Genomic DNA, 56445 nt, shown 5'->3' on the forward strand with positions numbered 1-56445 from the left:
AAATTTGTTCGTCGTCTTGCTTGTCATAGACCCTACTTCTCACAAGTTGGGGTCTCCGGCAAACCCGGGGCGGTTCAGTGGTTCAAATTATCAACCACGGATGTGAGAGCCTTCAAGCGGCGAAGATTTCAATAGCAGGCCTTGAAAGGAGACTTTGGTGAACTCCTCTGCATTGATCAACTTGGGCTCCTTACTGCCCGTCGCTGCGGATGACACGAACGGCAGAAAAGGGCCAGCTGTGTCGATCAGGTCTCCCGAGCGCCGCGCACAGCCCGCCACCAAATCCACAAATCCCGATTTGCATCTCCGCCTCACACGGGTAGAAGGAACCCAACCGGGCCCGGTTTGCCCAAAACCCGCCCATTGCCCAAAGGAATGCCCTTGAACACCCCTGATCGCATCGAAGAACTGCTGACCGCCCTGGGCACCGCATTTGCGAGCGGATCACTGGTGCAGCTCAAGCTCGGAGGCTATCACGGCGATGAGCCGGATCTGAAGGCGGTGCTGGTCAAGAAGATCACGGTCAAGGGGGGCGACAAATACTCCTTCACCTACCGCTACAAGACCCGCGACACGATCAAGAATTTCGCGGAAGCAGAGGCGCTTGATTTGCTGCGCGCAGGTCTTGCGGGAGAATTCCGCAGCGCCCAGCTAGCGACCACCGAGTTCGACGTGATGTTCGAGCGCAACGGCGACAAGCAGCGCCTCAAGCGCACCGAGGCAAAGGGCCGCGAAGCACCCTCGACGGATCACAACCGGGCCAAGAACCGGCCGCTGACCGAGACCGACAAGCCCTGGCTCAAGGCGCTCGGCATCACGGGCAACAACGGCGCGGTGCGCCATGACGCGCAGGACAAGTTCCGCCAGATCAACAAGATGGTCGAGATCTTTGCGCCGCTGATCGCTGCGATCAAGTCGGAGAACCCGCTGATCGTCGATATGGGTGCGGGCAAGGGCTATCTCGATTTCGCGCTGTATGACTATCTCGCCAATGTCGCCAAACACCCGGCCCGCATTGTCGGCGTAGAGCTGCGCGAGCAACTGGTGACGGATGGCAATGCCACGGCCAAGGCCTCAGGCTTTGGTGGGCTCAGCTTTCAGGCCGGCACCATCATGGAGTTTGACGCTGGCAAGGCCGACGCGGTGATTGCGCTGCATGCCTGCGACACGGCGACCGATGATGCGATCTTCAAGGGCATCAGCGCCGGGGCCTCGCTGATTGCTGTCGCGCCCTGCTGCCACAAGCAGGTCCGCCGCCAGATGGAAGCGGGACAGGCGGACGCGACGCTTGATCCGATGCTGCGCCACGGCATCTTCCTCGAGCGCCAGGCCGAGATGATCACCGACACGCTCCGCGCGCTGCTCCTGGAGCTCAATGGCTACAAGACAAAGGTGTTTGAGTTCGTTTCCGATGCGCACACGCCGAAAAACAATCTGATTGTCGCCGAGAAGGATGGCCGTGCGGGCCGCGACCGCGATGCGGTGGAAAAGCAGATCACCGAGATCAAGGCCATGTTCGGCATCGAGCAGCATTATCTCGAAGGACTGCTCGACGTTTAACGCTGCGGCGCGTTCACGCCCACGCCGTCTGTTCGGCTATCTGAACAGCAGCAGGATCATGTCGGTCTGGGAATTGGCGATGGACAGGGCCTGGAGGGCCAACTGTTTTTGGGTCTGCAGTGCTTTCAACCGGGTTGATTCCTCGGCCATGTCCGCGTCTACCAGTCTGCCAAGCGCTTTCTTGGATACTTCAATCAGCGTCCTGGTAAAGGCTTCCTGCCTTTCAATGCCACTTGCCTTGACCCCGAGCAGCGCATTGGCATCAATCAGATCCCGTTCCATGTCGTCTATGGCCTGAAGCATGCCACTCAACTCGTCGGCAGTGGTGTTGGCGTCGAGCGTGATCTGCTTTGCCGTTCCTGCGGTTCCCGAACCGAGCAGATAGAATATTTCCGCAGAACCGCCGGCGGTGGTGACAGCGCGATCTTTTGTCAGGAGGCCGTTGCTGTTGTTGCCGGGGTCGATCAGCGTCGTCTGGCCCTTGTCGACCTCGATATAGCCAACACTTGTAAAGCCCCCGTAGTCCTTGATCGAGGCCGGCATGGAGATGATCTCGGGCGAGCCATAGAGCCAGTTCTGACCATTGAAGGAGGAACTTTGCGCGACATTTTTCAGTTGAGCTTTCAGCTCGTCGAGTTCCTTGTTGATCTTTGTCTTGTCCACTCCGGGTTCGCTTGCAAGCACCAGCTTGGCCTTGATTTCGGCGGCAAGGTCGACTGCCTGGCTCATGCCGGCCGAGGCAATATCGGTCATGGCGCCGGACAGGCCCAGCGCGTCGACTACGGCCCCCTTGGCCTTGATGTCGGAACGCAAGGTGGTTGCAATCGACCAATAAGCGGCATTGTCCGACGCATCGTTGACCCGCAATCCGGTCGAAAGCCGCCGCATCGTGGTTTCCATCTGCGCATCAATCTGCCTCAGCGTGGCAAGCGCAGTCATGGCTGAGCGATTTGTGTGAATGCTGGACATCGACGCGCATTCCAGATGTGGAAAAGGTTTAGGTCATGAAAATTCTACCTGCAATTGTAGGTATGCAAAGCTTAACAACTCCTGAATATCTGCGCTAAGTCGTTTGAGCCAAAGGGTTATATCGTCTGACTCGAACAGGAAACCACGCAAATTTTATGGTTTTCTGAGAGGCTTGCTGAAGCGACTCAACCTAAATAGACGCAGCGCAAGACCGGCTGTTGCAAGCAGATCCGTCATGCGCTGGAAGCTGGCAGGCTGAAAAGGAGCTTGACGCGATGCTGCGCCCAAGCGCCAACCATTTCGGTGGAGTGGTTGTTCACTGCGGTTCAGGCGGCTCGCAACATGCGGTCGAGGGTGCTCTTGAGGGCCTCGACACAGTCGCCGTCCAGCGCTGTGCCGGCATCCGACTGAAGGATCGCCAGAGCCTTGTCGGTCGGCATTGCAGCACGGTAGGGGCGGTCGGCAGTCAGGGCATCGAAGATGTCGGCGACAGTGACGATACGCGTATCGAGATCAATATCGGCGGCTCCCAGACCAAACGGATAGCCTGTGCCGTTGAGCTTTTCGTGGTGTTTCTCAGCGATCGAGGCCGCGCCGGCGAAGGTCGGAATGCGCGACAGTATATCGGCACCGAGCGTCGGGTGAAGCTTCATCGCCGCCCACTCGTCGCCGTCGAGTTTGCCGGGCTTGTCGAGAACCAGGTTGGACACGCCCAGTTTGCCGATGTCGTGCAACAGCGCCGAGCGCGTCAGCGTGCGCCGGCGATCGGTGCCCAGTCCCATCTCGGCGGCAATCAGATCCGCCACCAGGGCCACGCGCTTGCTGTGGCCGCTGGTGAAGGGGCTCTTGGCATCAATCACCTGGGCGAAACCGTCGGCAATATCGTCAAGCAGGCTGTCGTCCATTTGCTGAACCCGATCGCCAGGCTCAAGGTCAAACACGCGTTGGTCAAGATCGGGTGCTTCGAGCCCTTCCCAAAATGCCGGGCTGTCGGCAATTGCCTCGAACGCTGCAACCAGGTGTGGATCAAACCATCTGCCCGAGCGTTTGCGCACCTCGGTGCGAGCGGCATGTGCACCCGTCGTTCGGTGGAACACGTCGACGACCTGTGCGATGAGCGCGATGCGGGCGTACAATGAGATTGACACGCCCTTGATCGCCATCGGCTGGCCGCGCCCGTCCCAATGTTCGTCAAGGTCAAGAATGCCGCGCGCGACAGGCTCGCTAAATCGCATTCGGCGGGCGATCTCGGCACCGCGCTCGCACCGCGTCTCGATGAGTTCGCGATCAATGGTTCCACTGTGCAAAGCGACGTGAATGAGGGTCTGAAGACGGTCCTTCAGCCCCGAGCTGACAGCCGTGTTCTCGGCAATGAAGTTCAGCAGTTGCGGAAGGCTGTTGTCGACCAGTTTCACATTGCGCTTGAAGTCATGGTCGCTGGTCACAAACAGCTTGCAGATGCGGGCGGCATTGCTGGAACAGCCCAGGTCCTTGAGCAGAAGCGTATAATAGAGATCGGACATTTCGCTGTCGGAGAGCCCGATAGCCTTGCCGATATGTGTTCCAATCCAGCAGCAGCGCACGCTGTGCCCCGCCGGCTGGCCATCTGTCAGATCAAGCGCATAACTCAGCGCGCTGACAACTTCCGCCAGCCGTAGCTGACTTTCTTCCTTGGCCACTGTATTCCAGGCTCCGTTTCCAGAGCCCATTATGCGAATAATTGTTAAAAAAGTGCTCGCATGCTTCCGCTTTTGCGGATGCAGCGAAGCCCGCCTGCGCGCACAAGTTTCAAGACGCAGGCTTGAAAAAGAACCGGACATTCTTTTTCAACCCATGCGCTTGAGCTGTTGTCTAATTCGTCGTTAGATCAGTTCGACTTCTTCAACAGGTCGCCGATCGCGTTGACCGCATTGCCAACATCGTCAATGGTCTTCTGCATCTTCTCGGCCTCGAGTTCTGCGTCTGTCTTTGGCCGGGCTGCTTCTTCCTCAGCCGCCTTCTGAGCTGCAGCCTTCTGCGCAGCCATGGCAGCTTCGTCCTCGGCAACCCTGGCCGCGGTTGCTTCGGCAGCCTTTTTCTCGGCTTCCAGCTCGGCGCGGACCTTTTCTTCAGCTTCAAGCTTGATCCGCGCCTCACGTTCGGCCTGGATCCGCAGCGCCTCATCGGCCTGCAGCTTTTCAAACTTGTCGTTTTCGAGCGCAGCCTTGGCGGCGGCTTCGGCGTCGGCGGCCTGCTTGGCGGCTGCAGCTGCTGCGGCCTTCTTTTCGGCTTCGAGCTCGGCGCGGACCTTCTCCTCGGCCTCGAGCTTGATCCGGGCTTCCCGCTCTGCCTTCGCCTTCAACTCGGCGTCTTCCTTGGCTTGGGCTTCAGCCTTGGCCTTTGCTGCAGCTTCCGCAGCCTTCTGCGTGTCAGCCTCCGTCACCGCAGGGGTTGTCGCGGCGTCGGTCTTGGCTTCGTCCTTCTTGTCGTCGCTGCAAGCAGCGAGCACGAGTGCGAGCGATGTCACGGTCAGGATTTTGCGGATCATGTCGGGGTCCTTAAGCTGTTTGTCTCGGCCGGGAACGTGCTCCGACCATCTGTGTCTGCCCTGTCGAGCACACCGGTGCTGAATGTTTGGTTAACGGGGCGTTAATGTCCCGTTCATGTCGGGTGCGCCTCGGCTGCTAAAGGGCGCGGTCCAGCGCGGTTTTCAGCGAATCGTCGGAGTAGGGTTTGGTCAGCAGCACGGCACCACCTTCGGCGCCATCGGGGAGCTGGCTCTCACCGGTGGCAAAGACGATGCCGATATCGGGCTTCATCTGCCGCAGCCTTCGGGCCAGTTCGCCGCCCTTCATGTCGGGCAGGCCGACATCGGTGACGAGGATGTCAAACGCCTGTGCGGCTGCCGCCTTCAGCGCCTCGCCAGCCGTGCCGGCCTCAATGACTGCATGGCCCATATCTTCCAGCATGTCAGCGGTGTTGATGCGGATCAGCGCCTCGTCCTCAACCAGCAGCACGGTCAGTTTCCGCTGCTCCGGAATGGCGTTTTGCTGTTCCACCGGAGCGGCGCTCATATCGACCGTTGGTTTCTGGGGCACGGGCTGCGAACTTTGCTTCTGATTGGCGATGAGGTGGCGGATCCGGCCGTCGAGAGCCTCGCGGGTGTAGGGCTTGGAGAGCAGCTCGACCCCGGCATCCAGCGTGCCGCCATGAACAATTGAATTTTCGGTGTAGCCGGAGGTGAACAGCACCACGAGGCCGGGGTTGCGAGCCTTGGCGAGTTTGGCCATCTCCGGACTTTTCAGCTTTCCGGGCATCACAACATCGGTGAACAGGACATCGACCGGCATGCCGCTTTCAATCACGGCGAGGCCGCTCTGGGCGTCACGCGCAGTCAGCACGCGGTAGCCGAGATCACTCAGCGTTGCCACAACTGTGGCGCGGACGTCGTCATCATCCTCGACCACGAGAATTGTCTCGGTTCCACCCTTGGCCGGGCCCGATGGAACCACTTCATTGTGTTCCTCGTCGCCAAGGGCACGGGGCAGGTAAAGCTTGACCGTCGTGCCGTGGCCCGGTTCGCTGTAGATGTTGATATGACCGCCCGATTGCTTGACAAAGCCGTAGACCATCGACAGCCCCAGGCCGGTGCCCTTGCCTTCGGGTTTGGTCGAAAAGAACGGCTCGAACACCTGCTCGAGCGTATCCTCGTCCATGCCGGTTCCGGTGTCGGTGACGGCGAGCAGGACATAATTGCCGCTGCTGACGTCATCAAAACCCGCAGTGTATGTGTCGTCTAGCCGCGCGTTGGAAGCCTCGATCGTCAGCTTGCCTGTGCCATCCATTGCGTCGCGGGCATTGATGGCCAGGTTGAGAAGCGCATTCTCCACCTGGGTCGGGTCGGCCGATGTATTCCAGAGCCCTTCGGCGATGACCACTTCGATCTCGATGCTTTCGCCGATGGAGCGGCGCAGAAGGTCATCCATGCCATGCACAAACCGACCGACATTGATCACCTTGGGTTCGAGTGGCTGACGTCGGCTGAAGGCGAGCAGCTGGCTTGCCAGCTTTGCGCCGCGATCAACACCCGCAAGGGCATTCTTGACCCGGGTTTCCGCGCGTTCGTTGCCGGTAACATCCTTGCCCAGCAATTGCAGGTTCCCGGCCACGACCTGAAGCAGATTGTTGAAATCATGGGCGACACCGCCGGTCAGCTTGCCAATGGTTTCCATCTTCTGCGACTGCTGCAGCGCCTTTTGTGATTGCACAAGTTCTTCGGTGCGTTCGTCGATGCGATGTTCAAGAGTGGCGTTGAGCTCTGCCAGTGCTGCTTCATTGAGTTTGGCGTGCTCGATGTCGGTGTTGCTTCCAACCCAGCGACGCACCTTGCCGTTCTCGTGCTTCACCGGCATTGCACGCACAAGATGCCAGCGGTAGTCGCCGTCATGGCGCCTGATGCGAAACTCGGTCTGGTAGACCTCGCCGTTTTCCACGGCATCTGCCCAGGCGGCAGCGGCGCCTGGCAAATCTTCGGGATGAACGATGCCTGCCCAGCCTTCGCCCTTCAGTTTCTCCGCTGTTTCGCCGCTGTAGGCCAGGACGCGGTCGTTGAGCCAGTCGATCTTGCCATCGGGGGTGGCGGTCCAGATGTGATTGAGAAGCGATTGCGACAGGGACCTGAATTCTTCCTCGCTTGCCTTCAGCGCCAGTTCGGCTTCCTTGTTTTTGGTGACGTCGGTGAACAGAACCGCGACATTGTCGCTGCCGACGCCATCAATCGGAAAAGCCTGGATCTGGAACCAGCGGTCGTCGAGCTCGCTTGCGGCGCTTTCGGCGTTGACGGTCTCGCCGGTGCGCGCCACCTTGCCGTAGAGGTCAAACCAGTACTGCTCGTGGTTGGGCGCAATGTCCCGGCGAATCCGCTTGCCGATCGGGTCTTCAATGCCGGTGTGTTTAGGGAAGGCCTTGTTGGCTTCGATAAATTCATAATCGACCGGCTTGCCGTCCTCGTCCCAGATCATGCGGATGACGCAGAAGCCGGATTCGAGGTTTTCGAAAAGATTGCGGTAGCGCTCTCTTTGTGCCTGCGCTTCGATTTCAGCTTTCCTGCGGGCACTGACGTCGAACAGCACCCCCGGAAACCGGTCCGGCTTGCCGCGAACGCCCTTGACCAGCTTTCCCTGGGCCAGAACATGAGAGATCGCGCCATCGGACCGTCGCACCCGGAATTCGCTGCTGTAGGCGTCACCGGTCTCGACTGTGCGGACAATCTCGGCTGCGACCCGTGCGCGGTCATCCTGATGGATCCGGTTGATGAACTCCTCGAGCGGCAGGCCTTTTTCGGCGCGTTCGGGGTCGAGGCCGAAGCTCTCGGTAAACCGGCCATCGGTAAAAATCAGGTCCTGGGAGACATCCCAGTTCCATGCGCCGATGACATCTGAATTGGTCATAGTCAGGTCGAGTCGCTCCAGCAGATGCTCGGTATGCGAACTCCGCAGCGCCACGACGCGGCCTGCATCAGGCGTCGGCACCGTAACTGAATCAAGATCCATCGGGCCGCTCGAGCCAATGAAAAAGCCCCGCTCATCAAAGATCTCGCTGTAGGGGTGGCCGACAATCTCTTCGGCTTTCCACCCCAACAACCGCCGGGCCCCGTCGCTCCAGCCGGTGATTACACCTTCGGCGTCAAGAAAGATAAGGGGAGCGGAAAGTGTTGTGTCCATGATGATGTCTTTGTCACTCAGATAGCACTGGATGGCGGGATGACGCCAATACCCGGGTCCGCATGAATTGTCACCTGTATCTACCATATCCGGACACGAAGCCTAGACGGATAATTGGGGGATAGGGGAGGTGGGGCTCGGGCGGTAGTCACAGGGTCAAGGGTCGACAAGTTGTCGGACCTGCCATCACCGCAGATGCCTGATCGCAACAGTCGCGTTTTCGCCGGTTCCGCCGAGAAGGCTCGCCAAGTGAACAATGCGCACCGGACCGAAGGTTCAACTTGGGAAGCCAGTCTGGTTTCAATGGTATTGCCGATTTAATGAATGCAGATCAGCGTTCACGACATATATAAATGCTGTTCGGTTTCGTTTTCCAAGAGTGTAATTGATTGAATGAATGTTCATTTATTTGACTGGAATTAACAAATTTTCATGTGTAAATAACATGTTAGATTGAGGTTTTGTGGTACATATGTCCGTATCAATATATTTTAGTTAAATGATGTTGTTCAAACTGAAATATGCGGATTGACTCAAATATTGGTTGTGCGCCCTAATGCTGAACTAATTCTGAGTCTATTTGAGATTGGGCGCGCTGTGTATGCGATCAATACCGTTTCCGGGGTTTGTGCGTGGCTGAGTGGCAATTTGGCCCGAATGATGCTGTTTATTTCAATAGTGTTTGTGGTTGCCGGCTGTACAGAACCCACCGTGCGGAATTATGCAAATGCAATTGGCCCGGAGCTTTACGCGTCATCTACCGTAAAGAACACTCGGTTGTTGGAGATATACTCGTCGAATCTCTGCTACCAAGCATCGCTTCCGACGACAGCGGTTGGAAGCAATACGGCCTACGGGTGTAACTTTGCCGGGTTCATGCCAGCGACTTGGAAGTCGTTTGTTGAGATGGGTGTTTACGACATCGACCGGCGCTGCGACGCCTTCCTTGAATCACTCTACTACAAGGAAAAATCGCGCGGGCCTATCCTTCGCCAGATTACCAATACAAGCACCGTTACGCGGGAAATACTTAACATCGCCGCGGCCTCAAATTCTTCGATACGGATTGTCGCGGCGGCTTTTGACTTCGCGTCAAACTCGTTCAGCAATGTTCGCAACGGGCTCTTGGATGCGCTTGACCAGACCACTGTCAAGTCGCTGGTTTACGGACGCCAGAAGAAGCTGAAAGAGGAAATTGCGGGACTCACGATTTCTTCCAAACCGGCCGCACTGAATGCTCTGCGCGCCTATCTACGAGTCTGCATGCCGTTCACCATCGAAATGGAAGCGAACTCGATTCTGACGACTGTGCAAAAGACTGGCACTCAGGGTGAGTCTCTAATAAATGCTTCGGCGCTAAAAATCCCAAGAGCAGAGGAGAAAATTGTACGGGATAGCGCCCCTACCGGAACAAAGAATGCATCAAACAAAATTGAAGCTGCGCTATCACCACTGCAAGTTAGGCATATTCAGAGAGTGTTATGTGTTGGTGAGGATGCCGACTACGGTAAGCCCGGTTCCTCTGCTGAGACACGGAGAGCTATTTCAAATTTCAAGCTGGGAGCGAAGACGCAAAATCCTGTAAAAACGGCAAATTTCACTTCTGATGATAAGCTGAATAAAATTGTTGAACGATCACTCATACTTGATGCAGTCACGAACTTTAATATCGCTAACAGGACTTCATGTCAGGACGCCGGACTGAAGAGTTCGTTCGAAGCTGGGTTGTTCACAATTGATGGAGTGGATGAAGTTGTGACCCTTATCCGAACAGAAATTATTGAAAGTGCTGCTCAAGATGGTAAAATAAGTAAGAAAGAGAAAGATGAGCTTTTATCTCTTGATGTTGCCGGTCTTGATGAAAACTTCAGAAGAATTACGAAATTACTGAGAGAACAATATTCTCTTGAAGGAAAAGAAGGTATTGTAGATATTGATTTTATGACAAAAGTCGTTGGTTCTGGAAACTAAAATGGATGTATTAGGAGGGGATTGTGCCAGCATTTGTTAAAAAGGGATTCCTGCTTAGAAACATGGATGGGTCATTTGTTTCCCCCAAGGTCAAAGCATTCGTTAATCTTCCAGTTAAAGTGCTGGCAGAAAATGGCAATTTCCTGAATGTTGAATTACTGTTTCCTTCTGGCAAGGTGGAAGGTTATGCACCTAAATTACACATAAACACAACCGGAGTTCCGGATGATGTCGTCACCGCTATAGATCCGATTTCATTCGCGGAGCGTTGTTTTGTTGCCGCGCGCACTGATGGATCCAATGCATATTATCTTTTTGCAGTTGCGGTTGTCGAAAGCGGGTTGAAGAACATCCCTAGCTCGAGCAGCTCTTCGACTGCATTTGGACCATTTCAAATATTAGAAAATACATGGGAAAGTTATATAAACAAGTATGACGAATTTGGGTACGTGACCATGGATCGCTATGATCCGCTTCGGCAATGTGATGTTGCTGCGAAAATATCAGTTGAAGCGATCGAAGAACTTACTCCCATTCTGCCTGATGGACCTTCGGATAATGCAGGCCGCTTACCTACGCACACAGAGTTGTATCTTGCACATTTTTTGGGTGTGAGAGGTGCAAAAGTTGCTTTGCGAGCTGAGGCGGACAGGGAGCGGCAAATTCGAGATGTTCTTGTCGAGATTTATAATAATTCGGCCGACCCTGCTGGGAAAGCCGATCAAATTATCAGTGCGAATCCAGGACTTTTAACTCAGAATGGGCAACCTTTGTCCCTAAATGCAATTTTGGATCGTATTGCTGACAAGATGAATGCCGCTTTTCAGTCAGCTGCCGAAGCCTTTATGGCGCTTCCAGACGGGATTAGGCTTTCATCGCCGCTCCAATCATCGGGTTCCACGCCGTGGATGGATCTTGCGAATGCGGAAGAAGCAAAGCCAGTGATTGAAATTAGAGGGAGCGGCGGCAGCAATCCCGAGGTGGAAAAATATTTCGAAGCGACGTCAATTGGGAGCCAAGATGATGATACCGCATGGTGTGCGGCGTTCATTTCCTGGTGTTTGGTAAATTGCGGGGACAATGCCGCAAAACAGAGTTCAATTGCATCAGCGAGAGCTGCCGATTGGATTAAATGGGGCAAGAAAATCGAAAAGCCGGAATTTGGTTGTATTGCTATATTGCATCCGTTTAGCCCCAAGTCTTCTGGTCATGTAGGTTTCATAATTGACGCAAATAATACGCACATCCGTCTTCTCGGCGGCAATCAAGGTATTCCGGGCAAGAACGCTGATGGCGTATGCGCCAAGGACTATCCGTTATCTAAAGTGAGAGCGTGGAGAGCTCTTTAAGTGGTAGGTTTTTTAAAGAGGTTTGGGCCGAAACCGTTTTGCCTGATGCTCACAAACTTTATGCATTTTGCCTCTCCTCCTGACATCCGCTGTCAGCATCAACCATTTTCCACGACCATTTGCCCTGCAGGCCTCTTTCTTTCGCCACGGACTCTGCCCATATTGCCGAGATGGCAAAATCTCCTGCAAAATCCTCCCGCTCGGACGGGTCCGAGTTCGACAGCGATGACTTCGATGGTTTCGAGGAAGCGCCGCAGCCGTCCCTGACCGGCGCGCCGGCATCCGGCTCGATCGCCGGCTGGGCCGCCGACTTGGCCAAGGAAGCCGAGCTCGACGCGGTCAAGGCAAGGCGCAAGGCGGAGAATAGAGAGATTCGCTCGCAGGCCGGCAAGCACCGGCGCAAGGCGGGCCAGCTCAGTGCCGAGGAGGCCGCGGCACTGCCGCCGAAGGGCAAGGCCAAGAAGACAGCTGCAAAATCCGGCGACACCAAATCCGCGCGTGGCACTTCCATCGGCTCCAGCAACAATCCGCGCGACCGCGCCGCCGCAGGGCTCAATGCGGTGGCCGGGCTCGATATGTCGATGGAGGAGGCGGAGGCGTCCGGCGCAACCTCGGCCAACACCGCTACCGTGCAGGCGCTGTCGGATCTGATCGAGAGCGGCAATCCGCTGTTCAAGAACGGCAAGACCTGGACGCCGCACCGTCCGGCGCGACCGGAGAAGTCCGAAGGCGGCATGGCCTTGCGGATGGCCACCGAATACAAGCCCGCAGGCGACCAGCCGACGGCGATTGCCGATCTTGTCGCCGGCGCCAACGAGAACGAGCGCAACCAGGTGCTGCTCGGCGTTACCGGCTCGGGCAAGACCTTCACCATGGCCAAGGTGATCGAGGAGACGCAGCGTCCCGCCGTCATCCTGGCGCCGAACAAGACGCTGGCAGCCCAGCTTTATTCCGAGTTCAAGAACTTCTTCCCCGACAACGCCGTCGAGTATTTCGTCTCCTATTACGATTACTACCAGCCCGAGGCCTACGTGCCGCGCACCGACACCTTCATCGAGAAGGAGTCGACCATCAACGAGCAGATCGACCGGATGCGCCACTCGGCCACCCGCGCGCTGATGGAGCGTGACGACGTCATCATCGTGGCTTCGGTCTCGTGCATCTACGGTATCGGCTCTGTGGAAACCTACACCGCCATGACCTTCCAGATGGCGGTCGGCGACCGCATCGACCAGCGCCAGCTGCTGGCCGACCTGGTGGCGCAGCAATACAAGCGCCGCGACATGGATTTCCAGCGCGGCTCGTTCCGTGTTCGGGGCGACACCATCGAGCTGTTCCCGGCCCACCTTGAGGACATGGCCTGGCGGATCTCGATGTTCGGCGACGAGATCGAGTCCATCTCCGAGTTCGATCCGCTGACCGGGCACAAGACCGGCGACCTCAAGAGCGTCAAGATCTACGCCAACTCGCACTATGTCACGCCGCGCCCGACGCTCAATCAGGCCACCAAGCATATCCGCGAGGAGCTCAAGCACCGCCTTGCCGAACTCGAAGCCTCGGGCCGGCTGATCGAGGCGCAGCGGCTGGAGCAGCGCACGCGGTTTGACCTTGAAATGCTCGAGGCCACTGGCGTCTGCCAGGGCATCGAGAACTATTCGCGCTATCTCACCGGCCGCGCTCCCGGCGAACCGCCGCCGACACTGTTCGAATACATCCCCGACAACGCGCTTCTGTTCATCGACGAGAGCCATGTCTCGATACCGCAGATCGGCGGCATGTATCGCGGCGACTTTCGGCGCAAGGCGACGCTGGCCGAATATGGCTTCCGGCTGCCGTCCTGCCTCGACAACCGCCCGTTGCGCTTCGAGGAATGGGACGCGATGCGGCCCTCCACCGTCGCGGTTTCCGCCACCCCGGGCAACTGGGAGATGGAAGCCGCCGGCGGTGTCTTCGCCGAGCAGGTGATCCGCCCCACCGGGCTGATCGACCCGCCGGTCGAGGTGCGTCCGGCGCGCGCCCAGGTCGACGATGTGCTGGGTGAAATCCGCGCCACCGCGCAGGCCGGTTACCGCACGCTGTGCACCGTGCTGACCAAGCGCATGGCCGAAGACCTGACCGAATATCTGCACGAGCAGGGTGTTCGCGTGCGCTACATGCACAGTGATATCGACACTCTGGAGCGGATCGAGATCATCCGCGACCTGCGCCTCGGCGCCTTCGACGTGCTGATCGGCATCAACCTGCTGCGCGAGGGGCTCGACATCCCGGAATGCGGGCTTGTCGCCATTCTCGACGCCGACAAGGAAGGGTTTTTGCGCTCCGAGACCTCGCTGATCCAGACCATCGGCCGCGCCGCGCGTAACGTCGACGGCAAGGTCATCCTCTACGCCGACAAGATAACCGGCTCAATGGAACGCGCCATGGAGGAAACTTCACGGCGCCGGGCCAAGCAGGAGGAATACAACACCGAGCACGGCATCACGCCGGAATCGGTCAAGGCGCACATCTCCGACATTCTCGATTCGGTCTACGAGCGCGACCATGTCCGCGCCTCGATTTCCGCGCCCGGTGGCAAGGGCGGGGCCAGGGACGAGGGCGCGCTGGTCGGCGCCAATCTCAAGGCGCATCTCGAAGCGCTCGAAAAGCAGATGCGCGACGCCGCTGCCGACCTCGATTTCGAAACCGCCGCCCGCCTGCGCGACGAGGTCAAGCGGCTCAAGGCCGTCGAGCTCGAGCTGATGGACGACCCGATGGCGCGCGATTCCGGCGTCGAGAACACCAAGGCCTCGCGCAAGGCCACCGCCACCGGCAAGCCGATGCGCGGGCCGAGCAAGGAGCCCAACCCGGACATCATGCGCAACCGGGAATCGTCCTATTTCCGCAAGAACGATCTCGACGAGATGACCGTCGGTCGCACCGAAAAACCCATGCCCGGCAAGCTGCCCTCCAAGCCTGACGACCCGATCGTCAAGCGCGGCAAGGTCGGCGCCGGCAGTTACGAAGACCCGGCAGATGCGGCGCGGCAGAAGCGCCGTCCGGGGAAAACCGGGCGTCCGGGGCGGTAGCGGCACGTCGTCTCTCCCCTTGTGGGAGAGAAAGCGATTTCAGCGCCTTGGCTGCAGCCAAGTGCTGGAAATCGCAAGTGAGGGGGATGGTTGGAAGGTGGCATTCGCTCCGACCCCCTCACCAACAAAATCTGAGGTTTAGCCTGCGGCTAAGCCCTCGATTTTGTATCCTCTCCCACCGAGGGAAAGGAGGGCCGCCCGCCAATTCCGCTTCCCCGCCGGCCAAACCGTGCTACACACCGGCGCACGCAATTCTGCAGCTCCCAGGAACACCCGCATGTCCCGCAATACGCTCTATATCGTCATCGCCATCGCCATCGTCGTCGTCGGCGCTGCCATCATCGGCTACATGGTCTACCAGGACCAGCAGACCACCGGCGTCGAGATCAAGATCGGCGACGGCGGCATTTCGATTCAGGAGAAATAGTCCGGCGGATTTCCAGGCGTCGACTTCTCTCCGACCCGAGGCAAGTAGCGCGCTGCAGCCCGACGCCTTCGGGCTCACCGGATGCGCGCCAGCCGGGTAGTGTCGCCACCTGCGGTTAGCGCGGTTTGCGGCTTGCCCCGGGGGGCGAATGACCCGCATTTGAGTCAAATCCCGGCCTTTCGGTTTACCCGCGCCCAACAGCGCAGGCGATAGACTTGCGGCACAAGCCTGATGCAAGTCACCAGCCGCAAAGGAGTGCATGTGCGATGTCCGCCAGCATGATCAGATTGCCCGTCCCGATGTCCGCCACGATGGTCACTCCGTCGCGTGCCGCTGCCGGGTCTGTCGCCTATGGCGAGGCAGGCAGCGGTGCGCTCGAACAGCCCGCCGGTGCGGTGCAGGCAGCGATCCCGCATGTGCGCCCGGCCTGGCCGGATCCCGGCACCATCAACCTGGCCGGCGAACTGCTTGATCTGAGCATGACCACCATGGCCTACACGGCCAGCATCGGCGTGCCGGATACCGGCGCCGACTTCTGGGCCATGCTGGCCACGGCGCTGCCCGAGGGCGAGCGGGACTGAAGCGCTCTGCATTTCATCAAACCCACACAGGACGCTTTGACACCTGAACCGGCCGCATATGTCTTGTCCTGAATCGCTTCCGATTTAAGACATCATACAGGAGAGCCGCCCGTTGCCTCGCCGCATGGCGCGGAGACTTGCGGCACCGGGCCTTGCGCTCAATGGCAGTGCACGGAGCCGGCCTTCTTGTCCATGTGGCAGCATTGGCCGGGCGGCGAGCTCTTGCGGCAACCGCCGCCATGGGCAAAGGCCATGCTGGTCGACATCAGTGATAGAAGCGCCAGAAGTGCAATGACAGTTTTCATCTCAATCCCCCATGTCCGTTATGGACAGGCGCACACTCCCATCTGCATCCAGTGGTTTCAATGGATGATTGATGTCGTGCTTAACGGGTGGGGCGGGTCTGGCGGGCGGGCCTGAAATGAGGGCTTCCTGAGCCCGGCCAGGATGCTGCCGCAGACGCGGCAAACGCGGCGTCGGTCGCAGCACCCCCGAACCTGTCCACCACCGCTTGCGGCAGCATCCGGGTCCGGGAGCGCTAATGTCAGCTAGGCGCTGATGTCGAGCGCGTCGAGGCAGGTTTCAGCCAGGGCGCGGTCGGGGTTTTCTTCACCCAGCGGGGTGGCCCAGCCGGATTTTTCGACAATGCCGCGCCGCTGGTAGGAATTGGCGGTCTTCAGTTCAGCCATCACGCCCTCTGCCATCGGGTCCTGCTTGGCATTCTCCAGGCAATAGGGCGTCAGCGCCGTGGCGACTGCAGCCGTCGATCCCTTGTCCGACATCTTCATGGCGGCGTCTGTTGTCATCCAGCCACCCCAGCTGAATCCGATGATCGCCAGGGCAATCGCACCGGCTCCCGCGCCCACGAGCGCAGGTTTCGTCCATTCGGGGATGTTCATGGTGGTGTCCAGTTCTTCAGTTCTACAAGCCCGCAGGATCGCGCACCGGATGTGTGCTTGTAGCACACTCGTCAGGACCCGGGGGGATTGTTTGCCGGATGCGGGGTGCCGCTGATTTCCCCCGCAAGGGGGGAGATCACTGGTGCAAGCAACTCCCTCCGTCGTCATCCTCGGGCCCCGACCCGAGGATCCATTCCGTAATGTCTCCAGCAACTGTGGCCGAGGAAGGATCACGGCATGGATCCTCGGCTCGGAGGCCGAGGATGACGAAACACGAGAGATCCGAGAAGCCGAAGGCCCGCGCGCGACGCTGGGTGCTGCGCCTCTCCCCCTTGGTGGGGGAGAAAGCGATTTCAGCGCCTTGGCTTCAGCCAAGTGCTAGAAATCGCAAGAGAGGGGGTATTGCTGCAATGCTTGACCCGGCCTGGGACCCCCTCACCAACAAAATCTACGACTTGGCTTTGCCAAGCCTGTGATTTTGTATCCTCTCACACCAGGGGAGAGGGGGAGCGCGGCGCTCGCGTCAACCCCACTGCCACCACCCGCAAAACCGTGCTGAATGCCCGCCACCGCACCCCCAGGATTTCCCATCATGTCCGGTAACACGCTCTACACCATCATCGCCTTGCTCGCCGTTGGCGCGACCATCATCGACTTTCAGCTCTACCAGTAACGTCAGCCGCACACCGGCATCGAAATCAAGTTCGGCGAAGACGGCATTTCCCTTCGTTAATCGACTCTGACATGCATTCTGGGGTTGTTTTGGTTCCCGCGCATAATATTGAGAGCCAGCGCCAACGCGCCGATATGAGAGGAAAGCAAGATGTTTGAGGCATTTTCACCCTATGTTCCGGTGACCGTCATCGGCGCAATTATTCTGTTTATCATCAGAGAAGTGCTTGAGTTCCGGCGACGGCGAGGCGCGGATCAGAGAAAGCTACAGGCCATAAGGCACTTTATCGCGCGCGACTTAGAACTTTGCCAGTCGGCGATTCGCAGCTATCGAGGCGTTCTTGAAGCCTTCAAGCGAGTTGAAATGGAGCCTGGGCGACAGATACGTATTTTCGTAGAGCCATCGGGTAGGCTGCACTACGAGCACTGGTGTGAAGACGAAGATGAAACTCCCTTCCGCTCCGGGGGGATGTTCGCTCCTGTTGTGAATACATTCGCCGCTCGTTTCATGCTGGACATCGCAACTTTGGATAGTGAACTCTATAAGCAAGTCGAAAGCACCACCGACGAGCTGTCTGAGCTTAAGCACATAAAGGGAAGCTTAATGGAACAAGCAGAGCGTCCAATTCATCGCGACGGATTTATTGAATATGCGGCGATAGAATTGAACGATATTGAGAAATCCATACGTAGTCTTTACAAGATCTGCACCGGCCTTGATGAAATCAAACCCCGCATAAGGTAGCAACCGCTAGACGATCAACACAGATTGTCAGAAAACCAAAACTGTGACCAATCCTCAAACCTAGTCCCCACACACTTTTTCCACACCCTCCACCCCCATGCCATAATCCCCCGCACTCCTGCTGCCGGATGGATCGCGAACGTTTCGATGCAGGTGGGAGGGAATGCTTCGGGCCGGGCGGGCAAACGTGGCGCGCGCGGGTCGGAGAGGCGGAGGCCATCGGGGTTCCGCTGGCAGCAGTGATCTCGCGTGGGGAATGTCCCTGACGAGAGAGCTGCAAAGCCAGCCACCGGGCCGGAATCTTGCTTCACGCCAGCCGAAAGGCGGGTGAGGGGCGTTTGTACCGGGCCGGGCCTGTGGCGGACATGGTTGCGTGACTGCATATCGCGTTCAAATGTCTTTATTTGAACGACAACGTACATGCATCTTGAACACGCGATCAGGGTCCGTGCCGGAACCCATGCCAGAAGCATGTCCCGCGGTCTGTCCGGATCGCGGCCGGAGCAATCCGGGCGGGGCCTAACAATCCCGGGAGATGCGAGGCGCCGCCTGTCGGATGCCGGACAGCATCCGGCGAGTTTCGGGCCGCGCGCGAACAGCGCCACCCCATACACACTTCATACCCAGAGGCACTGCCCGCGTGCGGCCCTCCGGACTATCCGCCTGTCGCGCGAAAGTGCTTGCACTTGAGCGATAACGTACAGGCGCGGCAAAGAGTCTTTCCCCACACACCGGCGGTATTCCGCGCGGCAGCGTTTCCGGCTGCCAGCAATTCGGGGGACGGATGCAGGGGACAGTTTACTTTCGGGCTTAAAGGCCACAGGTTAAGACTGCACGGCAGACTGCCCGAAAGTAAACTGTCCCCGAACACCCGATCTTCTTCCGAGCACGCCATGTCCGATATCGGCTCCATCTTCACCACCGCTGACATTCTCCTGATGATCCTCGCCGCCTGCGCGCCGGGCTTCGTGCTGGGTGCCGCGCTCGGTGCCTGGAAAAGCCCCGGCCACCGGCTGCGCGGCGCGGCGCTCTATGGCGCTGCCGGCTTCGGCCTGGCCTTTGTCGGCTGGTGGTTCTACCTCGAGGTGATGAAATGATCTGCCTGCGGCCAGTGCGGACATCGGCGAGGATGCGGCTGCTGATGCTGTCGGCCGTCACCCGCATCAATCGCCACACCGCCATGCGCGAGATCGATGACATCGTGGTGTCCTGCGGCGGCTGGATCGAGGAGCACACGCTGTTTTCCGACATCGCTGCGACCTACCGCTTCGTCTTGCCCGCGGGCCGGCTCGAGGCGTTTGCCGGCCGGATCGACGCGCTCGGCGTCCGCATCGATGCCGCCAGCCGGCAAGCGCTTGCCGCCCGCGCCGCAAGCGGAGAGGGCGGTCAGGCTCAGGTGGGGGCGGAGGAAGTCTCGGGCGCGCTGTCGGTGACTTTCATTTGCGCCGAGCCGGATCAGCGCCGCGAAATCCCCTCAGTTCCGGGTTAACCGGGCATTCCGATTGAACCCGATTCGTTGCACTTGTTGGAGCCATCCCGTTGATTGAACCCCTTCCATTCATGTCGATCCGGCCCGTCATGGCGTTTCTCATGCGGTCTGTCCGGCAGCTGTTCCTGCCCGCCGCGGCTCTTGCCGCTGGCCTGTTCACGCAGCCCGCTTTCGCCTGGAAGGCCGCCGAGCAGGTCAAGACCTATCCGGTGACCGGCCAGTCCGGTGCTGAACTCTACCAGTCGATCGGCGCCAACGGTCCGGTGATTTCCGGCGAGCGCCGCACCATCGCCCACACCACCTTCAAACTGACCTGGCGGCGCGATTACCGGGAGCGCGCCGATGGCGGCTGCGTCATCGCCGTCAACGTGCCCAAGCTGATCATCACCTACACATTGCCCAAGCCGCGCGGCGGCCTTCCATCGGGCGTGGCGTCAAGCTGGAAGCGGTTTTACGACGGGCTTGCGGCGCATGAACGGGTGCATGGCCAGCATATCATCGAGATGGTGAAGGCGATCGAGGATGTCAGCGTCGGGCTGAGTGCGCCCAATGATCCCGGCTGTCACAAGGTGCGGGCGGAATTGCAAACCCATCTCAAGCGGCTGTCGGACGAGCAGCGCGCCCGCGGCCGCGAGTTCGACCGCATCGAGATGGGTGATGGCGGCGCCGTGCAGCAGCTGGTGCTGGGCCTCGTCAACGGCCGCTAGCTTGGGCAAGTGGCATCGGTAAGTGATGCCTCACTCTCCGGCGCCGGGCCAAATTGGCTTGCGGTGCCGGAGCAGCCTGCCTAGGCTCGACTGTTCGCGCCAGAGCCAGAATCAGGACGCCGCATGACCGTACGCATCGCCACCTTCAATGCCGAGAACCTGCTCAGCCGGTTCGATTTTTCCGGCTTCCGCAATGAACTCAGGCAGGACCGGGTGGCGCAGCTCTACGAGTTCGAAACCGAGGCGCAGTACCGCCAGGCCGAGATCGCGCGCGCCGTGTCGCTGACCGACGACACGCGGCAGATGACGGCGCTGGCGATTGCCGACGCCGATGCGGATATCCTCTGCCTGCAGGAGGTCGAGAACCTAGATACGCTGCACCGGTTCGAATATGGCTATTTGTTCAAGATGATCGGCGACGGCTACCGCCACAAGGTGCTGCTCGACGGCAACGACACCCGCGGCATCAACCTTGCCTTGATGACGCGAGACCGCACACTCGATGGTGCTGCGATCGAGATCCTCGATGTCAAAAGCCACGCGCACGAGACCTACCAGTCGATGGGGCTCTACACGCCCGATCTTGCCGAGATGCAGAAGCCGCAGGACCGGATCTTCAAGCGCGACTGCCTGGAGGTTGATCTGAAGATCGGCACGACCCGGCTCACCGTCTTCGTGGTGCATTTCAAATCGATGGGAAGCCCCCGCGACGGCATCGATGGCCGCACCCGCACCATGCCGGTGCGCGTCGCCGAAGCCCGCGCCGTGCGCAAGATCATCTCCGACCGCTTCGGGCCCGATGGCGGCGGCAAGCGCTATGTCATTGCCGGCGACTTCAATGATTACGCGGAGAAACTCGTGATCACCGGCGACCGCCGCAACAGCTACAAGTTCACCCCGGAGGACGCCGAAGACGGCGCGGTCAAGGTCCTCACTGCCGGCGGTTTTAGCGAAAACGTGGTGGCGCGGCGGCCCGAGATGGACCGCTGGACGCTCTACCACACCCGCGGCCCGGAAGAGCGGCATCTCTGCCAGCTCGATTACCTGCTGGCCTCGCCTGCGCTCGCCGGTATCAGCCGCGACCGGCAGCCCGACATCATCCGCGCCGGCCAGCCATGGCGCACGCTGTTTCCGCAGGGCCAGGAGGTCGACCGCTACCCGCGCACCGGTTGGGACCGGCCCAAGGCATCGGATCATTGTCCGGTGGCAATGACCTTCGATCTGGTCTGAACCATGCAATCCATGATCCCCGAGAACCGGATCTTCAGCCTCGATGCGGTGCGGCTCGGCATCGATGCTGGCGAGCATCCCTGGTTCGTTTCAGAGCGCGACGCAATTAATGCCCACTGGGCGCGGGAGCAGGTTGAGCGGCCATGGTTGTTCAACGGCACCATCATGATCCACCGTGGCCTCACGCTTGAGCACGGGGTGATTTCCGGGACCAGCTACCGCGCGCCCTATGCCGGCCTGCTGCACTGGGTCAAGACGCAGCCCGAAGCCGATGTCTGGCACCTGTTCGGCTCGGCGGTGATCTTGTCATCGGATGGCGCCATGCTGCTGATCCGCATGGCGGCAAAAACGGCGAATCCCGGCAAGGTCTATGCGCCTGCCGGTTCGCTTGATGAAAGCGACATCAAGGGCAACGCGGTCGATGTCGAAGGCAGCATCAGCCGCGAGGCGTTTGAGGAGACCGGTCTCGATCTGGCGCAAGCCGAGGCTGAAGCTCAGCTTCTTGGCTGGCGCAGCGGTCGTCATGTCTCGATCTTTCGCCGGTTCCGGTTCGCTGACACCGCGCAAGCTCTGGCTGAGCGGATTCGCGCGCATATCCGCATCGATCCGGAAGAGGAGATCGAGGATGTGGTGGTGGTGCGCAGGCCGCAGGATGCCGGCCCCACCGCGCCGCCCTACATGCAGGCGATGATCGATTTTCATTTCGTGTCACCGGAGTTCGACAGAGGTTAGGATGCGGTCAGGTTTGGTCCGTTGAAACGCCCACTTGCCACCATACAATGATACAGTGCAGCATTGCGGTGCAGGCAGCAGAAGAGGAACCGACCGGGCATGACCGATTACGCAATCTACGACGTCTTCACCGGAACCGCCCTGGCGGGCAATCCGCTCGCCGTGGTGTTTGACGCCGACCATTTCAGCGACGTGCAGATGCAGGCGATTGCGCGCGAGTTCAATCTTTCAGAAGCGGTGTTTGTGCTCAAACCTGAAAACCCGGGACACACCGCGCGGCTTCGAATTTTCACGACTGCGCGGGAGCTTCCTTTCGCCGGGCATCCAACAGTCGGCGCAGCCGTGGCGCTGGCGGATCGACGGCTCGGCGGCGATGTGCCGGCCATGGGCATGGATATGGTCAAGATGCTCGAGGAGGCGATCGGCCCTGTGCGCTGCGCGGTCCGGATCAAGCCCGACGGGGCAGGGTTCGCGGAGTTTGACCTGCCGAAACTCTCCCGTCAGCTCGAAGCCGAGATTGAGCCGGCCGACATCGGTGTGGCGCTCGGGCTCGACCCGCACGAGATCGGGTTTGAAAACCACCGGGTTTCGCTGTGGAGCGCAGGTGTGCCGTTCGTGCTGGTGCCGGTGCATGATCTCGCCGCCGCCGCCAAGGCCGAATGCGATGCAGCCGAATGGGAGCGTGTCGCACCGATGGGCGACGGGCACCTGGCCTTCGCCTATGTCTATTGCCGCGGCGGCGTGAACCACACATCCTCGTTTCATGCCCGCATGTTCGCGCCAGGCGATGGCATGCCCGAAGATCCCGCTACCGGCTCGGCGGCTGCGGCCTTGTCGGGGGCGGTTCATCACTTTGACGGACTGCCCGAAGGCAATCACGCGCTAGTGATCGAGCAGGGCGTGGAAATGGGCCGACCGTCGCTGATTCATCTGCATATCGACTGCGCCGGCACCGAGGTCTCCCATGTCAGGATCGGCGGCGAGGCAGTGCGTATTGCCGAGGGCAGGCTGTTGATTTGATGCGTTTAACGCGGATTATTGCGCGCTTGTCGCAACAGCGTGAAAAACAGTGTGGACAAGCCCGGCCATCCGGTCTATACGCCCCTTCGTCCCGGTAGCGGGACAGGTGGGGCGCGTAGCTCAGTTGGTAGAGCAGCTGACTCTTAATCAGCGGGTCCACGGTTCGAGCCCGTGCGCGCCCACCATTTTTTCTTCTAAATTACCCAATGAAAACAAGGGTCGTTTGGCTTCCCCGGTTTTGAGACCCTAATGTGACCCTCGCAAAAGGGTCACATTAGGGTCACACGTCAATTGAGGTGTTGTATCTAAAACAAGGCTCACACTGCTTGTTATGCCAACCCTCGGAGCCGAACTGCACGCCGCAGCACATGCAGGGAATCATTTTCTTGGGGCTGACAGTGGGGCGGCCTTCTCGTTCGATCTTGCCAAAAAGCGCATGGATCGCATTCTTCGTCCGACCAAAATGCGCCGCCATCTCTTTGTGAGAGGCACCCTTGATCCGCATGTCCATCAGAAGGTCGATTTCGGCTTCCGACCAATAGACGGTGCCATCAGACATGACTCCGATGACATCACGCGCATTTCGCTTTCCGAACCCTCGGCGTGATGCCCTCGTTTGGACAGACTGCTCGGACTTCCCAAGCTCAACCGTGATATCCTTGACGGTGCAGTTGGCTTCCCAGAGCGAGAGAAGCCTGGCATCCAATTCATCGGTCCACTTCGTTCGTGTTGCTTTACCCATCTTCCTAGTCTCAAAAATTTGATAGGCTCAGCATGAGTCACCGAGGCCGCCGGCGCTAATCGAGAAGGAATGCTGATGTGTAATCTCTACAACATCACCAAAGGACCACAGGCCATCTTGGAATTCACAAGGGCGGTCGTGAACCATGCGGGAAACCTGGAGCCAAGCAAAATCTATCCGGATTATTCAGCCCCCATCGTGCGGAACGGCAGCGACGACAAACGTGAACTCGTCAAAGCGCGATGGGGAATGCCGACGCCTCCAAAATTCTTGGAGGGCAAAAAGACTGACGGCGGCGTGACCAACATACGAAATGTCGGGTCGCCTCATTGGCGACGATGGCTCGGTGTCGAAAGTCGATGTGTCGTGGCTGCCACGGAATTTTCTGAATATGGCAGCGTTCGCGACCCCAACACCAAGCGGTTGCCTTTGCATTGGTTCGCCCTGAACGAAGATAGGCCTTTCTTCGTTTTTGCGGGTATTTGGACGACCTGGAGAAGCGTTCGCAAAATCAAGCAAGGCGAGATCGAAGCTGACATTTTTGGGTTCCTGACGACTGAACCCAACTCGGTTGTCGCGCCGATCCATCCCAAAGCGATGCCCGTGATTCTTACCACGCCCGACGAGATCGAGACGTGGCTCACAGCGCCTTGGGATGAAGCCAAGGCACTCCAGCGGCCATTGCTAGACGATCAGCTGATGACGTTGGAGCTGGACTAAGGAACTCTATGGCTTCTGGCAGATTGTGATGGTGTCACGTCAAACGCTCGGAAGGCATTGAGATATGAAGCCGCCCAGGTTCAAAGCCACTCATCCCGACTATGACCTCGAATGCGAGGAAGTCCTCGAGCCAGCCTTGATCGCCGCGATTGAAGAGGCGCGGTCGGTAGGGTGGAATACCGATGCTATCTGGCCAGCGCTGCTCTCACTGATCACAAATCTCGAACTTGCCGAGATCGAGAATCAACGGACGGATCGGCAGATTGCGGGAGCGAGACTCGATCTGCGGTGACTCAACACCGTTTTGATTTTTCGTTTTGTTTCACATCGTTGCCCAGCGGACGATTTCCCCATTCGGGAACTTTCCGCATTCTCAGGAGCCTTCGGATTACAAGGTGACAATAGTCTGCAGTCGAGGCCGTCTTGATCTTAACGTCGACGTAGTCAGCCGTGCCGCAACGCGAACATGCGAAGGGTGGCGTATCAACTGGACGCGCTGGGTTGAGTACCAGAACGAGGTCTGTCGCCAAATAGTGGACGACCTTCCGACATAGATTGCACCTCACCGAAATTATCTGGCCGTCGTCAGCCGCATGCTGGAGCGTGCGAACCTTCTGGCCTGGATGGCGGTGATATTTGCGATATTCCTCGGGCATCGCGGCATCATAAGAACAAAGAGGGAACACGCAAGAAATTTGATCTGAGCTATCCCCAACTCCCTAAATCAACAGGCGGACCTCTGCAACGAGAGTGATCCATCCATGTCTATGTGTATTCAACCCGTGTTTCGACGCCGCGTCTCCAACATGTCGTAATAAAATTCATTGCCGCCAGTGCGCGGCATCAGCATTACTGAGACCACAGCACCGCAGTCTTGGCACCTGAATCGAAGGGCTCTGGAGACAAAATGACCAAGAAAGTGGCCTTAGTCGATGGCGAAAATGGGCGGAAGGACTTTTGCTGCGCGGAAACGAATGGTTGAAATGGGGCCGTAACCTGTCAGGCGGCTTGTGGGAACGAAGCGGGGGAAGCGGACATTCGGCGTTGACCGGCTCGACGTCACTTCCGGCCCTTTGCGGACCTTCGTGTCATCCGCAGCTAATCACAGGACTGCTGCTTAAATCAAAGTGTCCCTAAGATTTGCAACAAGGCCCTTCTACAGGCGAATGTTTTCATTGAACCACAGAAGCTGCGGCAAAACGGATGTTGTTTTTGCTACAGTGAAATAGAGGAGTGCGGATATTAATGCAGCCATTGGTGTGTGCCACCGTATAGAATTAGTATCCGTCCCGAAGCTACGAAGCGTTCCTTGGTGCTTTCCACACATAACCTACCTCTGGGGGCACACCAGCTTACAACCGCCTTCGCATTTCGCATTTTTCAAGTTTCCACTTCACCCATGAGGCGAGTAAGCAATCAATAACGGCACCAGCCACGCTTGATGCCAGGCGCAAACAGCTTCTGATAAAGGGGGATCGCCACCTTGGCGGTGAGGTGCCTCTGGATCGTTTCGTTTGCGGGGATCAGTGCGACCAATACGATTGCAGCAATGAGCGCCGATCCGATCATGTCAAATGGGAAATGGACGCCGAGAAATATCCTCGCCCACGCTACGAGCATTCCGATTCCGACGATGATGAATGCGGTTCCCCGCAAACGCGTCCAATATCCAAGAGCAAACGCAATTCCAAAGATGAAAGTGAGGTGGTCGCTCGGGAAAGAACTGTCAGCCGCATGCTCAACAAAGGTTTTCCCGATTGGAACCATGAAGGGGCGCGGATGAAACCACCAAATTGGTATCAACTGGTTGACGAAAAGGGCAAGTTCGGAAACCAAGATAGCCACAACGAGCCCGCCGCGTGTTTGATCGTTTCCGCGCAGCCACAACACCACAAGAATGGCGGGAATTATGTAAATTGCGTAGTTCGCACTGACAGTTGCAAATTCAACCTTCCACGGCGACGTGCTGACGGACGCATTCAGCATCAGAAACAGTCTTTGATTTAGGCTCTCGAAAATATCTAGGATCGGCAAATCATATCTTCCTTAGTGATGCGCTCAATGTTCAAAGCGGAAACAGGGTGCAAGCGGGGTACCCTTTGCGGCGCTGCCACACGGAAGCTTGAGACTGAGAATTTCAGTAGATTCGGCGTCCCCAAGGGTTTGCTTAGTTGGTGCCTGCAAATCAGAATGTGCAATCAACCGACTACGAAACTCTCAAGGCTGCACCATGAAAGAGTGTCCATTGCAAATCTTTCAGGGAGCTGTCCGAACCTTTACAATTCCGTAATCTGCAAAGATGCGGCAATTCTTACAAAACGGTAAGATTGCAGCAATGAGCCCGCAAACCACCGTTCCTATCAGTATCTCTCATTCATCGCCGTCTATCGGCCATCAGGAGAGGTTCAATGAAAAACTCACAAGCGGACAGCGTATCAGGCCTTCAAGCAGACGCGCCGGTTCATAATCGCGTACCAAAGGTCACGGTCGATTTCTGGCTCATTAAACTATTAGCGGTGACAGTTGGAGAGACGGCGGCCGATTTCCTCAATGTCAATCTAGGGCTCGGACTACCTGCGACATCCGTGATCATGAGCGGTTTTCTGCTCGCTGCTCTGCTTCTCCAATTTACGCAAAGCAAATACGTACCCTGGATTTACTGGCTAGCCGTCGTCCTGATTTCCGTTGTTGGCACCCTGATCACCGATAATCTTGTTGATAATTTGGGCTTCAGTCTTCAGGCGTGCACGATCGGATTTTCCATAGCGCTTGCCGCCACTTTTGCCGCATGGTTTGCGTTCGAAAAAACGCTCTCGATCCATACAATCTACACCGCGAGGCGTGAGGTTTTCTATTGGCTGACGATTCTATTCACCTTTGCGTTGGGTACAGCAGCAGGTGACTTGTTAGCCGAAGGCCTCGGACTCGGTTATCTGCAGGCCGGCCTTGCTTACCTTGCACTTATCGGAGCGATTACTGCCGCTTACTATCTGTTCAAGCTAAATGGAATTCTGGCCTTCTGGTTAGCTTACATATTCACACGTCCAATGGGGGCCTCATTTGGTGATCTGTTTTCTCAGCCAGTAGACGCGGGTGGTCTCGGTTTCGGCACCACCATAACCAGCCTTCTTTTTCTTGGAGGTATCGTTGCGGTCATCATCTACATGCAACTGACCCACGACGATGACGAACTGGCCAAAACAGCTGGTTGATAACGATTCAAACAGAATGTCTCCAGACTGGATACGTACGAACCCATGAAGCCGCATCAAGACGGCGTCATGGGTTCGCTTTTTTCACTAGCTGAGCCGAACACCAGATAAGCCATTGTAAAAATACTCATTTTTACAAATCCGTAAGATATTCGCACAGCCGCAGAAAGGTTTGACTGTGAGATTGAATTTGTAGCGAGCGATTGTCGCTCGTCAGAAAAAAGGATCACAAGCATGAGCGTCACCTCAACCGCCCGCACAGCTATTCTTGCAACTGCTCTCGTACTTGTAGCCGGCGCTGGAGCCCAAGCAGCAAACAGCGTCAAAGACATTGAGAATTATGGGTTGTCTGTCGCTCCAGGCAAAATCCACAGCGTGTATCAGGTCAAGGACAACGACTCTCTTTTGTATGAAATCATGATCGATGGCAATGACGGCGCAGCACACTCGGTCAAAGTCGATGATGCAGGCAATGTGATCAATCACACTTCGCGGCTCAACATCTCCCACGGTCATGATGGTGCCGCCGTGTCCCACGGAGGAAACGCACACAAATGAAACCGTGAATGCAGAGCCGCTGGAACGTTGTTCTGCGGCCCTGCCTTTCCGCCTCACGTTACCTGGACACCAATCTCGTCATCACACATCTCCCAATACGAAAGTTCCTCAGATGGACAACAGAATGGAACCATACGGCAGCGATAAAACAGTCGCAAAAATGCCGGTTCTAAACAAAATTGCCGAAGTGACCCTCGCCTTCTGGATCATGAAGATCATTGCCACCACACTCGGTGAAACCACTGGCGACTTCATTGCCCAGACACTTAACCTCGGTTACGTCGTAGGCCTCGCAATCACTGTGAGCTTGCTCGTTTTCGTCATCTTCTTCCAGGTAAAGGCCGAACGTTTTCATCCAGCAGTTTTTTGGGCAGCCATAGTGGCAACCACTACGGCTGGTACCGAAATCTCCGACCTCATGGATCGAACTCTTGGTTTGGGCTATGTGATGGGTTCAGTGATCTTGGCAGTCGGGTTACTCGCTACATTGGCAATCTGGTACAAGCGCGATGGTAATCTGAGCGTCGATCCAATCCTGCGCAAAGACGCAGAGATTATGTTCTGGGTGGCGGTCGTTTTTTCTAACAGCCTTGGCACTGCCTTTGGTGACCTTCTGGTCGATGCTGCGGGTTTGAGTTATGTCAGCGCCGCCTTGATCTGCACCGCGGTAATTGCTGGCGTCCTGGTCCTTCACTACACAAAGGCCATGAACGATATCGCCTTGTTTTGGATAGCATTCATCTTCACAAGGCCGTTCGGGGCGACATTCGGGGACTTCCTGACAAAGCCTATTTCAAAAGGCGGCCTCGATCTTGGAACCTACAATGCATCGATTATCTGTATTGTTCTCATGAGCGGCATCGTGTTTTTCGCCATGCGAAATCATAATCGCTCCAAGATAGCCACCACGTTGATAGATCAGTAAAACGACTAACAATCTTGTAAGTGTTCAGCCCATGCGCTGACCACCCTCTCCCGGTGCTGTCTCCGGGAGAGGTTCAATGTCGAAGATATAGAGGGTATGGATGACCCCAGGCCGCCATCCCATACAAGATGCAAGTAAGTATCCGCAAAGCCCGCATATTTCTAAGTTTGGAGACTAGCCCGTGCGCATTCTGCTGATCGAAGACGATATCAAAACTGCCAGTTATGTCTCGCGTGGATTCACTGAGGCTGGGCATACCTGTGACGTGATAGACAATGGTCAGGATGGTCTTTTCCAAGCGACACGAGAGTCTTACGACGTCATGATTGTTGATCGGATGCTACCTGGCCTTGATGGGCTATCCCTTGTCAGGGCACTTCGTGCAGCAGGAAAAAAGACACCCGCGATCTTCCTAACCTCGATCGGCGGCTTGGATGATCGCGTTGAAGGACTGGAGGCCGGTGGTGACGATTACCTCGTGAAACCCTTTGCCTTCTCGGAATTGGCTGCTCGTGTATCTGCATTAGCACGACGTCCTACCATGCAGCAGGAGCTGACTGTTCTGATGGTTCATGATCTCGTGGTGGATTTGCTGAGCCGTCGCGTAACAAGAGCGGGGCAAGAAATTGACCTTCAACCTAAAGAGTTTTCACTCCTTGAAACGCTTATGCGAAACGAGGGGCGGGTTCTCACACGTACCATGTTGCTGGAGCGAGTTTGGGACTATCATTTCGATCCGCAGACCAGTGTCGTTGAAACTCATATTAGTCGATTAAGATCGAAAATCGACAAGCCCTTTGACACAGCACTCTTACACACTGTGCGCAGTACGGGATATTCAATTCATGCTCCCCGCTAGGCTACTTCGAAGCAGCGGATTTCGAATTGCTGCGACATTCACGGGTGTGTTCCTTATCGCCGCCGCCATCGCCGGCACGGCAGCTTATACAATCATCAATGAGGAACTGACGAAACGGCATGAGCGTCTACTTGATGAGGACATTTCCGTGATGGAGTCCGCTTTTCTTGCTGGTGGCTTATCTGACCTACGTGAAACTGTAGATGCTCATACTTCTGCGTCGCCCAATCGGGAAGGAATTTATCTACTTCGCGATCAGAGCGGTGAAAAGCTCGCAGGCAACATCAGTCGCTTCCCGAATTCGGTGCCTGGAGATTTCGTTGAAGCAACCGCACTCGGTATTGATGCTGACTACGGCTACTTCACGCGGCGTGCTGAGCTCGGAGACTACTCCATAATCATTGGCAGGAGCGCAGAAGATATCAGCGAGATTGACGAGATTTTCATAGACGGTTCCACTTGGGCCGGCATCGTCATGTTAGCAATCTCACTGGCGGGCGCTATCACGCTATCCCAACGCATGAACCGCCGCCTCGAAACGATCAAAGGCGCACTGGAGTCCGTCTCAGAAGGAAAATTTGATACGCGCATTCCCATGACTGGCCGTGGTGATGACATCGATATGCTGGCCGAGTTGATGAACTCGACAGTAAGCCGTTTGGGTTCATCTGTGGAGAGCATTCGTCAAATAAGCAATGACATTTCGCACGATCTGAAAACACCGATGAACCGACTTCGGATAAACCTTGAGGAAGCGTTGGAGAAGCAGGAAGCCGGCAAAAACGTCGGGGCAGAAATTGAGGATGCGTATGATGAGTCAAACCGAATAATTGGTACCTTCGATGCATTATTAAGGATCGCACAAATTGAAACACGGGCGCGAAGGGCGCGGTTTGGCTCAGTCAATCTTGTTGCGGTAGTAGCCGATATCACCGAGTTCTACAAAAATTCATTCGAGGACGCTGGCATGGAGCTAGGCGTCAGCATGGCTGTGGCAGTCCCCGTGGTAAATGGCGACAGGGAACTGTTAACGCAGCTAATTGCCAATCTCCTTGAGAACGCCATGCGGCATTGTCCATCAGGTGCGCTAGTGAGTTGTACTGTTACCGTGGAAGACCAAGCAGTTGTTTTGTCCGTTTCTGACAATGGCGATGGCATACCGGAAAACGATCGGGAGAAAGTCTTGCGACGGCTCTATCGACTTGAGAAAAGTCGGAGCACCCCAGGATCGGGACTTGGCCTTAGCATGGTCAAGGCAATTGCGGACCTTCACGACGCAACCTTGACTCTTGAGGACAACATGCCAGGGCTTCGGGTCATCGTTAGACTTCCATTGGCAACCAACGATATCGCGTTTCGGGCTTGAGCTGATCCCATGATTCAGTTCTTTGAACTTACCAAGCTCGCCTTGAGGTCTATTGCCCAATGGGCAAGTGAGCTGAAACGAGATGTAACGGCGCTTTGGATTGGATCGCGAGATGCGCGGACTCCATGGCCATCAAAGTTGCTGGCAGGCCTGGTGGTAGCCTAAGCGCTCAGTCCCATCGATCTGATCCCGGATTTTATTCCTGTGATCGGCTACCTCGACGATCTCATAATCGTGCCTTTCGGTCTCTGGCTTACGATCAGGCAGATACCTGATGAGCTAATGGCAGAGTTTCGTCGACGAGCTGTTGGACTCGGTCCGCGCCCCAGATCGATGGCTGGGTTGCTTTTTGTTGGCGCGGTCTGGCTGCTTGCCATCACCATCTTGTTTCGCTGGTTCGAACAGCGCTTCGCGGTCACGACCGCGCTTTCTTCGGGAGCCTGAAATTGGGTCAATATCTGCAGCCTATTGTCGATTACATCGGCAACCATCCAAACGGTGCTATTGCGATAGTGTTCCTCATGGCGATGGGCGAAGCAATCTTCGTGCTTGGGCTGTTTGTTCCCTCAACTGTCGTCCTTGTTGGCGCGGGTACATTGGTCGGCATGGGCAAGCTTGGGTTCGTGCCAATCTTCACCGCCACTGCACTGGGCGCAATCGCCGGTGACGCGATCTCCTACTGGATCGGCCACACCTATAAGGAGCGCATTAGACAAGTCTGGCCCTTCAACAGATACACAGGAATGCTGGATCGCGGCGAGGCCTATTTCGCCAAACACGGCGGAAAAAGTGTGTTTATCGGTCGCTTTATTCCGGGCATCAAAGCTGTAGTTCCTGGAATTGCGGGCATCGTTGGCATGAATCCGGTGCGCTTCACCGTCATCAATGTCGTGTCCGCCATCGTTTGGACCGCCAGTCATCTGCTGCCTGGTGTTGGAATCGGCAGAGGCATCAACGTTGCAAGTTCTGGCAATCCAAGACTGCTAGAGCTCTCTCTTCTGGTGCTCGTTATCGCTGGCGCTGCCACTTACGCAGCCAAATTCGCCTTTGGTTGGCTTGTTCCTCATGCGGAGAACTGGCGCATCAAACTCGGAGAAGCCTTGTCCCAGAGCTCGGTTCCAGGCGCGCAGTTTTTGCGGCGAATTCTCCTCAACGATCAAAACATCGCCGTCCCCTTTGCATTCTTTGCGTTGGCGCTCCTGGGTCTCTCCGGCTTCAGCTTGATTGCGATCGAGTATTTCGCCGACCCAGCTTTCGTTCGAGCAGACGAATCCATCAGCGGCTATCTGCAGTCGTTGCGCACGGAGCCTTTTGACAAGCTCATGGTTGGCGTGACGATGCTTGGTGACGGCATGGTGCTGGGCCCCATAGCGGCGGCCGTGTTGGCGGTATTCCTGTGGCACAGAAGGTGGCGGGTGGCCGGAGCGCTTGCCACCGCATTTGTCAGCGCCGCGTTGTTTGTCCCTCTGGTCAAGACGTTCATTCACCGCGCACGACCAATCAGGCTCTACAATGGTGCGGACAGCTACAGTTTCCCCAGCGGCCATGCGACCTTGTCAGCAACGATCATAGGCATGTGCGTGCTTGTGGTGGTTCGAGACGTTCCAGTACGTGCCCAGAGGATCATCTATATAGCGGCAGCTGTTGCGATCGGGCTGATTGCATTCTCCCGTCTCTACCTGGCAGCCCACTGGCCTAGCGATGTCGGAGCAGGCCTGATGTTCGGAGGCTCATTGGTATTCGGTCTGGCCTGGCTTCTCCACAACCGTTCTTTCGCCCCTGCTTCCAACCGTGCCGCCATCGTCACACTCATCACACTGATGTTGGTTTACCCCCTGCACCTCTATATGAACTATTCGACTGCAACCTCCAACTACGCCATCAGAGCCGATCAAACTGTTATCAGTCGCCAGCAATGGCTTGCCGATGGCTGGACTTCTTTTCCATCTCGAAGGGTTCTGCTCGACGGCGATTATGGCGAACCGATCCTTGTCCAGACCAATCTCGATGAGCCCAAGATTGCAACTAGTCTGGTCAAAGCTGGCTGGAAGATGAGCAAATCGGGGCAAATCGCAAATCTGGTTGACTCAATTCTGCCAACACGGCGACCATTAGCTCAAATGTCTGAATTGCCGTTAACAAACCGTGGCCGTTCACCAGATGCCGTGTTTACTCGGCTTGATCCAAAGTTGGAAACCACGCGGCAAGTGCTGCGCGTATGGTCTACTGGCACATCCGTCCAAGAGGGCGGACAGCAAACGCAGTTGTTCCTGATCTCGGTGACCGCCGAAATTGCTGACCCGGTCGGTTTTGGCTTTGCTCTCGGAGAGACTTTGTCTTTGTCCGCAGCTGAAAACGATGTGTTGAGATCGGAGATCGCCAATTCACTGGATGGCTCTGTAGAATCTGTTGGCAGCGCAAATAGTAAGCAGCTTCTGGTTGATTGAGGTGCGCTAGGAAATTGCGGACTGACGGCATCCCACGCTACGTCGAGCGAAACTATTGACATGTTACTGTCGTTACATTAAAAGTAGGCCATGAAAAATATTTCATGGCTACTGTTGACCTATAAAGTCCCGCCAGAACCCGCGGCTAAGCGGGTTTCACTTTGGCGAAAGCTAAAGGGTCTGGGTGCCGTTTATCTTCAAAACGGCGTCTGCCTTCTGCCAAAAACGGACGACCATGTACGCCGCCTAAAGATGCTTGAGAACGATATTTCGGAGGCGGAAGGCGAGTCGGTCATTCTAGAGACCGTTGGCCTTGACCCAAACCAAGAAGCAAAGGTTCTGGGGCGGTTCAAGGCTGAACGGGATGAAGCTTATGAGGAATTCATCGACAAGTGCGATGACTTCGAGGCTGAAGTTGCCAAAGAGGTGACTGCCAACCATTTCACTTATGCCGAACTGGAGGAGAACGACGTTGATCTCAAGAAACTCCAGGGCTGGCTAGAAAAAATCCAGAAGCTCGATTTCTACGGAGCCGATCGCGCCTCCGAAGCGCAGGAGCGACTTAAAGGTTGCGTTACGGTCCTCGACGATTATGCGCGCAAGGTTTTCGACGCGCATGATGAAAACAAATAGGGCGAAAACACATGCGGTTTATTGGCCGTCTTTGAACCGGCAAACACATTAGCTTTCGCAATCAACTTGCTGAAGTCCGTTGCCCAATGGCCGTATAGGCATGGAAATCCATAGATGGATTGAGATGCCGAAATGGAAAACAGGAGTCCCGAAATGATCGAATGGTCTACCGCAGGCCCCGCCGTCGGCGCAGCCTTTCTCGCTTCGATCGTCGAAGTCGTCGAGGCATTCACCATCGTGCTGGTTGTCGCCACGCTACGTGGCTGGAAGCCCGCTGCCACAGGAACGGCGGCCGCGCTTTTCGTACTGACTGCAATCGTTGTTGTTCTCGGCCCATTGTTGGACCAGGTGCCACTCAATGTGCTCCAACTGCTGATCGGTGTGCTGCTGCTGCTTTTCGGCATCGGCTGGCTGCGCAAAGCTTCCCTGCGTGCGGGTGGCGTCATACCGCTGCATGATGAAACCGCGATTTTCGCACGGGAAACGGCAGAGTTGAGCGTAGAGGTTAACCGCCAAAAGACATCGCAGGATTGGATTGCTGGGATTGCGGCTTTCAAGGCAGTTCTTCTGGAAGGTCTCGAAGTGATCTTCATTGTGATAGCGGTTGGCTCGGGTCGAGGTCTGTTGTGGCCTGCCAGTCTGGGCGCTCTTGCGGCTTGCGTCTTGGTACTTTTGGCTGGAATCATTGCCCATCGGCCGCTGGCTCGGGTGCCGGAAAACACCCTCAAGTTCAGCGTTGGCGTGATGCTGTCAGCTTTCGGTGTATTCTGGACTGGCGAAGGCCTGGGAGTGGATTGGCCTGGACATGACATGGCTCTGCTTGTCATTGCCATCCTGTTTTTGCTTGCGGGCCTGATAGCTGCCCGAATGGTCCAACAACCCGTAGAAGAGGTGACGCCATGAATATCCTTAAAGACGTCATGTCAGAACTGTTCAGCATGTTCGTTGCCGACGCACGGCTGACTGCGGCTATGCTGGCGGTGGTCGCAGTCGCAGCGCTGATTATCGACGCGACAAATCTTCCGTCACTCTATGGTGGAATTTTCCTACTGGTCGGCAGCATCGCTACATTGTTTTTCAGCGTCAGCCGAGAAGCAGCCCGTCGCCGCCTTTCCCGCTCTTTGTGAGAGGAGCAGACATAAAATTGGCGCTCAATCGCCACATCGGGGCCACACAGTATAAGAATGCGTAAGGCTGTGGAAAAGCGCTGGTGAGTTTCAGTCGCCATCTTCCTGTCATCGGATCGCACTTGGTGATCCCTAACAAGGAGAAAACAGATGAAGAAACATTTGATTGTCGCCACCGCGATTATGGCTTCGGGTCTCAGCTTTGTGGCAGCTGGAGCAGCGAATGCGACTGATGAACATGATACATCACATGCGATGGAGACTAAGGCGCTCATGTCAGCGAAATTGACCGCCGCAGATGCGATCAAGGCTGTTCAGGCTGAGCAACCAGGCAAAGTTGCCGAAGTGCAGTTTACCGTGGACAACAATGCGCCAGCTTATGAAATATCTCTGCTTGCGGCCGATGGCACTGAACATGATTTCTTGGTGGATGCCTCGGCCGGCGTGGTGACCAAAATGGCTGCAAACGAAGAACAGGCAGGCGACCAAGCGGATGACGAAAATGACCACGAGACGGGAGGCGCGGAAACCGACTAAGCGCCTTTAGGTTTGGCCACCGCCTCAGTTGGGGCGGTGGCCAGCTGTGCGATAAGCCTGCCTTACGAAAAATTATATTTTCCTTCAGTTACTTGTAATCTAAAGCAGCGATGCTCCCCTTAACAAACGGAGCTCACCATGAACGCAGAATTGCAAATAAACAGACTTCACTCTCGATCGACCAGACTGTCTCACATGGTGCTCGCGGCTACAATCGTGACCCAACTTATCAGCAGTCTGATAATGGTTCCCCCTCTGGATGGAAACGCCGCTGATATTGCGTTCACAATTCACCAGTACTCTGGGGTTTTGGCATTTCTGTTTGCCCTGCTGTTTTGGGGTATCATCATGGCGCGAAAGAAGGGAACCTCTCTTACGTCACTCATACCGTGGTTCTCGGCTGAACGGCTTCGGTTGTTGAAGGGTGATATCTTGGAGCATTTCGCAGCCTTAAAGTCGTTCAAGTTGCCAGATTACAAAGATGACAAGCCGCTTGCTTCGGCGGTGCATGGTCTTGGTCTATTGCTGATGACGGGTATGGCTGCAACAGGTGTTGCTTTCGCGATTGCCATGCAGCTTGGTCGGGGCGAAGAAACCAATTGGGTCGCCAACGATTTGTTGCTGCACGTCACTTTTGCAAATTTGGTATGGGCCTATTTGATTGGCCATGCTGGACTTGCCATACTCCATCACTTTACGTCTAAAGCGTCCCTGTCAGAAATGTGGTCATTTCGAGCGAGTGGGCATTGAGCTTTGCGTTTCCAGAGCAAGACAACGTATTTTAAAGTGGGATCGATTGCTCCAATAAATAATTTTCTCAAAGCCACGCCACCGTCCAGTATCGGACGGTGGCTTTTTGCCGCGGTCGATATGGAGCCATGCATATTCCGAAAGATTACTGGCGTTTGATTTTGGTACTCAAGTCTACGCTCATTGAGCGATCCTGATCTTTATTACAAATCGGTATGAATTTCTCACAGTCACTGTAAGGCTGACGGTCCACCCTCCTTATTCAAACGGAAATCACGTTTGTAAAGGAGATTGAAATGACCAAGTCTAGAAGCCAGACTCACCGAACACTTCACAGTGCACTTATCGCATTTTCGCTCTTAGGTGTGGCTCTGTCCCCCGCCATTACTGCCATCCCCGCGCATGCGGAAAAGGCTGTGGCTCCGGAGAAAAACCCTCCCGGTGACATTCCCGATACCCAAGTCTTCGTTGATTACGTCTCACCTGCAGGCTTCACGATGAAAGTTCCGGAAGGCTGGGCGCGAAGTGACAACGCCGACGGTGTAAGCTTTGTCGACAAACTCGATGGCGTAATCGTGACAATGTCTGATGCATCCACTGCGCCTACGGCTGCGAGCATCATTACTGAATACTTTCCAATGTTGGAAAGTCACGGACGCGCCGTCACAATCGATGGTGTAAAGCCTGTTCAGTTGCCAGCAGGTTCTGCTTTTCTCATCTCCTACAGTTCAAATTCCGAACCAAATGCGGTCACCAACAAGCAGGTACGGCAGGAAAACAATCGCTACCTGTTTTACAAGAGTGGCAAAATTGTTTCGCTCGATCTGTATGCCCCGCTTGGCGCAGACAATGTCGACCAGTGGCAACTGATGTCGCAGTCCTTCAGGTGGAACTAAGGATGTCCATTCTGGAAGCCCATGAACTGTATCGATTTTTCCACATCGGTGACGATGAAACGGCTGCTTTACGCGGCGTCAGTCTGACAGTTTCCCGGGGCGAGACGGTTGCAGTCATGGGGCCGTCAGGTAGTGGCAAATCTACTTTGCTCAATTGCCTCACAGGTCTCGACGAACCAGATGCTGGAGCAGTCCTGATCGACGGCGTGCAAATGTCTCGCCGTGCCGAATATGAGCGGGCCCGATTACGGGCATCCAATTTTGGCATCTTGCTGCAAGCGGGAAATCTCTTTCAGCACTTCACCGTGGCTGAGAACATTCGGTTTCAAATGATGTTGCTAGGGGCTGTCGATGAGGCGCGATTGGAGGCTCTCGTCGAGATGGCAGGGATCGCGCATCGTGCAGATGCCTACCCCGCAAATCTTTCTGGCGGGGAGACCGCACGGGCGGGACTAGCTGTAGCGCTTTCAAATAATCCGGCGCTGCTTATTGCTGATGAGCCTACCGCAGAAGTCGACGCGGCCACTGAACGACGTCTTCTCGATCAATTCGACCTCCGTCGGGAAACGGGTCTCGCAACCCTTATCGCCACTCATAGTCAGGCCCTGGCTAACAGGGCTGACCGGATCGTCCATTTGAAAGATGGGAAGCTCGATGACAAATGACATTTTAGTGGAAACCGGGAACGTCGCCAAAGATTACAACTTGGCCGACGGCACCTCGGTTAATGTGCTGATTGGCATCACCTGCACAATTCGTGCAGGTGATCGTCTGGCACTTGTAGGTCCTTCAGGTAGCGGCAAATCCACGTTGATGCACATTCTGGGTGGTCTCGTCGAACCCACGCGAGGTGCGGTGAATTGGCCTGCGTTGGGTATTCGTGAGCAGCTTCAGCCATCCAAGGTGCAATTTGTCTTCCAGTCACCAAGCTTGTTTCCCGCGCTGAATATCGCTCGCAATGTCGCCCTACCAATGGTGTTGGCAGGCGGCTTTACGGATTCTGGAAGCCGAGCGCAACAAATGTTGGAACGTTTTGGGCTGGCTGATCTCGCTGAGAAGCTCCCAGAGGAGTTGTCCGGCGGACAAGCACAACGGGTTGCGATGGCGCGCGCATTGGTGATCGGCCCGAAATTAGTCCTTGCCGATGAGCCAACGGGGCAACTCGACAGTTCCACCGCGAACTTGTTCCTGGAAACGGTATTCGAGGTAGCCCAAGCGGGCGGCACAGCCTTGCTGGTGGCGACCCATGACTCCGATATCGCAGGCAGGATGGACCAGAGATGGATGCTTGATCGCGGCGTTTTGAAAACTTCCCAACATAAACTGGAGTCAGTCTCATGAACTTTTACTGGATCAGCGGACTGGCGCGTCATCGGATAATACGCCTTGCGGGTGCTACCTTCGGCGTCGCAATTACGGTCGCCCTCTTGGCGTGCCTTGGTTTTTTTCTTGCAAGCAGTTCTTCATCTATGACCAAGCGCGCCATTTCGGGCTTGCCAATTGACTGGCAAGTTGAAGCCATTCCGGGATCAAACACCAAAACCATTCACGATGCGATCAGCAAGGCAGCAAAGACCGACGCCATCCATGAAGTCTACTATGCCAAGACAACTGGATTGAAGGCCGAAACAGGCGGAACGGTCCAGACCACGGGCGCTGGCAAAATCATAGCATTTGATACTGGCTATCTGAAGGACTTTCCAAAGGAAGTCAGACCGCTTTCGGGAACACCGGATGGGGCACTGATCGCCCAGCAGACCGCAGCCAATCTGCATGTCGGTCCCGGTGACAAGGTCATCATCAATCGAGAGGGATTGGGGCCCCAGACCGTCACCATATCCGGGGTCGTTGATTTGCCCGATGCAGACTCCCTTTTCCAAGCCGTGGGCCTTCCCGCTCAGGCCGCTCCGCAGGCACCACCGGACAATGTGATCATTCTCCCGATTGCCGATTGGCACAGGATTTTCGACCCACAGCAGGTCGTACGCCCAGACACAACACGATTGCAGTTCCACGTTCGCTTGAACCATGAAGCCCTTCCTGCGCAACCAACCAAGGCCTATGTCGAAGTGGCGGGAGCTGCAAAGAACCTGGAGGTTCAGGTCGCGGGCCAGGCACTTGTCGCCAACAACCTGGCCGCCCGCCTTGATGCGGTGCGGGGCGACTCCCTTTATGCAACCGTATTGTTCCTCTTTCTTGGAATACCCGGCGTGGTTCTGGCCGCAGCTCTAACCATGGCCGCCACCGCAAGCGGTGCAGGCAGACGTTTGCTTGAACAGGCGCTCTTGCGCGTACGTGGCGCTTCGACCAGTCGAATTCTTTCGCTGTCGGCCACCGAGGCTGTGACAACGGGTCTGGCTGGAATTGTTCTGGGTCTTGCAGGCGCTTATCTCTTTGCAAGATGGGGATTGTCGATTAACGGCACGGCATCTGGCGCTGTTACTTCAGCTTTCCTTGCTGCCTTGACAGGGTTCGCACTCGCACTGGCAGCGGTCCTGCTGCCAGCATGGCTATCGACCCGTCAGGAGACTGTTTCAGCCGCCCGCCGCACTGTTGGACGTGGTTCCGTTCCACTGTGGCAGAGGCTATGGCTGGATGTCATCTTGCTTGTGGCTTCGGGTTTGTTGTTCTGGCAATCGGCAAGTACCGGATACCAGGTCGTGCTCGCACCAGAGGGTGTTCCTGCAGCATCAGTTGACTATAAGGCGTTTCTGACCCCCGCACTGTTTTGGGTCGGCTCAGGTCTTTTCATCATGAGGCTTGCCTTTACGGCCATAGCGGCCAACGGCCCCATTCTTAAAGGGCTTGTCTCGCCTTTCGCTGGACGCTTGTCTGAGACGGCTGCCGCATCGCTTTCGCGCCAGGCACGCCGATTGACACTCGGCATCGCAATGACAGCTTTGGCTGTATCCTTTGCCACATCAACTGCGATATTCAACACCACCTATAATGCTCAGGCTCGGGTCGATGCCGAGCTGACCAACGGCTCCGATGTAACGGTATTTGGAACAATTGCGAACCCCGCAGGCACGCATTTAGAAGACCTGAAAAAGCTTCCGGGCGTTGTTGCCGCTGAGCCGATGCAGCACCGTTTCGTCTATGTTGGCTCGGATTTGCAGGATATATACGGCATCAATCCGAACACAATCGGAAGTGCGACCAGCCTTGCGGATGCCTATTTTACCGGAGGTACTGTATCTGCAGTTCTTTCATCGCTTGCGAACACACCTAATGGTGTTCTTGTCTCTGAAGAGACGGTGAACGACTTTCAGCTCAAACATGGTGATATCGTCAATCTCCGGCTCATGAGCGCCAGCGACAACCAGTATCACGCCATACCATTTAAGTTTGTGGGGATCGCACGCGAATTTCCAACCGCGCCGAGAGATTCGTTTCTTGTCGCCAATTCCGAATACATCGCCAAAGTGACAGGGAACTCAGCCGACGAATACGTGCTGATGCGCTCCGACGGAAACCCGACGGCATTGGCCAAAGCCGTACGCACGACACTGGCCAACAATCCTGCTTTACAGGTCAAGGACGTCGGCATGGCCACCCATATCATAGGCTCCAGCCTCACCGCTGTTGACCTATCGAGTCTGACACGCATCGAACTGATCTTCGCCGTCATTCTCGCTGCAGCCGCGTCGGGCCTGGTGCTTGCCCTCGGCTTCAACGACCGTAGACGCGATTTTGCAATCTTGACGGCAATCGGTGCCAAGCCAGCACAGCTCAGCGCGTTTCTGTGGGCAGAAGGTGCGCTTGTCGCTGTCTGCGGTACTATCTTTGGGCTCGTCTCGGGAAGCGTTACGGCATGGATGCTGGTCAAACTGCTAACGGGTGTCTTCGATCCGCCGCCTGAATCGTTGACGGTACCATGGACCTATCTTGCGATCGTTCTCTCCCTACTTATCGCGTCCGTCATACTCGCTATCCTAAATGCGGGCAGAGGATCGAGAGAGAGCGTGGTGGAGGCCATTCGAGACTTCTGACGATTGATGTCATCTCCAAAGCAAAGAGCTCAGAGGTGATGGCAAGCCAAGAGCGGAGATACACGATAACACTTGCATTCGAAGGCCGCATTTTGGCGCAATCCGGCCTTCGAAGCTTTGCGCTGCGAACGTCAGCTTCCCGCCCTATCAGGACCTTGGTGCGGAGTGTAGGGAATGGCTGCTTACAGGAGCTGGGTCCAAGACAGCGAACGGCCGACCTGAGGGCGCGAAGCGGTCAATGAGTGGACGCCTCGTCAGGGTCAGCAATGGGACGAAAGCACCAAAGAGAAATTGCCAACCTCGGGCGGAAAGCGGAAGTTAGGGGGTAGTCCCTGATCTAGGAGTGACAGAAGCTACCATTGTCGCTTTTGCTGGCCCCTTGGATCAGGTTATCGACGGAATGGGCGGTCAGCAGGCGTTTGCCGTGACGCAGAGGATGCCTACGAGACTCGGTCCTGCCAAATCATCAATCTTTGGAAACAAACCTCCAACTGGCCAACATCTGGCGCGAGGTCATTCCGCCACCTCGGCGCAAACCAATTCCGGATCAACAACACATCTGGCAGAGGATCAATTCTATTTCATCGATTTCGTCTTGGATGTAACGTCTCTCTTTATCGCCCTCATACCGAAGCCGAGAACGAAGTGCCTTAGCTTCGGCTTCCAAGCGGTCCGCCAGGCGTTTGCATTTTGTCACCGAGATTCTTTCTGTGGGAAAACGTCAAGGCACTATGACGCTGCGCTATTGTGCAGGAGGGCTGAAGAGGAGGGGCTATTTTGTCAAAACGGAACATCTACAAATTTTGGATATGCCTTAAAATCCTCTGGTGCCCAGCCGTCCGTATGTCGAGTTGCAATGGCAACAATGTCTTTGGCTATTGTTGCCAACAAGTTCAATGGCGCACCTATTCTCACATCGTTCTCCAATTCTTGACCGATCCAACAGTCGATTTCATCAGATATGCGCCCGCCATCAATAATGTCCCGAATATGTGACAGTGAGAGGTCGGCGACATAGCTCAAGAAAACATGAGAGTAGAAACCAGTACGACCTCGATGATCTATTTTTCGAACTTTCATTTTGTTTTTCCTTATTAATAATTTGTATTTTATTATCGATATAAGTATTATTCGCGATAAATCGCATTGATACAATAGTGAATATTAAATTTATATTATAAATATGAAAATATGTATTGCCACATGGGATAGCTCGGTGGAGCGGCAGTCGGTCATGCTTTGGCAAGCTAACAGTGCGAAGAATAGTCAATAGCTGGCTCTTCGGAACATATGTCCACCCATCCGGCTGGGATATATTCCTGGCCTTATCGTCGCGGTTCGAACTGCGTTGCTCTGCAAGTGGGCGTCCAGTGCAGGTTAACTTCCCGATCGCTATATCCGCGTCATCCCCTTGCCTGGATTCCACGAGCCCGGCATAGCTGTCTCAACGAATAAGGAGACGGTGCATGTCAAATTTTGGATCACCCGCGCACAACGCTACCATGGGCATGGGCGCTGGAATGATGATTCTGGCGGCTGCAGGCACTGGCTTGGCAAACAGTCTTATCAATGCACAGACTGAGGCGAATGATCGTCGCTATGACGCCGCATATGGTGACGCTCTGGCTCGCGCTGTGGCTCATGCGGACTCGATGGATCGTGTCAACGATATCGCGATGCAGCGGGTTCGTGATCTGGAGGCTCAGGTGCGGTCGCTTACTGCTGCATGCGCACAGCGTCAGGGATGCATCGACCGCATGAAAGCACGGCTGTCATGAGCCTCGTGCCGAGTGACGTCACGGACGAGCAGTTTGTGGCACTCCGTGAGATGTTCGGCGATCTCGTCTATGAGACGCCAGAACATTGCGCCGATCTGCTCAGATATCTCGATGAAAAATCAGACAGCAAAAAGCCCGCTAACTAGGCGGGCTTTTCAGTTTCAGCGGAAAGTGACGGAGTTCATAGGCTTCATAGCCTGCGCTTGAGCTTTCCGTGCTGGCCTATCCTCGGCCGTCATTGGCGGTCTCGAGAAACGCACGATAGGCACGCCGTGGATGCCATGATCTCGGCCGCTGACGAATAGCCTTGCAGCGCGAATGCCACCTTTGCCAAGTGCTTTCAGCTCAGCATCATCCATGCACAATAGTGTGTCACGTACTTCCTGTTTGAGACCATTCATGTCTGTCGTAGCGCGGCTCGGAGGCAGTGCCTTTGTGTACGCCATGACGGTGGAAATTCCATCTTTATTGAATTCAGGTGCCGCTTCCTTGGCACGCTTCGCCGCCAGCTCTTCGAGGACAGCTATCGGCTGAGCTGTTGGCTCGTAGTGAGGCAGTGGCTCCTTGCCACCAAAAAGTAGACGCCATGGCCATGACAGAAGCTTCTCCAGTGAGGACATTCCTGTTATCAGAAAACGTCCGATTGCGGCGATGAGTGCAGCGAAAAATCTCATAATAGGTATCCCTTGCTTTTGGTTGTGATATTATTTTTCTTTATAGTGCAATAAACAATTACAAATAAATCTGGTCGGCTTTCGTAATATTATTTATATAAAGAGTAGTGTGTATATTAAGTCTAATTCGACATGGGAGATATAGTCATGGATACTAAATACATTGCATCAGAAGTGTGCCGCGAACTCGTCAGTGCGCTCAAGCAGACAGAGGGACTCCGATACATAGCCGCCGCTTGTGGGCGCAGCCCTCAGACGATCCGTCAATACATGGCTAGCCCGGAATCTACATCTTTCCGCAAAGCCCCTTTTGAAGTCACGGACGAGATGATCAAGCTTATCATCTCCTATGAAGTTTTGCGGCCTGACTCTTCGCACTGGGAGACGAGAGAAGGCGAAGGGTGGAGGGTGTTGCTGCCAAACAGAACGCCTTTCGTATGTCGGACATACCTTATAGCTCTTGAAGTAGCAGATCGTTTCAGGACGTCGCCAACGCCGCTGCCTGGGTCTTCTCTTGACTACGTCACCATCTCGGAAGAAGCCCGTCTGCGTCACCAGTGGAGGCAGGTCTTCTTTGGCGGTCGCGTCCCGCGTCAGGAACTCGCAGACCTGGCTGGCACAGACATATACAATGTCGCCTGGGACGGTCGTGAGCATCCCACCCGCTGCATCTGGCCGACACACGAGCAGGTCATGTATGCCATGGCTACGGATGCGGGCATGGAAACGTTGGGGGTGGCAGCATGAACAAGCCACCAATCAGACCAAGCCCATTCGCCAGGCGTGTGACACCGCCAGCACCAGCGACGCAGGTCATACAGATACGGCCAGCCTCAACCCACGGCCGTGTTGTCATCCTAAAAATGAAAGAAGACGGCACGGTCTTTGAGAAGCTGGGTGCGCCTAGCTTCCTGTTCAGAGATTCCAAAGCACTGACCGCAAAGTACTGTTCCAGAAAAAGGTTGGAGTCTGGCGGATTCCCAAGGCGTTGACATCCGCCATATCCTGGTTGAGGACACCTGTAATTCCTGGAAACAGCCTATCGCTTTTAGCCTTTTCAAGGTTGAGTCCGGCGGTCTCTGCAATCTGCCAGGCTATGTCCAGTCGCGGCCCATCGTGCAACGCCCAACGAGGCTGCTGCTCAAGTATGGCATCGAGCACAGGCTCGAACTTGTCCTGCATCCTTGCCGTCTCAAGGATGCGCACCGCCTCGTCCGAGCCTTCGTGGAACACGGTATAGCGCATGATGATCCGCACTTGCGTCGGAAACTCGGTACGTATTTTCTGGACCACCGGATGAAAGGCTCTGCAGGCTTCGCAGGACGGATCGAAGGATTCGACAAGCGTTACCGGAGCCTGTTCAGGACCGAAGCTCGGTGAATAGCTGCGAACCAGCAACGACGGATCAACCGCGACAACGGCTTCAGTGTCCACCTGTTGGTTACGTTTAGTCAAGAAAAAGACGCCGCCGCCAAAAACTGCGAGGCCGAAAGTGGACGCTCCAAGCAAGAGAGTGCGCCGGTTCATTTGCGTTTTCCTTTCGATAGATCAAGACATACCAGGATTGCGGCAAAGGCGATTAGCGATAGGTAGGGAATGGGAAGGCCAAGGATGAGCTGTGCTGGACCAGAGCAGGATGGGCCATCCTTGGTACAAGGAGCCATAAATTGTGGAATCCAACCGGCGTAGAGCCCAGAATGCCAGCCTGCCAGCGCCAAACCTGCCAGCGCTAACGGTGGGCCATGCCGTCGCCGCGCCAAATCGATAGGCCGATGATGGGCACCAAGGGAAACATTGTGATGCGTTGATACCAGCATAGAGTGCAGGGCCTCTGTCCGAGGACCTCACCAATAAAGAGAGTGCCAAGAGTTGCCGCCAGGGCGATGACGAACGCCGCCAGTAAGGGCAGTTGCTCGGCTGGCAATGGTTGAGGTTCAGGATTGACCAACACCAGAGTCCTCTCTCCTATGTGAAGCGAACGACGTAAACAGGAAGCACAGCGCACCGAGAGTGATGACTATGTCCGCCCCATTGAACGTGGGAAAGCGCCAATCACGCCATGCCAGATCCAGAAAATCGGTGACTGCACCCTGACGCAATCGATCGACGACGTTGCCAAGAGCGCCGCCCAAGATCAAAGCGAAGCCAGTCCGTTCGAAGCGGTGATGCGCACGGAACGCCATGACGGCGAGGATCAAAGTCAACGCCCCGGCTAGCGTTGCCATGAGCAGCGGCTTGCCGGCCATAACATCTGAGAACATGCCCAAGCTCGCCCCTTCGTTGAAGGCGAGCATAAGGTTTAATCCGGTAAAGAATTCCACCTCCTCACCCGTTGAGAGGAGCGACAGTGCCGCCGCCTTTGTAAGTTGATGGTGAGCAACGTGGTTCCGATCAATATATATATCATCCGTGCATCCATGGCTTTATCCCGTGACGCAGACTGATCCAGCACGGCACCGCCGCAGCGTAGCGGTCATAATCCGGTCCCAAAGCCTGACGCAGTGCAGTCTCCTTGCACCGAATTTGAGTTGAGGCTGACCATAAGAAGATCAGCGGGGCTAGGATCGTCAGGATTTCCGGAACCGCGATCCCGAAACCTGCGAGGAGCACGAATTGCCCGACGAAGGTGGGGTTGCTGCTGAAACGGTAGAGCCCATCCGATATAACGTTACCTGTCGCCCCCTCGGCGACGCCGACGCGCCACGAACTCCCCATCGACATCTGGGCGGTGAATGCTAGCTTCGCGCCGATCTTCGCCACGAACACGCCGGCCACACCAAGCGCAGCAATCGAGCCATATTCCCAGAAAGAGTCCATATGGCGCGCTGTGGGCCAAGCCAGCCAGGTGAGCGGTCGAAGAGAAGCAATAAAAATGCCATTGGAAACTCGTTTTCGGCCCACCGGTTGCAGCCCTTAGTCCTTGCAAACAGGCATATCGGCTTGCCCGCTGACCGCGTCGCGATCGCGCTGCCCCAGAATAGGATACCAAATAGGCGAAAAACAGGGTCAAGGCGGAGCAACCAAAACTGGAAATCATGATATCAGGTCTCCCGTTCTGGATTGAAGCGCAGCAGTCGCAATGCATTCAGCGTGACGAGAACCGTCGCTCCCGTGTCGGCCATAATTGCGATCCAGAGGCCGGTCAGCCCCAGAACCGAGGTCACCAGAAACACGGCCTTCAGGCCGAGCGCTATGGTTACATTCTGGCGGATGTTGGCCATCGCCGCACGGGTAAGGCGGATGGTGGCCGGGATGTCGGTAACCCGGTCGCGAAGGATGGCTGCATCGGCCGTTTCGAGCGCGACATCGGTGCCAGATCCCATGGCCACACCAACGCTTGCCTGTTTCAGCGCAGGTGCGTCGTTGATGCCGTCACCGATCATCATCACGCCGCCATGCTCGCTCATGTTGCGGATGGCCTTGAGCTTGTCCTCGGGCATCATGTCGGCTTGGTACTCCATGCCCAAGCTCCCCGCGATCGCCGCGGCCGTACGTGGGTTGTCCCCGGTCAGGATGAGGGGCGTAATGCCCATTGCTTTCAACTGGCGCACCGCTTCGGGCGCATCCGCGCGTGGTTCATCACGCATGGCGATGATGCCAAGCGAGATCTTTTCACGGAACACCACAACGGCGGTCTTGCCCTCTTCCTCGAACACTGTCGCGTGGGCGAGGCCCGCATCGTCAATTCCAGCATTGTCCTTGGCATATCCGGGTGAAGCCACCCAGGCGGAGCTATCACCCACCGTGGCAATCACACCCTTGCCCATCAGCGCCTTTGCATCGCGTGAGGGCAGGACTGCTAGGCCTGCCTCCTTGGTCTTGTTCAGAATGGCGACAGCTAATGGATGGCTGGAGCCGCTTTCGACGCCCGCCGCGACAGCCAGAAGCTCAGCCTCGGTAGTTGTGCCAAAAGTTACGATATCCGTCACCACAGGCCGCCCATGGGTCAGCGTCCCGGTTTTGTCAAAGGCAACGCGAGATGCCTTCGCTGCAGCCTCGATCACGGCACCGCCCTTCAACAGAATGCCGCGCTGCGCGCCGGTTGACAGCGCCGAAGCGATGGAGGCGGGAACCGAGATCACGAGCGCACAGGGGCAGCCGATCAGCAGCAGCGCCAGCCCGCGGTAAACCCATGTGTCCCAAGGCTGGCCAAAGGCCAGGGGCGGTACCAGCACAACCAGAGCCGCAACAGTGACGATGGCAGGCATATACCAGCGGCTGAAGCGGTCAATGAACCGTTCGGTCGGCGCGCGTGCTTCTTCGGCCTCTTCAACAAGACGAATGATGCGCGAAATGGTGTTGTCTTCGGCGGCTTTGGTCACTGTGATCCGCAGCACCGCTTCGGTGTTGATCGACCCAGCAAAGACCGGATCACCAGGTCCCTTGTTCACCGGAACACTTTCGCCGGTCACCGGACTGTCATCCACGCCCGAGGTGCCTTCTTTGATTTCGCCATCCGCCGGGATGCGATCGCCGGGACGTACAAGCACGGTCTGACCCAAGGCAAGACTCGCTGCCGGCACTTCGCGCGTCGCGCCGTTCTTCTCTAGAAGGGCTGTCTTCGGAACGAGATTGGCAAGCGCGCGAATCCCATCGCGCGCCTTGCCTGCGGCCACGCCTTCCAGCACTTCCCCCACAGCAAAGAGGAAAACCACCAGAGCCGCTTCTTCCGCGGCATTGATGAACAGCGCGCCGATGGCGGCGATCGTCATCAGGCTTTCGATGGTGAAGGGCTGTCCCATGCGTAAGGCTGCAAAGGCACGGCGGGCGACGGGAGCAACCCCGATCAGGCACGCTGTGACGAAGGCCCAATTGCCGACCTCTGGAATGGTCAGCTTCACTCCCCAGGCAGCCACGAGGAGCAGGGCGGTAAAGATCACCAATTTACCCTTGGCCGTCTGATACCAGCGCTTGCCCCGATCGGCGGGATCGTCATGGACATGGCCGGGGCTGCCGTGGCTGGAATCATCCTTTGCCTTGCCGTCCACCTGGGCGTGGCCCATACCGTTTCCATCACGGTCATATACATCGACCGGTTCCGCCGTCGCCACGCGCGGCGTAATATCGTAGCCAAGCGCACGAACGGTTTTCTCAATCTTGTCGCGGCCGGTCTTGCCTTCGTCGAGCGTCAGTCGAAGACGTTCGGACATGATGCCGATCTCAACACCGGTAACTCCTGGCAGCCGCGCCACCGCGTCCTTGATCTTTGTCGCACAAGACCCACAATCCATGCCAGACACTGTCCAGTCGCAATTGTTTTCCTTGTTTTTTTCCATTTCCGTCACCGTTTTTCCTTCGCCCAACAGCGGGGTCCCGCGGGCCTTGTCTTCGTTAGACACTCTCTTTAATGTCTCTAGCTACTGTAGCTTCAAGAGATATTTTATGTTGACCATCGGAAAACTTGGGCAGGCGGCAGGAGTCAAGGTGCCGACCATCCGCTATTATGAGCAAATCGGCTTGTTGCCGGAGGCTGAACGCAGCGGTGGCAACCAGAGACTCTATTGCCGCAAGGCGCTTGATCGGCTGACCTTCGTCCGGCATGCGCGGGAATTGGGCTTCACGCTCGACGCGATCCGCGATCTGCTCAGCCTATCTGACCATCCTGATCAGCCGTGCGCTGCAGCGGACGCTATTGCCAAGACTCAATTGGCAGAAATTGAGAAACGGCTCGCGCGTCTTTCCTCGCTGAAGGTTGAATTGACGCGCATGGTGGCGCAATGCGCGGGCGGCAGTATTGCCGACTGCCGGGTGATTGAAGTGCTGGGCGACCATTCGCTTTGCGCGGCCGATCACGGTCACCGGGAGGGCGAGGGGGCTTCTTGAGCCCGTTTGAAACGCTGGCTATCTATGCGAGCGCGGCTTTGGGCGAAATCGCAGGCTGTTTTGCCTTCTGGGCCTGGATGCGGCAGGGGGCGAGTGTCCTCTGGCTTATCCCAGGCCTTGTGAGCCTTGCGGCCTTCGCCTGGCTATTGACGCTCGCCCCGTCCGACTTTGCTGGCCGCGCTTATGCTGCGTATGGCGGTGTGTACATCGCTGCTTCGCTCCTCTGGCTTCTGACAGTGGAAGGACAGCGCCTGACATCTGGGATTTGACCGGCGCTGCGGTTTGCGTTCTCGGGGCAGGCATCATCCTGTTCGCACCGCGGACGCTGGGGAATTGAGAAACTGTTGCCGGTTGACGGCCAGCGGATAAGGTTTTTGTGAACAGAATGAAAAAAAAGAGACTACTGGCTGTTGACGCTGCACGCGGAGTGGCAATTGCTGGCGTGGTTCTTTTCCATCTCGTCTGGGATCTGGAATTCACTGGGTTCATATCGGGCTTGGCCTTTCATCCGCTGTGGCTCGCGTTCGGGCGTTCGCTGGCTGGAAGCTTCATGTTCCTTGCCGGAGTAAGTCTGGTTCTTGCGCATGGAGCCCAGTTCAGGGCAAGGATATTTTTTCGGCGGCTCGCCGTCATTGTTGCTGCCGCCTTGGCCATAACAATCGTCACGTTCCTGGCATTTCCTAGCGCGTTTGTGTACTTCGGCATCCTGCATTCGATTGCAGTCGCAAGTCTTATCGGGATTGCATTTCTCAGGCTGCCGGCTTCAGCAAGTCTGTTGGCCGGATCGGCGATGATGGCGCTTCCATGGTTTATCTCGCTACCGGCCTTTGATCCCCGATGGCTGGCGTGGGTTGGCTTTTCAGCCAACCCGTCGCTTAGCAATGATTTCGTGCCGGTGGTTCCCTGGGCGGGCGCGACACTTCTTGGCATCGCCTTCGCCAAAGTGTTGGACATTGGCAATAACCGGCTGACAAGTGCGGGTTTGGATACCCCATTCTTAGTCAGGCTCGGCTGGTTGGGCCGCCACAGCCTGGCAATCTATTTGCTTCATCAGCCCGTGATGCTGGCAATCATTGTTCCCTTGTCACGCCTGTTTTGAAGGGTTGCCGACCGTCGACGAAGGGATCGGCGAGCGCTGCTTGCGGCCGGCTGACCGGGACAGAAGTCGATGATGTGATTTCCGACAAATACTGCGGACCTTTCTTGGCCAGAATCTTGCGGAAAACCGGGTTCATACCGCCATCCGAATAGGCAAGACTAGGGCTTTGGACATCGTTTAGCAGGCTTTTCATTTTCTCAATGTCGCCGCTCGATTTCACGGCCACTTGCTGAACCTCTGGCTCAAAGGGAGGGCATTGTCCAAGCGGGTCGGCGGGCGCTTCTCCGTTGAGGGGTTCGCCGAACCGGTAGCGCCCCTCACAGAACTGAAACCGTGGTGGTTGGCGCAGCACTTCAAAGCGATCATAGCCTGACTTGAGATCCATCCAAAAGTCGAAATTTGGATCATCATTATGCACCGCAAGATTTTCGGGCGTCATCCGAAACGGATAGGATTGGACCTGAACAGCCTGCTGACCGCCCTTTAATGCTTCTCTGACAACGGCGTAAACTTCCGCGACATACTCGTCGGAAATCGCAAAACAACCCGAGGAAGAACATGCCCCATGAACCATCAGGGCGGAACCGGTATAGCCCTTTGCGCGCTCGAGGTTGTTCGGATAGCCGAGATCGAAGGAAAGATAGTATTGCGATTTTGGGTTCATTCTGCCCGAATTCACCGTGTAGAAACCTTCGGGTGCCTGACGGTCGCCTTCGAATTTTTTTGGACCCAATCCGCCGGACCACCGGCACATCGGATAGCTTTTCATCAGCGCATACTTACCGGTTGAATCCCGTTTCCAAACTTCCAGTTCGCTTTCCTGCTTGAAAATGCGAACCAGCACCGGGTCTGTAGGCCTCATTCCCATATCCCGCATTTGGGCGATAGTTTTTTGCGGGATCGGAACGTTGCCTCGGCCATCAAGCTCCAGAGTGCTCGTCACACATCCGGACAAAACCAGGCCTGCCATGAGGATGCCAACCACACTGGATCGGCATACCCGGCTCTTACGGTGCTTTTTTCTGATCATCGGCAGCATCATTTTTCGTTTCTTGCGCTTGGTGTCAGACTACGATCAGCCTGGCTCCGTTGGTCACGCGGCCATATAGATCCACGACATCCTGATTGATCATGCGCACACAACCGCTGGAAACCGACTTGCCGATGGTCCAGTATTCCGGCGATCCGTGGATGCGATACAGCGTATCCTCACCGTTCTGGAAGATGTAAAGGGCGCGCGCGCCGAGAGGATTGTCGAGACCAGGCGGCATCCCGCCATTGCTGGCGCTCCATTTCGCCAACTCAGGTTGCCGCGCGATCATTTCGTCCGGCGGGGTCCATTTCGGCCAAGCCTGCTTCCACTGGATCACGCCTTCACCCGACCATTCGAACCCTTGGCGGCCGAGACCGACGCCATAACGAATAGCTTTTCCACCTTCCTGGATCAGATGAAGGAAATATGTCTTTGTGTTGACGATGACCGTTCCGACTGGATATGGACTGGGGAAATTCACCTGCCGCCTCCAGAATTTGGATGGCACCTTCTTTATGTTGATAGCGGGCAGCGGGAACCGTTCTCCGGGCATCGGTCCATACATTGCCTGAACGGTGGCTAAATTCGGTTTGGATGGCAATGCCTCGACCGTCTGTTCGATTCTGGTTGAGGAGGTGCATCCGGACAAAGCCAGCACTGAAGAGCCCGCAGCTCCACATATGAATTGACGGCGGTTCATATCATTTCAACTTTCATAACTTCTTGCATGGTGAACTCGTTCAAAGACCACATCTGTGGAAACCGAGCCGCAAAATCCGGAACTGATCTGCGATCCGCAATTGCGTGGACGGGAAAGAGGACTTCGATCTAAAGCACCACGATTTGAGCGCCAACTGGCACCCGCTCAAAGAGGTCTTCAACGTGGTCATTGATCATGCGGATGCAGCCATTGGAAACTGAACGCCCGATCGAAGATGGTTCCGTCGTGCCGTGAATGCGGTAGAGCGTGTCGCGCCCGTCCCTGTACAAATAGAGTGCCCTCGAGCCCAACGGATTGGTCGGGCCACCGGGTACGCCTTTGGCAAAGCGTGCGTACTTCTCCGGATTGCGGCTGATCATATTGGCTGTAGGGGTCCATGACGGCCATTTGGCTTTTCGCCCGACCTTCGCCTCGCCCCTGAAAGCCAGACCGGCACGTCCCACTCCGATCCCGTAGCGTCGAGCTTTGCCCGATGGAAGCTGGAAATACAAGAAATGGTTTTGCGGATCAATTATGATAGTACCGGGCTTGTAACCGCTGTAGCGAACGGTCTGCGGTGCAAATTTCTCGTCCAGTTTGAATTTCTCGGTGTGGGCGTGCGCGGGTAGCCCTAACGACGCGGCGATGCCGGCACCGATGCCGAACAGAAGTCCTCTTTTTGAAATCATGTTTCACACTCAAGTTGTTGAAAGTTGCCGATGGGCGCTTAGGCGCAATTGACATTCAACCGTGAGCGTTTGGCGGCCTTGGGACTAAATATCCAACCTTTGAGAGGAGCAACGCCTTGAAAACTGTAGCATGCTCCCCTGTCTCAACTGTGATAGTCGAAACAGCAAATTCAGCGAAAATCGCACAGTGCATCTGACAGTGGACGGATTTCTTGATTTCGGTTTCCTCGCCCAGCGGCACGGGGTCGGAGCCAAGCGCGCCATTCGCGACACTCGAACTGCATTCGACCAGATCAATTGTGCTTTCGCAATCATAAACAATATCGACCGCATCAAACGAGTGCGCCAAAGCCGAAAGCGAGAGGAACAATGCTAGAGTAAAGGTCATAAAGCGGTTCATGGCATCTCTTTTCGCCACAAATGTTCCTTTTGTCTACATGATGTGTGATTAACTTTTCGTGAGAGGAAATCCAGCGGGCCGATCAATTGACTGAGTGTCTGTTCAAGAATGGCCGGTTGGGTAGCAGGTGGTAGGTGAAGCGTGGCAATCAGATTCCTCGTGTTTTGAGACAAATACGGGGAGATCGAATGGCCTGTACACCAATCACCCACCGTCACCATGACGGAAGTGGGATGTGTTACGCTCATGACCTAAGGACCAGGAATGGGGCTTGACCGAGCCATTCATGCCGTCTCAGCCGCCGCGGGCCGCAGACGCAAGACGTCACTGCACTCCATGATGGACACCATCTTCTACCTGCTGAAATCGGGTTGCCAATGGACGTTGCTGTCTCACGATTTTCAAAGAGTACGGTGCATCGCTATCTCAAGCGGTTCTGCCGGGACAAGACCTGGTGGCGTATTTATGACGCGCTCTATTGGCGGACACAGCAATTGGAGGGCCGTGACGAATAGCCATCGTTTTCCTTTTGCCCCCGAAACACATCCACTTACCCACCGGGACCGGCTTCCGACGCCTCACAGCCTGCGGTTAGCGCAAAATCCGCCTGCTCAATCGCACCATTCCGATGGTCACGCCGGAGTTTTCACACGGCTTCTCCCCAAGGCAGTCATCCACTCTGGAGGAACAAACATTCCGCTGTTTTCAGAACGTTTGTATTCGTTGTCATAATAGTATACCCCCCTATTATATATAAAAGGAGTTTTGGCTATGAGTTCATCTCACGGGCATGCGCACGACCACCCCCATCCGCACGATCATCGCCATGGTCGCGCGCTCCACGCCGCCCATGAACATTTCTTCCTTGGCGACAATCACGAACGAAACGAACGCCGCACTTGGCTAGTGATTGGTATCACCGCCACCATGATGGTGGTGGAGATCGTCGCCGGAAACATGTTCGGGTCGATGGCTTTAACGGCAGATGGCTGGCATATGTCCACTCACGCGGCTGCCATGCTCATCGCGGCATTGGCCTATCTCTATGCTCGCAAGCATGCCAGCAATCGCCGCTTTTCATTCGGCACTGGCAAGCTCGGCGACCTCGCAGGATTTGCCAGCGCCGTGATACTGGCGCTGATCGCGGTCCTTATCGGCTGGGAGAGTTTTCTGCGCTTCCAGTCGCCTGTAGCGATCAATTTCAAGGAAGCCATCATCGTGGCGGTGGTCGGATTGATTGTAAACCTTGTCTGCGCATGGCTCCTCAAGGATGATCACCATCACGGGCATGATCATGGCCACGTGCACGGACAAGGGCACAATGCAGGCCAGGATCAGAACCTTCGCGCCGCCTATATCCACGTACTGGCCGATGCCCTGACCTCCGTTCTGGCGATCGGCGCGCTAGTTCTCGGAAGTCTGTACGGCTGGCTCTGGCTTGATCCGGCTATTGGTATTGTCGGCGCTATTGTGATCGCTCGCTGGTCGTGGGGATTAATCCGGGATACGGGCGGCGTCCTGCTCGACTACGTTCCTGAGGGCGAAGACCTCCCCGAGGAAATTCAGGAAATCCTCATCCAGGAAGGCGCGGAAATCGTTGACCTTCACATCTGGCAACTCGGGCCTGGCCACCACGGAGCCATCATCTCGATTGTCGTCGATGACCCGCATGCGCCGTCCTATTACCGCGCAAAGCTTGCGGCCATTCGCGATCTGTCGCATGTGACTGTGGAGGTCGAAACCCGCACAGCCTGAACAAACTGTCCTTACCGAAGGAGCATCCTCATGAGCCATACCATCCGCGAGAAGCAAAAGCTGATCAACCGCGTGCGTCGTATTCGCGGGCAAATGGAGGGCGTAGAGCGAATGCTTGAGGAGGAAAAGGGTTGCGTCGAAGTAATGCAAACGATCGCGGGTGCCCGTGGTGCCATTAACGGTCTAATGGGCGAAGTCATCGAAGACCATATCCTAATGCACCTGGCCGCCGGAGGGCTCACGCAGAAAGAGCGTGACGAAGGCGCGGCCGAACTTATCGACGTCATTCGCGCCTACCTCAAATAAGGTTCATGATGAAGAATGACTCGCCTTGCGCCGATTTGTGCCGCTTCGATCCGCGCAATAAATGGTGTGCGGGCTGCGGCCGGACTATGGATGAAATCAAGGCGTGGCGCAAAATGTCGCCCTATCACCGCACGAATTTGTTGACTGAATTGAAACGCCGCATGAAGCGATTGAAAAATAGCTAGGATGCTGATGCGACGGCATCCGCTGGCTTGTGAATTTTCCAAATCACAGTGTTCGCTTATGGCGAATACTGTTGAAACACTCACCGCTTTCGATTTCGGCCTACACCACCCGATATGAAAT

The 56445-nt window shown here is 56.2% G+C and carries 57 protein-coding genes, 1 tRNA gene and 2 pseudogenes; 41 read left to right on the top strand and 19 right to left on the bottom strand.

What is annotated here, in order from left to right:
• Positions 1–381: 381 nt before the first annotated feature.
• Positions 382–1560: an SAM-dependent methyltransferase gene (locus WNZ14_RS21920; protein WP_342870826.1), complete on the top strand. Its 1179-nt coding sequence runs from the start codon at positions 382–384 to the stop codon at positions 1558–1560.
• A gap of 36 nt (positions 1561–1596) precedes the next feature.
• Here the strand turns inward: WNZ14_RS21920 and WNZ14_RS21925 are convergent, their stop codons facing one another.
• The 4 genes from WNZ14_RS21925 to WNZ14_RS21940 all read right to left on the bottom strand — a co-directional run bounded on the left by WNZ14_RS21925 (position 1597) and on the right by WNZ14_RS21940 (position 8231).
• Positions 1597–2529, bottom strand: coding sequence for a flagellin (locus WNZ14_RS21925; protein WP_342870827.1), 933 nt, complete (start codon positions 2527–2529; stop codon positions 1597–1599).
• Between the two features lie 326 nt (positions 2530–2855).
• A complete protein-coding gene (locus tag WNZ14_RS21930; protein ID WP_342870828.1) occupies positions 2856–4208 on the bottom strand; it encodes an HD domain-containing phosphohydrolase in 1353 nt (450 codons plus the stop codon).
• A 188-nt stretch (positions 4209–4396) separates the two neighbouring features.
• Positions 4397–5056 carry a hypothetical protein gene (locus WNZ14_RS21935; RefSeq protein WP_342870829.1) on the bottom strand — a complete coding sequence of 220 codons (660 nt, stop codon included), beginning with the start codon at positions 5054–5056 and terminating at the stop codon, positions 4397–4399.
• Between the two features lie 136 nt (positions 5057–5192).
• Positions 5193–8231, bottom strand: a complete 3039-nt coding sequence (locus WNZ14_RS21940) for a PAS domain-containing protein (protein ID WP_342870830.1) — start codon at positions 8229–8231, stop codon at positions 5193–5195.
• Positions 8232–8888: 657 nt separating this feature from the next.
• Between WNZ14_RS21940 and WNZ14_RS21945 the strand changes: the two genes are divergently transcribed.
• The 5 genes from WNZ14_RS21945 to WNZ14_RS21965 all read left to right on the top strand — a co-directional run bounded on the left by WNZ14_RS21945 (position 8889) and on the right by WNZ14_RS21965 (position 15624).
• Positions 8889–10202 carry a hypothetical protein gene (locus WNZ14_RS21945; RefSeq protein WP_342870831.1) on the top strand — a complete coding sequence of 438 codons (1314 nt, stop codon included), beginning with the start codon at positions 8889–8891 and terminating at the stop codon, positions 10200–10202.
• Positions 10203–10225: 23 nt separating this feature from the next.
• Positions 10226–11551 (top strand): TIGR02594 family protein, encoded by a 1326-nt coding sequence (locus tag WNZ14_RS21950; RefSeq protein WP_342870832.1) that lies wholly within the window; start codon positions 10226–10228, stop codon positions 11549–11551.
• Between the two features lie 170 nt (positions 11552–11721).
• The gene (gene uvrB, locus WNZ14_RS21955; RefSeq protein WP_342870833.1) at positions 11722–14616 is read left to right on the top strand and encodes an excinuclease ABC subunit UvrB; all 2895 of its coding nucleotides are present in this window, start codon (positions 11722–11724) and stop codon (positions 14614–14616) included.
• 277 nt (positions 14617–14893) lie between these two features.
• Positions 14894–15043, top strand: a complete 150-nt coding sequence (locus tag WNZ14_RS21960) for a hypothetical protein (RefSeq protein ID WP_342870834.1) — start codon at positions 14894–14896, stop codon at positions 15041–15043.
• A 266-nt stretch (positions 15044–15309) separates the two neighbouring features.
• Complete coding sequence (locus tag WNZ14_RS21965; RefSeq protein WP_342870835.1) at positions 15310–15624, top strand: hypothetical protein; 315 nt, start codon at positions 15310–15312, stop codon at positions 15622–15624.
• Between the two features lie 158 nt (positions 15625–15782).
• Here the strand turns inward: WNZ14_RS21965 and WNZ14_RS21970 are convergent, their stop codons facing one another.
• Both WNZ14_RS21970 and WNZ14_RS21975 read right to left on the bottom strand, forming a co-directional pair.
• Positions 15783–15929, bottom strand: coding sequence for a hypothetical protein (locus WNZ14_RS21970; RefSeq protein ID WP_342870836.1), 147 nt, complete (start codon positions 15927–15929; stop codon positions 15783–15785).
• A gap of 243 nt (positions 15930–16172) precedes the next feature.
• Positions 16173–16523, bottom strand: coding sequence for a hypothetical protein (locus WNZ14_RS21975; protein WP_342870837.1), 351 nt, complete (start codon positions 16521–16523; stop codon positions 16173–16175).
• 823 nt (positions 16524–17346) lie between these two features.
• Between WNZ14_RS21975 and WNZ14_RS21980 the strand changes: the two genes are divergently transcribed.
• The 8 genes from WNZ14_RS21980 to WNZ14_RS22015 all read left to right on the top strand — a co-directional run bounded on the left by WNZ14_RS21980 (position 17347) and on the right by WNZ14_RS22015 (position 23303).
• The gene (locus tag WNZ14_RS21980; protein WP_342870838.1) at positions 17347–17940 is read left to right on the top strand and encodes a hypothetical protein; all 594 of its coding nucleotides are present in this window, start codon (positions 17347–17349) and stop codon (positions 17938–17940) included.
• Positions 17941–18833: 893 nt separating this feature from the next.
• Positions 18834–19037, top strand: coding sequence for a hypothetical protein (locus tag WNZ14_RS21985; protein WP_342870839.1), 204 nt, complete (start codon positions 18834–18836; stop codon positions 19035–19037).
• Positions 19034–19429, top strand: a complete 396-nt coding sequence (locus WNZ14_RS21990; RefSeq protein ID WP_342870840.1) for a hypothetical protein — start codon at positions 19034–19036, stop codon at positions 19427–19429. The genes WNZ14_RS21985 and WNZ14_RS21990 overlap by 4 nt, the downstream gene beginning before the upstream one ends.
• 50 nt (positions 19430–19479) lie before the next feature.
• Complete coding sequence (locus WNZ14_RS21995) at positions 19480–20136, top strand: DUF922 domain-containing protein (protein WP_342870841.1); 657 nt, start codon at positions 19480–19482, stop codon at positions 20134–20136.
• Positions 20137–20259: 123 nt separating this feature from the next.
• Positions 20260–21366, top strand: coding sequence for an endonuclease/exonuclease/phosphatase family protein (locus WNZ14_RS22000; protein WP_342870842.1), 1107 nt, complete (start codon positions 20260–20262; stop codon positions 21364–21366).
• A 3-nt stretch (positions 21367–21369) separates the two neighbouring features.
• Positions 21370–22098 carry an NUDIX domain-containing protein gene (locus WNZ14_RS22005; protein WP_342870843.1) on the top strand — a complete coding sequence of 243 codons (729 nt, stop codon included), beginning with the start codon at positions 21370–21372 and terminating at the stop codon, positions 22096–22098.
• Between the two features lie 99 nt (positions 22099–22197).
• Positions 22198–23118, top strand: coding sequence for a PhzF family phenazine biosynthesis protein (locus tag WNZ14_RS22010; RefSeq protein WP_342870844.1), 921 nt, complete (start codon positions 22198–22200; stop codon positions 23116–23118).
• Positions 23119–23227: 109 nt separating this feature from the next.
• Positions 23228–23303: transfer RNA gene (locus WNZ14_RS22015), tRNA-Lys, on the top strand.
• 95 nt (positions 23304–23398) lie between these two features.
• On the opposite strand, the gene WNZ14_RS22020 is transcribed toward WNZ14_RS22015, so the two are convergent.
• Positions 23399–23860, bottom strand: a complete 462-nt coding sequence (locus tag WNZ14_RS22020) for a hypothetical protein (protein ID WP_342870845.1) — start codon at positions 23858–23860, stop codon at positions 23399–23401.
• 75 nt (positions 23861–23935) lie between these two features.
• Between WNZ14_RS22020 and WNZ14_RS22025 the strand changes: the two genes are divergently transcribed.
• Together WNZ14_RS22025 and WNZ14_RS22030 are read left to right on the top strand one after the other, a co-directional pair.
• On the top strand, positions 23936–24580 hold the full coding sequence (locus WNZ14_RS22025; protein ID WP_342870846.1) for an SOS response-associated peptidase: 645 nt from the start codon (positions 23936–23938) through the stop codon (positions 24578–24580).
• Positions 24581–24644: 64 nt separating this feature from the next.
• On the top strand, positions 24645–24872 hold the full coding sequence (locus WNZ14_RS22030; RefSeq protein WP_342870847.1) for a hypothetical protein: 228 nt from the start codon (positions 24645–24647) through the stop codon (positions 24870–24872).
• Between the two features lie 1124 nt (positions 24873–25996).
• Here WNZ14_RS22030 and WNZ14_RS22035 read toward each other — a convergent pair.
• The gene (locus WNZ14_RS22035) at positions 25997–26614 is read right to left on the bottom strand and encodes an undecaprenyl-diphosphatase (RefSeq protein ID WP_342870848.1); all 618 of its coding nucleotides are present in this window, start codon (positions 26612–26614) and stop codon (positions 25997–25999) included.
• Positions 26615–26988: 374 nt separating this feature from the next.
• Here WNZ14_RS22035 and WNZ14_RS22040 point away from each other — a divergent pair, with 374 nt between their 5' ends.
• From WNZ14_RS22040 to WNZ14_RS22115, 16 genes and pseudogenes are all read left to right on the top strand, one after another.
• Complete coding sequence (locus tag WNZ14_RS22040; RefSeq protein WP_342870849.1) at positions 26989–27792, top strand: hypothetical protein; 804 nt, start codon at positions 26989–26991, stop codon at positions 27790–27792.
• A gap of 234 nt (positions 27793–28026) precedes the next feature.
• Positions 28027–28350, top strand: a complete 324-nt coding sequence (locus tag WNZ14_RS22045) for a hypothetical protein (RefSeq protein WP_342870850.1) — start codon at positions 28027–28029, stop codon at positions 28348–28350.
• 124 nt (positions 28351–28474) lie between these two features.
• Complete coding sequence (locus WNZ14_RS22050; RefSeq protein WP_342870851.1) at positions 28475–29275, top strand: hypothetical protein; 801 nt, start codon at positions 28475–28477, stop codon at positions 29273–29275.
• A 181-nt stretch (positions 29276–29456) separates the two neighbouring features.
• Positions 29457–30134, top strand: coding sequence for a response regulator transcription factor (locus tag WNZ14_RS22055; protein ID WP_342870852.1), 678 nt, complete (start codon positions 29457–29459; stop codon positions 30132–30134).
• The gene (locus tag WNZ14_RS22060; protein WP_342870853.1) at positions 30121–31500 is read left to right on the top strand and encodes a HAMP domain-containing sensor histidine kinase; all 1380 of its coding nucleotides are present in this window, start codon (positions 30121–30123) and stop codon (positions 31498–31500) included. The genes WNZ14_RS22055 and WNZ14_RS22060 overlap by 14 nt, the downstream gene beginning before the upstream one ends.
• 9 nt (positions 31501–31509) lie before the next feature.
• Positions 31510–31944, top strand: a pseudogene (locus tag WNZ14_RS22065) (YkvA family protein).
• A gap of 2 nt (positions 31945–31946) precedes the next feature.
• A complete protein-coding gene (locus tag WNZ14_RS22070) occupies positions 31947–33947 on the top strand; it encodes a VTT domain-containing protein (protein ID WP_342870854.1) in 2001 nt (666 codons plus the stop codon).
• Between the two features lie 90 nt (positions 33948–34037).
• A complete protein-coding gene (locus WNZ14_RS22075; RefSeq protein WP_342870855.1) occupies positions 34038–34580 on the top strand; it encodes a Chromate resistance protein ChrB in 543 nt (180 codons plus the stop codon).
• A 153-nt stretch (positions 34581–34733) separates the two neighbouring features.
• Complete coding sequence (locus WNZ14_RS22080; RefSeq protein WP_342870856.1) at positions 34734–35483, top strand: hypothetical protein; 750 nt, start codon at positions 34734–34736, stop codon at positions 35481–35483.
• Entirely contained in the window at positions 35480–35707 is a 228-nt protein-coding gene (locus WNZ14_RS22085; RefSeq protein ID WP_342870857.1) for a hypothetical protein, read from the top strand. The genes WNZ14_RS22080 and WNZ14_RS22085 overlap by 4 nt, the downstream gene beginning before the upstream one ends.
• Positions 35708–35857: 150 nt before the next feature.
• Positions 35858–36244, top strand: a complete 387-nt coding sequence (locus WNZ14_RS22090) for a PepSY domain-containing protein (protein WP_342870858.1) — start codon at positions 35858–35860, stop codon at positions 36242–36244.
• 138 nt (positions 36245–36382) lie between these two features.
• On the top strand, positions 36383–36994 hold the full coding sequence (locus WNZ14_RS22095) for a cytochrome b/b6 domain-containing protein (RefSeq protein ID WP_342870859.1): 612 nt from the start codon (positions 36383–36385) through the stop codon (positions 36992–36994).
• Between the two features lie 296 nt (positions 36995–37290).
• A complete protein-coding gene (locus WNZ14_RS22100; RefSeq protein ID WP_342870860.1) occupies positions 37291–37890 on the top strand; it encodes a hypothetical protein in 600 nt (199 codons plus the stop codon).
• A 2-nt stretch (positions 37891–37892) separates the two neighbouring features.
• Entirely contained in the window at positions 37893–38555 is a 663-nt protein-coding gene (locus WNZ14_RS22105) for an ABC transporter ATP-binding protein (protein WP_342870861.1), read from the top strand.
• A complete protein-coding gene (locus WNZ14_RS22110; RefSeq protein WP_342870862.1) occupies positions 38545–39231 on the top strand; it encodes an ABC transporter ATP-binding protein in 687 nt (228 codons plus the stop codon). The genes WNZ14_RS22105 and WNZ14_RS22110 overlap by 11 nt, the downstream gene beginning before the upstream one ends.
• Complete coding sequence (locus WNZ14_RS22115) at positions 39228–41882, top strand: FtsX-like permease family protein (RefSeq protein ID WP_342870863.1); 2655 nt, start codon at positions 39228–39230, stop codon at positions 41880–41882. Before WNZ14_RS22110 ends, WNZ14_RS22115 begins: the two co-directional genes overlap by 4 nt.
• Before the next feature lie 780 nt (positions 41883–42662).
• On the opposite strand, the gene WNZ14_RS22120 is transcribed toward WNZ14_RS22115, so the two are convergent.
• Complete coding sequence (locus WNZ14_RS22120; protein WP_342870864.1) at positions 42663–42962, bottom strand: hypothetical protein; 300 nt, start codon at positions 42960–42962, stop codon at positions 42663–42665.
• Between the two features lie 386 nt (positions 42963–43348).
• On the opposite strand from WNZ14_RS22120, the gene WNZ14_RS22125 reads away from it, so the two are divergent.
• The gene (locus WNZ14_RS22125; protein WP_342870865.1) at positions 43349–43660 is read left to right on the top strand and encodes a hypothetical protein; all 312 of its coding nucleotides are present in this window, start codon (positions 43349–43351) and stop codon (positions 43658–43660) included.
• Positions 43657–43806: a hypothetical protein gene (locus WNZ14_RS22130; protein WP_342870866.1), complete on the top strand. Its 150-nt coding sequence runs from the start codon at positions 43657–43659 to the stop codon at positions 43804–43806. Before WNZ14_RS22125 ends, WNZ14_RS22130 begins: the two co-directional genes overlap by 4 nt.
• Positions 43807–43821: 15 nt before the next feature.
• Here the strand turns inward: WNZ14_RS22130 and WNZ14_RS22135 are convergent, their stop codons facing one another.
• Positions 43822–44334 (bottom strand): hypothetical protein, encoded by a 513-nt coding sequence (locus WNZ14_RS22135; RefSeq protein WP_342870867.1) that lies wholly within the window; start codon positions 44332–44334, stop codon positions 43822–43824.
• A gap of 147 nt (positions 44335–44481) precedes the next feature.
• Between WNZ14_RS22135 and WNZ14_RS22140 the strand changes: the two genes are divergently transcribed.
• Positions 44482–45081: a hypothetical protein gene (locus WNZ14_RS22140; RefSeq protein WP_342870868.1), complete on the top strand. Its 600-nt coding sequence runs from the start codon at positions 44482–44484 to the stop codon at positions 45079–45081.
• A 168-nt stretch (positions 45082–45249) separates the two neighbouring features.
• Here WNZ14_RS22140 and WNZ14_RS22145 read toward each other — a convergent pair whose 3' ends face one another.
• The 5 genes from WNZ14_RS22145 to WNZ14_RS22165 all read right to left on the bottom strand — a co-directional run bounded on the left by WNZ14_RS22145 (position 45250) and on the right by WNZ14_RS22165 (position 49610).
• Positions 45250–45861 carry a thioredoxin domain-containing protein gene (locus tag WNZ14_RS22145; protein ID WP_342870869.1) on the bottom strand — a complete coding sequence of 204 codons (612 nt, stop codon included), beginning with the start codon at positions 45859–45861 and terminating at the stop codon, positions 45250–45252.
• A 202-nt stretch (positions 45862–46063) separates the two neighbouring features.
• Positions 46064–46339 (bottom strand): disulfide bond formation protein B, encoded by a 276-nt coding sequence (locus WNZ14_RS22150; protein ID WP_342870870.1) that lies wholly within the window; start codon positions 46337–46339, stop codon positions 46064–46066.
• A complete protein-coding gene (lspA, locus tag WNZ14_RS22155; protein WP_342870930.1) occupies positions 46269–46736 on the bottom strand; it encodes a signal peptidase II in 468 nt (155 codons plus the stop codon). Before lspA ends, WNZ14_RS22150 begins: the two co-directional genes overlap by 71 nt.
• A gap of 1 nt (position 46737) precedes the next feature.
• Positions 46738–47151: a hypothetical protein gene (locus WNZ14_RS22160; protein WP_342870871.1), complete on the bottom strand. Its 414-nt coding sequence runs from the start codon at positions 47149–47151 to the stop codon at positions 46738–46740.
• 224 nt (positions 47152–47375) lie between these two features.
• Positions 47376–49610 (bottom strand): heavy metal translocating P-type ATPase, encoded by a 2235-nt coding sequence (locus WNZ14_RS22165; protein WP_342870872.1) that lies wholly within the window; start codon positions 49608–49610, stop codon positions 47376–47378.
• 106 nt (positions 49611–49716) lie between these two features.
• On the opposite strand from WNZ14_RS22165, the gene WNZ14_RS22170 reads away from it, so the two are divergent.
• The 3 genes and pseudogenes from WNZ14_RS22170 (at position 49717) to WNZ14_RS22180 (ending at position 51256) form a co-directional block, all read left to right on the top strand.
• A complete protein-coding gene (locus WNZ14_RS22170) occupies positions 49717–50157 on the top strand; it encodes a helix-turn-helix domain-containing protein (RefSeq protein ID WP_342870873.1) in 441 nt (146 codons plus the stop codon).
• 38 nt (positions 50158–50195) lie between these two features.
• Positions 50196–50494: pseudogene (locus WNZ14_RS22175) on the top strand (YnfA family protein).
• Between the two features lie 48 nt (positions 50495–50542).
• Positions 50543–51256 (top strand): heparan-alpha-glucosaminide N-acetyltransferase, encoded by a 714-nt coding sequence (locus tag WNZ14_RS22180; RefSeq protein WP_342870874.1) that lies wholly within the window; start codon positions 50543–50545, stop codon positions 51254–51256.
• Here WNZ14_RS22180 and WNZ14_RS22185 read toward each other — a convergent pair.
• The 4 genes from WNZ14_RS22185 to WNZ14_RS22200 form a co-directional block, all read right to left on the bottom strand.
• Positions 51228–52298: a murein L,D-transpeptidase family protein gene (locus WNZ14_RS22185; RefSeq protein ID WP_342870875.1), complete on the bottom strand. Its 1071-nt coding sequence runs from the start codon at positions 52296–52298 to the stop codon at positions 51228–51230. The genes WNZ14_RS22180 and WNZ14_RS22185 overlap by 29 nt on opposite strands.
• A 22-nt stretch (positions 52299–52320) precedes the next feature.
• Positions 52321–52770 (bottom strand): L,D-transpeptidase, encoded by a 450-nt coding sequence (locus WNZ14_RS22190; protein ID WP_342870876.1) that lies wholly within the window; start codon positions 52768–52770, stop codon positions 52321–52323.
• Positions 52771–53117: 347 nt separating this feature from the next.
• Positions 53118–53678 (bottom strand): L,D-transpeptidase, encoded by a 561-nt coding sequence (locus tag WNZ14_RS22195; protein WP_342870877.1) that lies wholly within the window; start codon positions 53676–53678, stop codon positions 53118–53120.
• Positions 53679–53733: 55 nt separating this feature from the next.
• Positions 53734–54078, bottom strand: a complete 345-nt coding sequence (locus tag WNZ14_RS22200; RefSeq protein ID WP_342870878.1) for a hypothetical protein — start codon at positions 54076–54078, stop codon at positions 53734–53736.
• Between the two features lie 771 nt (positions 54079–54849).
• Between WNZ14_RS22200 and dmeF the strand changes: the two genes are divergently transcribed.
• From dmeF to WNZ14_RS22215, 3 genes are read left to right on the top strand one after another with little or no spacing between them, the layout of a single operon-like run.
• Entirely contained in the window at positions 54850–55833 is a 984-nt protein-coding gene (gene dmeF, locus WNZ14_RS22205) for a CDF family Co(II)/Ni(II) efflux transporter DmeF (protein WP_342870879.1), read from the top strand.
• Between the two features lie 30 nt (positions 55834–55863).
• Positions 55864–56139, top strand: a complete 276-nt coding sequence (locus tag WNZ14_RS22210; RefSeq protein WP_342870880.1) for a metal/formaldehyde-sensitive transcriptional repressor — start codon at positions 55864–55866, stop codon at positions 56137–56139.
• Positions 56140–56144: 5 nt separating this feature from the next.
• The gene (locus WNZ14_RS22215) at positions 56145–56324 is read left to right on the top strand and encodes a DUF1289 domain-containing protein (RefSeq protein ID WP_342870881.1); all 180 of its coding nucleotides are present in this window, start codon (positions 56145–56147) and stop codon (positions 56322–56324) included.
• Positions 56325–56445 lie beyond the last annotated feature (121 nt).

The organism is Hoeflea sp. AS60 (assembly GCF_038900115.1).
GTDB lineage: Bacteria > Pseudomonadota > Alphaproteobacteria > Rhizobiales > Rhizobiaceae > Hoeflea.

Excerpts from the sequence above, each read along its gene's own strand:
- WNZ14_RS22025 (WP_342870846.1), top strand. The coding sequence starts at position 23,936 with ATGTGTAATCTCTACAACATCACCAAAGGACCACAGGCCATCTTGGAA.
- uvrB (WP_342870833.1), top strand. The coding sequence starts at position 11,722 with ATGGCAAAATCTCCTGCAAAATCCTCCCGCTCGGACGGGTCCGAGTTC.
- WNZ14_RS21945 (WP_342870831.1), top strand. The coding sequence starts at position 8,889 with ATGATGCTGTTTATTTCAATAGTGTTTGTGGTTGCCGGCTGTACAGAA.
- WNZ14_RS22100 (WP_342870860.1), top strand. The coding sequence starts at position 37,291 with ATGACCAAGTCTAGAAGCCAGACTCACCGAACACTTCACAGTGCACTT.
- WNZ14_RS22165 (WP_342870872.1), bottom strand. The coding sequence starts at position 49,610 with ATGGAAAAAAACAAGGAAAACAATTGCGACTGGACAGTGTCTGGCATG.
- WNZ14_RS21960 (WP_342870834.1), top strand. The coding sequence starts at position 14,894 with ATGTCCCGCAATACGCTCTATATCGTCATCGCCATCGCCATCGTCGTC.
- WNZ14_RS22120 (WP_342870864.1), bottom strand. The coding sequence starts at position 42,962 with ATGAAAGTTCGAAAAATAGATCATCGAGGTCGTACTGGTTTCTACTCT.
- WNZ14_RS22140 (WP_342870868.1), top strand. The coding sequence starts at position 44,482 with ATGGATACTAAATACATTGCATCAGAAGTGTGCCGCGAACTCGTCAGT.
- WNZ14_RS22095 (WP_342870859.1), top strand. The coding sequence starts at position 36,383 with ATGAACGCAGAATTGCAAATAAACAGACTTCACTCTCGATCGACCAGA.
- WNZ14_RS21935 (WP_342870829.1), bottom strand. The coding sequence starts at position 5,056 with ATGATCCGCAAAATCCTGACCGTGACATCGCTCGCACTCGTGCTCGCT.
- WNZ14_RS22000 (WP_342870842.1), top strand. The coding sequence starts at position 20,260 with ATGACCGTACGCATCGCCACCTTCAATGCCGAGAACCTGCTCAGCCGG.
- WNZ14_RS22125 (WP_342870865.1), top strand. The coding sequence starts at position 43,349 with ATGTCAAATTTTGGATCACCCGCGCACAACGCTACCATGGGCATGGGC.
- WNZ14_RS21970 (WP_342870836.1), bottom strand. The coding sequence starts at position 15,929 with ATGAAAACTGTCATTGCACTTCTGGCGCTTCTATCACTGATGTCGACC.
- WNZ14_RS21985 (WP_342870839.1), top strand. The coding sequence starts at position 18,834 with ATGTCCGATATCGGCTCCATCTTCACCACCGCTGACATTCTCCTGATG.
- WNZ14_RS22210 (WP_342870880.1), top strand. The coding sequence starts at position 55,864 with ATGAGCCATACCATCCGCGAGAAGCAAAAGCTGATCAACCGCGTGCGT.
- WNZ14_RS22145 (WP_342870869.1), bottom strand. The coding sequence starts at position 45,861 with ATGAACCGGCGCACTCTCTTGCTTGGAGCGTCCACTTTCGGCCTCGCA.
- WNZ14_RS22135 (WP_342870867.1), bottom strand. The coding sequence starts at position 44,334 with ATGAGATTTTTCGCTGCACTCATCGCCGCAATCGGACGTTTTCTGATA.
- WNZ14_RS22105 (WP_342870861.1), top strand. The coding sequence starts at position 37,893 with ATGTCCATTCTGGAAGCCCATGAACTGTATCGATTTTTCCACATCGGT.
- dmeF (WP_342870879.1), top strand. The coding sequence starts at position 54,850 with ATGAGTTCATCTCACGGGCATGCGCACGACCACCCCCATCCGCACGAT.
- WNZ14_RS22115 (WP_342870863.1), top strand. The coding sequence starts at position 39,228 with ATGAACTTTTACTGGATCAGCGGACTGGCGCGTCATCGGATAATACGC.
- WNZ14_RS22185 (WP_342870875.1), bottom strand. The coding sequence starts at position 52,298 with ATGATGCTGCCGATGATCAGAAAAAAGCACCGTAAGAGCCGGGTATGC.
- WNZ14_RS22090 (WP_342870858.1), top strand. The coding sequence starts at position 35,858 with ATGAAGAAACATTTGATTGTCGCCACCGCGATTATGGCTTCGGGTCTC.
- WNZ14_RS22180 (WP_342870874.1), top strand. The coding sequence starts at position 50,543 with ATGAAAAAAAAGAGACTACTGGCTGTTGACGCTGCACGCGGAGTGGCA.
- WNZ14_RS21975 (WP_342870837.1), bottom strand. The coding sequence starts at position 16,523 with ATGAACATCCCCGAATGGACGAAACCTGCGCTCGTGGGCGCGGGAGCC.
- WNZ14_RS22020 (WP_342870845.1), bottom strand. The coding sequence starts at position 23,860 with ATGGGTAAAGCAACACGAACGAAGTGGACCGATGAATTGGATGCCAGG.
- WNZ14_RS21990 (WP_342870840.1), top strand. The coding sequence starts at position 19,034 with ATGATCTGCCTGCGGCCAGTGCGGACATCGGCGAGGATGCGGCTGCTG.
- WNZ14_RS22010 (WP_342870844.1), top strand. The coding sequence starts at position 22,198 with ATGACCGATTACGCAATCTACGACGTCTTCACCGGAACCGCCCTGGCG.
- WNZ14_RS22005 (WP_342870843.1), top strand. The coding sequence starts at position 21,370 with ATGCAATCCATGATCCCCGAGAACCGGATCTTCAGCCTCGATGCGGTG.
- WNZ14_RS22030 (WP_342870847.1), top strand. The coding sequence starts at position 24,645 with ATGAAGCCGCCCAGGTTCAAAGCCACTCATCCCGACTATGACCTCGAA.
- WNZ14_RS22085 (WP_342870857.1), top strand. The coding sequence starts at position 35,480 with ATGAATATCCTTAAAGACGTCATGTCAGAACTGTTCAGCATGTTCGTT.
- WNZ14_RS22050 (WP_342870851.1), top strand. The coding sequence starts at position 28,475 with ATGGAACCATACGGCAGCGATAAAACAGTCGCAAAAATGCCGGTTCTA.
- WNZ14_RS22160 (WP_342870871.1), bottom strand. The coding sequence starts at position 47,151 with ATGGACTCTTTCTGGGAATATGGCTCGATTGCTGCGCTTGGTGTGGCC.
- WNZ14_RS22215 (WP_342870881.1), top strand. The coding sequence starts at position 56,145 with ATGATGAAGAATGACTCGCCTTGCGCCGATTTGTGCCGCTTCGATCCG.
- WNZ14_RS22110 (WP_342870862.1), top strand. The coding sequence starts at position 38,545 with ATGACAAATGACATTTTAGTGGAAACCGGGAACGTCGCCAAAGATTAC.
- WNZ14_RS22040 (WP_342870849.1), top strand. The coding sequence starts at position 26,989 with ATGAAAAACTCACAAGCGGACAGCGTATCAGGCCTTCAAGCAGACGCG.
- WNZ14_RS21940 (WP_342870830.1), bottom strand. The coding sequence starts at position 8,231 with ATGGACACAACACTTTCCGCTCCCCTTATCTTTCTTGACGCCGAAGGT.
- WNZ14_RS22075 (WP_342870855.1), top strand. The coding sequence starts at position 34,038 with ATGAAAAATATTTCATGGCTACTGTTGACCTATAAAGTCCCGCCAGAA.
- WNZ14_RS22045 (WP_342870850.1), top strand. The coding sequence starts at position 28,027 with ATGAGCGTCACCTCAACCGCCCGCACAGCTATTCTTGCAACTGCTCTC.
- WNZ14_RS22195 (WP_342870877.1), bottom strand. The coding sequence starts at position 53,678 with ATGATTTCAAAAAGAGGACTTCTGTTCGGCATCGGTGCCGGCATCGCC.
- WNZ14_RS22060 (WP_342870853.1), top strand. The coding sequence starts at position 30,121 with ATGCTCCCCGCTAGGCTACTTCGAAGCAGCGGATTTCGAATTGCTGCG.
- WNZ14_RS21925 (WP_342870827.1), bottom strand. The coding sequence starts at position 2,529 with ATGTCCAGCATTCACACAAATCGCTCAGCCATGACTGCGCTTGCCACG.
- WNZ14_RS21980 (WP_342870838.1), top strand. The coding sequence starts at position 17,347 with ATGTTTGAGGCATTTTCACCCTATGTTCCGGTGACCGTCATCGGCGCA.
- WNZ14_RS22200 (WP_342870878.1), bottom strand. The coding sequence starts at position 54,078 with ATGAACCGCTTTATGACCTTTACTCTAGCATTGTTCCTCTCGCTTTCG.
- WNZ14_RS21965 (WP_342870835.1), top strand. The coding sequence starts at position 15,310 with ATGTCCGCCAGCATGATCAGATTGCCCGTCCCGATGTCCGCCACGATG.
- WNZ14_RS22080 (WP_342870856.1), top strand. The coding sequence starts at position 34,734 with ATGATCGAATGGTCTACCGCAGGCCCCGCCGTCGGCGCAGCCTTTCTC.
- WNZ14_RS22170 (WP_342870873.1), top strand. The coding sequence starts at position 49,717 with ATGTTGACCATCGGAAAACTTGGGCAGGCGGCAGGAGTCAAGGTGCCG.
- WNZ14_RS22130 (WP_342870866.1), top strand. The coding sequence starts at position 43,657 with ATGAGCCTCGTGCCGAGTGACGTCACGGACGAGCAGTTTGTGGCACTC.